The sequence below is a fragment of the Streptomyces sp. NPDC091412 genome, assembly GCF_044756885.1.
Taxonomy (GTDB): domain Bacteria; phylum Actinomycetota; class Actinomycetes; order Streptomycetales; family Streptomycetaceae; genus Streptomyces.
The window spans coordinates 846,293-901,912 of sequence record NZ_JBIVTV010000001.1; the positions used below are offsets into that span (position 1 = coordinate 846,293).

At 72.8% G+C, this 55,620-nt stretch carries 54 protein-coding genes, 1 other RNA gene and 1 pseudogene (2 of these 56 only partly in view); 29 read left to right on the forward strand and 27 right to left on the reverse strand.

All coding sequences use genetic code 11. The features are described from left to right. The 4 genes from ACIQMV_RS03785 to ACIQMV_RS03800 form a co-directional block, all read right to left on the reverse strand. A protein-coding gene (locus ACIQMV_RS03785) for an MFS transporter (protein ID WP_141361466.1) crosses the window boundary here: on the reverse strand, positions 1-431 show its start. The gene continues 883 nt to the left of window position 1, outside the view; 431 of the gene's 1,314 nt are visible here — the first part of the coding sequence; its start codon is at positions 429-431; its stop codon lies off the left edge, out of view. A 110-nt stretch (positions 432-541) separates the two neighbouring features. Next, positions 542-1,597 carry an endonuclease/exonuclease/phosphatase family protein gene (locus ACIQMV_RS03790; RefSeq protein ID WP_402590859.1) on the reverse strand — a complete coding sequence of 352 codons (1,056 nt, stop codon included), beginning with the start codon at positions 1,595-1,597 and terminating at the stop codon, positions 542-544. A 176-nt stretch (positions 1,598-1,773) separates the two neighbouring features. Further along, a complete protein-coding gene (locus tag ACIQMV_RS03795) occupies positions 1,774-2,400 on the reverse strand; it encodes a TetR/AcrR family transcriptional regulator (RefSeq protein WP_402590861.1) in 627 nt (208 codons plus the stop codon). Between the two features lie 121 nt (positions 2,401-2,521). Continuing rightward, positions 2,522-4,120: an MFS transporter gene (locus ACIQMV_RS03800; RefSeq protein ID WP_401771467.1), complete on the reverse strand. Its 1,599-nt coding sequence runs from the start codon at positions 4,118-4,120 to the stop codon at positions 2,522-2,524. 191 nt (positions 4,121-4,311) lie between these two features. Between ACIQMV_RS03800 and panB the strand changes: the two genes are divergently transcribed. The 3 genes from panB to ACIQMV_RS03815 all read left to right on the forward strand — a co-directional run bounded on the left by panB (position 4,312) and on the right by ACIQMV_RS03815 (position 7,221). Beyond that, the gene (gene panB, locus ACIQMV_RS03805; RefSeq protein ID WP_141361460.1) at positions 4,312-5,178 is read left to right on the forward strand and encodes a 3-methyl-2-oxobutanoate hydroxymethyltransferase; all 867 of its coding nucleotides are present in this window, start codon (positions 4,312-4,314) and stop codon (positions 5,176-5,178) included. A 190-nt stretch (positions 5,179-5,368) separates the two neighbouring features. Continuing rightward, positions 5,369-6,394 (forward strand): ATP-binding cassette domain-containing protein, encoded by a 1,026-nt coding sequence (locus tag ACIQMV_RS03810; RefSeq protein WP_402590864.1) that lies wholly within the window; start codon positions 5,369-5,371, stop codon positions 6,392-6,394. Next, entirely contained in the window at positions 6,391-7,221 is an 831-nt protein-coding gene (locus ACIQMV_RS03815; protein ID WP_141361456.1) for an ABC transporter permease, read from the forward strand. Before ACIQMV_RS03810 ends, ACIQMV_RS03815 begins: the two co-directional genes overlap by 4 nt. A gap of 25 nt (positions 7,222-7,246) precedes the next feature. Here the strand turns inward: ACIQMV_RS03815 and ACIQMV_RS03820 are convergent, their stop codons facing one another. Continuing rightward, positions 7,247-10,705: an AfsR/SARP family transcriptional regulator gene (locus ACIQMV_RS03820; protein ID WP_402590866.1), complete on the reverse strand. Its 3,459-nt coding sequence runs from the start codon at positions 10,703-10,705 to the stop codon at positions 7,247-7,249. 153 nt (positions 10,706-10,858) lie between these two features. On the opposite strand from ACIQMV_RS03820, the gene ACIQMV_RS03825 reads away from it, so the two are divergent. Continuing rightward, positions 10,859-11,668 carry a site-2 protease family protein gene (locus ACIQMV_RS03825; RefSeq protein ID WP_402590868.1) on the forward strand — a complete coding sequence of 270 codons (810 nt, stop codon included), beginning with the start codon at positions 10,859-10,861 and terminating at the stop codon, positions 11,666-11,668. Here the strand turns inward: ACIQMV_RS03825 and ACIQMV_RS03830 are convergent. Then, the gene (locus ACIQMV_RS03830; RefSeq protein WP_141361450.1) at positions 11,658-11,870 is read right to left on the reverse strand and encodes a hypothetical protein; all 213 of its coding nucleotides are present in this window, start codon (positions 11,868-11,870) and stop codon (positions 11,658-11,660) included. The two genes, ACIQMV_RS03825 and ACIQMV_RS03830, sit on opposite strands and share 11 nt — an antisense overlap. Before the next feature lie 87 nt (positions 11,871-11,957). Next, complete coding sequence (gene npdG, locus ACIQMV_RS03835) at positions 11,958-12,662, reverse strand: NADPH-dependent F420 reductase (RefSeq protein ID WP_141361448.1); 705 nt, start codon at positions 12,660-12,662, stop codon at positions 11,958-11,960. Between the two features lie 106 nt (positions 12,663-12,768). Between npdG and ACIQMV_RS03840 the strand changes: the two genes are divergently transcribed. Both ACIQMV_RS03840 and ACIQMV_RS03845 read left to right on the forward strand, forming a co-directional pair. Continuing rightward, positions 12,769-13,368 (forward strand): hypothetical protein, encoded by a 600-nt coding sequence (locus ACIQMV_RS03840; protein WP_402590871.1) that lies wholly within the window; start codon positions 12,769-12,771, stop codon positions 13,366-13,368. Positions 13,369-13,424: 56 nt separating this feature from the next. Then, the gene (locus ACIQMV_RS03845) at positions 13,425-14,762 is read left to right on the forward strand and encodes an MFS transporter (protein ID WP_402590873.1); all 1,338 of its coding nucleotides are present in this window, start codon (positions 13,425-13,427) and stop codon (positions 14,760-14,762) included. Positions 14,763-14,809: 47 nt separating this feature from the next. On the opposite strand, the gene ACIQMV_RS03850 is transcribed toward ACIQMV_RS03845, so the two are convergent. After that, a complete protein-coding gene (locus ACIQMV_RS03850; RefSeq protein ID WP_141361442.1) occupies positions 14,810-15,049 on the reverse strand; it encodes a hypothetical protein in 240 nt (79 codons plus the stop codon). 58 nt (positions 15,050-15,107) lie between these two features. On the opposite strand from ACIQMV_RS03850, the gene map reads away from it, so the two are divergent. Both map and ACIQMV_RS03860 read left to right on the forward strand, forming a co-directional pair. Then, entirely contained in the window at positions 15,108-15,965 is an 858-nt protein-coding gene (map, locus tag ACIQMV_RS03855) for a type I methionyl aminopeptidase (protein WP_402590875.1), read from the forward strand. Positions 15,966-16,140: 175 nt separating this feature from the next. Further along, positions 16,141-16,788 carry a heme oxygenase (biliverdin-producing) gene (locus ACIQMV_RS03860; RefSeq protein WP_402590877.1) on the forward strand — a complete coding sequence of 216 codons (648 nt, stop codon included), beginning with the start codon at positions 16,141-16,143 and terminating at the stop codon, positions 16,786-16,788. A 97-nt stretch (positions 16,789-16,885) separates the two neighbouring features. Here ACIQMV_RS03860 and ACIQMV_RS03865 read toward each other — a convergent pair whose 3' ends face one another. The 3 genes from ACIQMV_RS03865 to ACIQMV_RS03875 form a co-directional block, all read right to left on the reverse strand. Then, on the reverse strand, positions 16,886-17,530 hold the full coding sequence (locus ACIQMV_RS03865; protein ID WP_402590879.1) for a PhzF family phenazine biosynthesis protein: 645 nt from the start codon (positions 17,528-17,530) through the stop codon (positions 16,886-16,888). A 64-nt stretch (positions 17,531-17,594) separates the two neighbouring features. Beyond that, entirely contained in the window at positions 17,595-19,187 is a 1,593-nt protein-coding gene (locus tag ACIQMV_RS03870; RefSeq protein ID WP_402590881.1) for an HtaA domain-containing protein, read from the reverse strand. Positions 19,188-19,297: 110 nt separating this feature from the next. After that, positions 19,298-20,851, reverse strand: a complete 1,554-nt coding sequence (locus tag ACIQMV_RS03875; protein ID WP_402590883.1) for an HtaA domain-containing protein — start codon at positions 20,849-20,851, stop codon at positions 19,298-19,300. A gap of 112 nt (positions 20,852-20,963) precedes the next feature. Here ACIQMV_RS03875 and ACIQMV_RS03880 point away from each other — a divergent pair, with 112 nt between their 5' ends. The 7 genes from ACIQMV_RS03880 (at position 20,964) to ACIQMV_RS03910 (ending at position 28,321) form a co-directional block, all read left to right on the forward strand. Beyond that, the gene (locus tag ACIQMV_RS03880; protein WP_402590885.1) at positions 20,964-21,977 is read left to right on the forward strand and encodes a hemin ABC transporter substrate-binding protein; all 1,014 of its coding nucleotides are present in this window, start codon (positions 20,964-20,966) and stop codon (positions 21,975-21,977) included. Next, complete coding sequence (locus ACIQMV_RS03885; RefSeq protein ID WP_402590887.1) at positions 21,974-23,068, forward strand: FecCD family ABC transporter permease; 1,095 nt, start codon at positions 21,974-21,976, stop codon at positions 23,066-23,068. The genes ACIQMV_RS03880 and ACIQMV_RS03885 overlap by 4 nt, the downstream gene beginning before the upstream one ends. Then, positions 23,065-23,901 carry a heme ABC transporter ATP-binding protein gene (locus tag ACIQMV_RS03890; RefSeq protein WP_402590889.1) on the forward strand — a complete coding sequence of 279 codons (837 nt, stop codon included), beginning with the start codon at positions 23,065-23,067 and terminating at the stop codon, positions 23,899-23,901. Before ACIQMV_RS03885 ends, ACIQMV_RS03890 begins: the two co-directional genes overlap by 4 nt. A 176-nt stretch (positions 23,902-24,077) precedes the next feature. Beyond that, positions 24,078-25,214 (forward strand): iron uptake system protein EfeO, encoded by a 1,137-nt coding sequence (gene efeO / locus ACIQMV_RS03895; RefSeq protein WP_402590891.1) that lies wholly within the window; start codon positions 24,078-24,080, stop codon positions 25,212-25,214. A gap of 10 nt (positions 25,215-25,224) precedes the next feature. Next, complete coding sequence (gene efeB, locus ACIQMV_RS03900; RefSeq protein WP_402590893.1) at positions 25,225-26,484, forward strand: iron uptake transporter deferrochelatase/peroxidase subunit; 1,260 nt, start codon at positions 25,225-25,227, stop codon at positions 26,482-26,484. 3 nt (positions 26,485-26,487) lie between these two features. Continuing rightward, positions 26,488-27,360: an iron uptake transporter permease EfeU gene (efeU, locus tag ACIQMV_RS03905; protein WP_402590895.1), complete on the forward strand. Its 873-nt coding sequence runs from the start codon at positions 26,488-26,490 to the stop codon at positions 27,358-27,360. After that, positions 27,320-28,321 carry a hypothetical protein gene (locus ACIQMV_RS03910; protein ID WP_402590897.1) on the forward strand — a complete coding sequence of 334 codons (1,002 nt, stop codon included), beginning with the start codon at positions 27,320-27,322 and terminating at the stop codon, positions 28,319-28,321. Before efeU ends, ACIQMV_RS03910 begins: the two co-directional genes overlap by 41 nt. A 130-nt stretch (positions 28,322-28,451) precedes the next feature. On the opposite strand, the gene ACIQMV_RS03915 is transcribed toward ACIQMV_RS03910, so the two are convergent. The 5 genes from ACIQMV_RS03915 to ACIQMV_RS03935 form a co-directional block, all read right to left on the reverse strand. Next, the gene (locus tag ACIQMV_RS03915) at positions 28,452-29,189 is read right to left on the reverse strand and encodes a bifunctional DNA primase/polymerase (protein ID WP_402590899.1); all 738 of its coding nucleotides are present in this window, start codon (positions 29,187-29,189) and stop codon (positions 28,452-28,454) included. 121 nt (positions 29,190-29,310) lie between these two features. After that, positions 29,311-29,940, reverse strand: a complete 630-nt coding sequence (locus ACIQMV_RS03920) for a TetR/AcrR family transcriptional regulator (RefSeq protein WP_402590901.1) — start codon at positions 29,938-29,940, stop codon at positions 29,311-29,313. Between the two features lie 294 nt (positions 29,941-30,234). After that, positions 30,235-31,230 (reverse strand): small ribosomal subunit Rsm22 family protein, encoded by a 996-nt coding sequence (locus ACIQMV_RS03925; RefSeq protein WP_402590903.1) that lies wholly within the window; start codon positions 31,228-31,230, stop codon positions 30,235-30,237. A gap of 147 nt (positions 31,231-31,377) precedes the next feature. Next, a complete protein-coding gene (locus ACIQMV_RS03930) occupies positions 31,378-32,565 on the reverse strand; it encodes a serine hydrolase domain-containing protein (RefSeq protein WP_402590905.1) in 1,188 nt (395 codons plus the stop codon). Next, positions 32,514-33,821 (reverse strand): multidrug effflux MFS transporter, encoded by a 1,308-nt coding sequence (locus ACIQMV_RS03935; RefSeq protein ID WP_402590906.1) that lies wholly within the window; start codon positions 33,819-33,821, stop codon positions 32,514-32,516. The genes ACIQMV_RS03930 and ACIQMV_RS03935 overlap by 52 nt, the downstream gene beginning before the upstream one ends. A gap of 170 nt (positions 33,822-33,991) precedes the next feature. On the opposite strand from ACIQMV_RS03935, the gene ACIQMV_RS03940 reads away from it, so the two are divergent. Both ACIQMV_RS03940 and ACIQMV_RS03945 read left to right on the forward strand, forming a co-directional pair. Further along, positions 33,992-35,050, forward strand: a complete 1,059-nt coding sequence (locus ACIQMV_RS03940; RefSeq protein WP_402590908.1) for a Gfo/Idh/MocA family protein — start codon at positions 33,992-33,994, stop codon at positions 35,048-35,050. Between the two features lie 79 nt (positions 35,051-35,129). Beyond that, complete coding sequence (locus ACIQMV_RS03945) at positions 35,130-35,888, forward strand: SDR family oxidoreductase (RefSeq protein WP_402590910.1); 759 nt, start codon at positions 35,130-35,132, stop codon at positions 35,886-35,888. A gap of 461 nt (positions 35,889-36,349) precedes the next feature. Here the strand turns inward: ACIQMV_RS03945 and ACIQMV_RS03950 are convergent, their stop codons facing one another. Together ACIQMV_RS03950 and ACIQMV_RS03955 are read right to left on the reverse strand one after the other, a co-directional pair. Continuing rightward, positions 36,350-37,570 (reverse strand): D-alanyl-D-alanine carboxypeptidase family protein, encoded by a 1,221-nt coding sequence (locus tag ACIQMV_RS03950; protein ID WP_402590912.1) that lies wholly within the window; start codon positions 37,568-37,570, stop codon positions 36,350-36,352. 203 nt (positions 37,571-37,773) lie between these two features. Beyond that, positions 37,774-38,100, reverse strand: a complete 327-nt coding sequence (locus ACIQMV_RS03955) for a nuclear transport factor 2 family protein (protein ID WP_141361403.1) — start codon at positions 38,098-38,100, stop codon at positions 37,774-37,776. 143 nt (positions 38,101-38,243) lie between these two features. On the opposite strand from ACIQMV_RS03955, the gene ACIQMV_RS03960 reads away from it, so the two are divergent. Both ACIQMV_RS03960 and ACIQMV_RS03965 read left to right on the forward strand, forming a co-directional pair. Further along, positions 38,244-38,789 (forward strand): DoxX family protein, encoded by a 546-nt coding sequence (locus ACIQMV_RS03960; RefSeq protein WP_402590914.1) that lies wholly within the window; start codon positions 38,244-38,246, stop codon positions 38,787-38,789. Between the two features lie 110 nt (positions 38,790-38,899). Next, positions 38,900-39,268 (forward strand): MazG-like family protein, encoded by a 369-nt coding sequence (locus ACIQMV_RS03965; protein ID WP_402590916.1) that lies wholly within the window; start codon positions 38,900-38,902, stop codon positions 39,266-39,268. 84 nt (positions 39,269-39,352) lie between these two features. On the opposite strand, the gene ACIQMV_RS03970 is transcribed toward ACIQMV_RS03965, so the two are convergent. Continuing rightward, positions 39,353-40,048 (reverse strand): ScbR family autoregulator-binding transcription factor, encoded by a 696-nt coding sequence (locus tag ACIQMV_RS03970; RefSeq protein WP_402590918.1) that lies wholly within the window; start codon positions 40,046-40,048, stop codon positions 39,353-39,355. A 554-nt stretch (positions 40,049-40,602) separates the two neighbouring features. On the opposite strand from ACIQMV_RS03970, the gene ACIQMV_RS03975 reads away from it, so the two are divergent. The 10 genes from ACIQMV_RS03975 to ACIQMV_RS04020 all read left to right on the forward strand — a co-directional run bounded on the left by ACIQMV_RS03975 (position 40,603) and on the right by ACIQMV_RS04020 (position 49,512). Next, positions 40,603-42,348, forward strand: a complete 1,746-nt coding sequence (locus ACIQMV_RS03975; protein WP_402590920.1) for an N-acetylmuramoyl-L-alanine amidase — start codon at positions 40,603-40,605, stop codon at positions 42,346-42,348. 179 nt (positions 42,349-42,527) lie between these two features. Beyond that, positions 42,528-43,019, forward strand: coding sequence for a hypothetical protein (locus tag ACIQMV_RS03980; protein WP_402590921.1), 492 nt, complete (start codon positions 42,528-42,530; stop codon positions 43,017-43,019). Positions 43,020-43,116: 97 nt separating this feature from the next. Next, a complete protein-coding gene (locus tag ACIQMV_RS03985) occupies positions 43,117-43,419 on the forward strand; it encodes an urease subunit gamma (RefSeq protein WP_141361387.1) in 303 nt (100 codons plus the stop codon). Further along, a complete protein-coding gene (locus tag ACIQMV_RS03990) occupies positions 43,416-43,907 on the forward strand; it encodes an urease subunit beta (protein ID WP_308789473.1) in 492 nt (163 codons plus the stop codon). The genes ACIQMV_RS03985 and ACIQMV_RS03990 overlap by 4 nt, the downstream gene beginning before the upstream one ends. After that, positions 43,900-45,609, forward strand: a complete 1,710-nt coding sequence (locus tag ACIQMV_RS03995) for an urease subunit alpha (RefSeq protein WP_402590924.1) — start codon at positions 43,900-43,902, stop codon at positions 45,607-45,609. Before ACIQMV_RS03990 ends, ACIQMV_RS03995 begins: the two co-directional genes overlap by 8 nt. 22 nt (positions 45,610-45,631) lie before the next feature. Further along, the gene (locus ACIQMV_RS04000) at positions 45,632-46,375 is read left to right on the forward strand and encodes an urease accessory protein UreF (RefSeq protein ID WP_402590926.1); all 744 of its coding nucleotides are present in this window, start codon (positions 45,632-45,634) and stop codon (positions 46,373-46,375) included. After that, entirely contained in the window at positions 46,365-47,063 is a 699-nt protein-coding gene (gene ureG / locus ACIQMV_RS04005; protein ID WP_402590928.1) for an urease accessory protein UreG, read from the forward strand. Before ACIQMV_RS04000 ends, ureG begins: the two co-directional genes overlap by 11 nt. Next, positions 47,039-47,962: an urease accessory protein UreD gene (locus ACIQMV_RS04010; RefSeq protein WP_402590930.1), complete on the forward strand. Its 924-nt coding sequence runs from the start codon at positions 47,039-47,041 to the stop codon at positions 47,960-47,962. Before ureG ends, ACIQMV_RS04010 begins: the two co-directional genes overlap by 25 nt. Beyond that, positions 47,959-48,132 (forward strand): hypothetical protein, encoded by a 174-nt coding sequence (locus ACIQMV_RS04015; RefSeq protein ID WP_402590932.1) that lies wholly within the window; start codon positions 47,959-47,961, stop codon positions 48,130-48,132. Before ACIQMV_RS04010 ends, ACIQMV_RS04015 begins: the two co-directional genes overlap by 4 nt. A 153-nt stretch (positions 48,133-48,285) precedes the next feature. Next, complete coding sequence (locus ACIQMV_RS04020) at positions 48,286-49,512, forward strand: cytochrome P450 (RefSeq protein ID WP_401771378.1); 1,227 nt, start codon at positions 48,286-48,288, stop codon at positions 49,510-49,512. 161 nt (positions 49,513-49,673) lie between these two features. Here the strand turns inward: ACIQMV_RS04020 and ACIQMV_RS04025 are convergent, their stop codons facing one another. The 8 genes and pseudogenes from ACIQMV_RS04025 to ACIQMV_RS04060 all read right to left on the reverse strand — a co-directional run. Continuing rightward, positions 49,674-50,933 carry a cytochrome P450 gene (locus tag ACIQMV_RS04025; RefSeq protein ID WP_141361377.1) on the reverse strand — a complete coding sequence of 420 codons (1,260 nt, stop codon included), beginning with the start codon at positions 50,931-50,933 and terminating at the stop codon, positions 49,674-49,676. Then, on the reverse strand, positions 50,930-51,547 hold the full coding sequence (locus ACIQMV_RS04030; RefSeq protein WP_141361375.1) for an ATP/GTP-binding protein: 618 nt from the start codon (positions 51,545-51,547) through the stop codon (positions 50,930-50,932). The genes ACIQMV_RS04025 and ACIQMV_RS04030 overlap by 4 nt, the downstream gene beginning before the upstream one ends. Then, complete coding sequence (locus ACIQMV_RS04035; protein ID WP_141361373.1) at positions 51,528-51,884, reverse strand: DUF742 domain-containing protein; 357 nt, start codon at positions 51,882-51,884, stop codon at positions 51,528-51,530. Before ACIQMV_RS04035 ends, ACIQMV_RS04030 begins: the two co-directional genes overlap by 20 nt. Continuing rightward, the gene (locus ACIQMV_RS04040; protein WP_172632983.1) at positions 51,881-52,300 is read right to left on the reverse strand and encodes a roadblock/LC7 domain-containing protein; all 420 of its coding nucleotides are present in this window, start codon (positions 52,298-52,300) and stop codon (positions 51,881-51,883) included. The genes ACIQMV_RS04035 and ACIQMV_RS04040 overlap by 4 nt, the downstream gene beginning before the upstream one ends. A 118-nt stretch (positions 52,301-52,418) precedes the next feature. Then, entirely contained in the window at positions 52,419-54,209 is a 1,791-nt protein-coding gene (locus ACIQMV_RS04045; RefSeq protein ID WP_402590936.1) for a sensor histidine kinase, read from the reverse strand. 524 nt (positions 54,210-54,733) lie between these two features. Continuing rightward, positions 54,734-55,136, reverse strand: an RNA gene (gene rnpB, locus ACIQMV_RS04050) — RNase P RNA component class A. 54 nt (positions 55,137-55,190) lie between these two features. Next, positions 55,191-55,418, reverse strand: a pseudogene (locus tag ACIQMV_RS04055) (Uma2 family endonuclease); the annotation flags it as partial. Positions 55,419-55,489: 71 nt separating this feature from the next. Further along, positions 55,490-55,620: the 3' end of an RNB domain-containing ribonuclease gene (locus ACIQMV_RS04060; RefSeq protein ID WP_402590937.1), read on the reverse strand. The gene runs 1,351 nt beyond the window's last position; only the last 131 of its 1,482 coding nucleotides appear in the window; its start codon lies beyond the right edge, outside the window — the gene reads right to left on this strand; its stop codon occupies positions 55,490-55,492.

Sequence of the window (55,620 nt, forward strand, 5' to 3'; positions counted from 1 at the left end):
ACACCGACGACGTTCGCCAGGGTCAGGCCGAGCATCATCAGGGACACCGAGCGTGCCCTGCGCTCCGGCGGCACCATGGTCGCCGCGACGACGGCGCCCACCCCGAAGAAGGCGCCGTGCGGCAGTCCGCTGAGGAAGCGGGCGGCCAGCAGCCAGTCGTAGCCGGGGGCGAGGGCGGACAGCGCGTTGCCGACGACGAACAGGGCCATGAGGCCGATCAGGACGTGCCGGCGGGGCAGCCGCGAGGTGACGGCGGCCAGCAGCGGGGCGCCGATGACGACGCCCAGCGCGTACGCCGAGACCAGGTGCCCGGCGGCGGGGATCGAGACGTGCAGGTCGTCGGCGACGTCGGGGAGCAGCCCCATGATGACGAACTCGGTGGTACCGATGCCGAAGGCGCCCACGGCGAGGGCGAGCACAGCCAGGGGCATGGAGGGCCTTTCAGAGCTTCGAAGCGGGCGGGGCAGGAGTTCCCGTACCGCGGAGATCCGCTTATGTTCAGAGACGGAACAAAGCGTCTCAGGCCCAGTATTCCAGCAGGTTAAGACCCGGTTGCCGATGTGGTGACGTTCACACTCGCGGCCACCGGCAGATGGTCGCTGCCCGTACGCGGCAGGGTCCAGGAGCTCACCGGCTCCACTCCCCTGACCATGATCTGGTCGATCCGCGCCATCGGGAACGACGCCGGCCAGCTGAACCCGAAGCCGCTGCCCGCGGCGCCCTGGGTGGAGCGCATCTGGGAGGTGACGGCGTTGAGCGAGCGGTCGTTCATGGTGCCGTTCAGATCGCCGAGCAGGACCACCCGGGGCAGTTGCTCACCGGCGATCGCCTCGCCCAGCGCGTCCGCGCTCTCGTCGCGCTGCGCGGCGGTGAAGCCGGCGTTCAGCTTCACCCGCACCGAGGGCATGTGGGCCACGTACACCGCGACGGGCCCCTCGGGCGTCCCCACGGTGGCGCGCAGGGCGCGTGTCCAGCCCAGCTTGATGTCGACGGAGCGGACGCCGCTGATCGGGTACTTGCTCCACAGCCCGACCGTGCCCTGCACCGTGTGGTACCGGTACGCCGGCGCGAGCGTCCGCTCGTAGACCGGGAGCGCGGACGTCTTCAGCTCCTCCAGGGCGAGCACCTGGGCGCCGGAGGCGGCCAGATCGCGGGCGGTGCCGGACGGGTCGGGGTTGTCGGCGTTGACGTTGTGCGTGGCGACCGTCAGTTCGCCACCGGTGCCCGTCTTGTCGGTGAGCAGGCCGCCGAACTGGTTGAGCCAGACGATCCCGGGCAGCAGCACGGCGATCAGCGCGATCGGCGACCTGCGCACCAGGGCCAGTACCAGCAGCACCGGTACGAACAGGCCCGCCCACGGCAGGAAGGTCTCGGTGAGACTGCCGAGGTTGCCGATCCGGTTGGGGATCTGCGCGTGCGTCAGCATCACCAGGGCGAGGACGACCGCGAGCGCGGCGATGAGGAGGCCCCGGCGCCACAACCGCGCGTCGCCGCGCCGGCCGTCGGAGAAGCCGTGCGCCAGGCGCCGGAGCCGGTCTCCTGGGCGCTCGGGCCCCGAGCCGCCCGCCGTCTCCGTCACGTACGCCTGTCGCGCCATACCGTCGCCTCACTGCCTGCCGTGCACACCGTTCACCCCCGTGTTCTACGACCCTAGGGGATGATCGGCACCGTTCCCGCCGTCCTCGACGGCCGTACGGGCAGGATGACGAAGAAGTCGGCGCGCGGAGTTCCGGTTGCGCCGCCCACAGCCCTGTCTGTGACGAAACGCGCACATCAGCGCGGAGAACTGACAGGCCGTAGCCCTTCGAGCACCGCGTCCACTATCTGCTCCGACAGACCCTCGGGCAGGCCGGCGTCGGGGCGCATCACGGTGCGCACCAGCATGGGGCCCACGAAGAGGTCGCCGAGCAGGTCGACGTCGATGTCCCGGCGCAGTTCGCCGTCGCGCTGCCCGCGGCGCAGGACCTCCACCTGGAGTCTGCGCCGCGGCTCGACCACGGTCGCGTGGTAAGCGCACCAGATCTTCGGGCTGCTCTTCATCTGGGCGTAGACGTTGTGCAGGATGAGCGAGCTGCGGCTCACCAGGCCGCGGCGGCGCAGCTGTTCGAGGATGGCCACGAGGTCGTCGCGCATGGAGGTGCCCGGCAGATCGGGGTCGGGGGGCTCGGCGGCGCGTACGACGTCGACGAACAGCTCCTCCTTGCCGCTCCAGCGCCGGTAGATGGTGGCCTTGCCGACGCCCGCGGTGCGGGCGATGCGTTCTATGGAGAGTTCGGCCAGCGGCACGCCGTCCTCCAGCAGCTTCATCACGCCCTCCACGATGGCGCGTTCCACCGCTTCGCTGCGGGGGCGCCCCCGCACGGGGGCGTCGGCAGCGGCGTGGCTGTCGGCAGGGCTCACGTAGGCCGTCCTTTCGTCGTACAGGGAGATTGTCCTATCGGGCGGTCGCCGGTGGGTTCACCCCACCGACGGCCTCCTCCGGCCGGCAGTCCCCCGTCGCCGCGTGGCCCCCGTGCCGCGGCTACTCCACCGCCGCCACCAGTTCCTCTTCCTCCTCGCCCTTCTGCGGCAGGGCCTCCTTGCCCGGCAGGAACACGGCCACCACGACCGCGCCGACGAGCGCGACCACGGTGCCGCACAGCGCGGTGACGTGCATGGCGTGCAGGAAGGCGTCGTTGGCCGGGCCGATCAGGGCCTTGCCCTGCGGGCCGAGCTTGGCGGCGACGCCGAGGGTGGCCTCGATGGACTCGCCGGCCTTGTCCCGCAGTCCGGCCGGCAGCAGGCCGAGCTTGCCCTCGATGTCGTTGCGGTACGCCGTCGAGAGCACCGAGCCGAGGACGGCGATGCCGAGGGCGCCGCCGACCTGGCGGAAGGTGTTGCTGAGCGCGGAGGCCGAGCCGGCCTTCTCGCGGGGCAGCGCCTGCATGATGACGACGCTGGTCGGCGTCATGATGTGCGCCATGCCGGTGCCCATGAGGAAGAAGACGACCTCCAGCAGCCAGATCGGCGTGTCGGCCTCGAAGCCGGCGAAGGCGGCCAGCATGGCGGCGAGCAGGATCAGTCCGCCCGTGGTGGTGGCCTTGTTGCCGAAGCGGTCGACGACCAGCCGGGCCCGCGGCGCGAAGATCAGCTGCGCGACGGCGAGCGGCAGCATCAGCACACCGGACTCCAGCGGCGAGTAGCCGCGCACGCTCTGGGTGTAGAAGACGCCGAAGAACGTCACGCCCATCAGCGCGAAGAAGACCAGCGCGATGGCGGTCATGGCGGCCGAGAAGACCTTGTTCTTGAAGTACGTGACGTCCAGGGACGGGTGGTCGCTGCGCTTTTCGTAGACCACGAAGGCCGCGAGGACGAGCAGGCCCGCCACGATCGTCGACAGCACGGTCGCGTTGGTGAAGTCGGCGAGCTCGCCGCCCCGGATGATGCCGTAGACGAGCAGGACCAGACCGACGACGGACAGCACCACGCCGATCGGGTCGAGTCGGCCGGGCCGCGGGTCGCGGGAGTCGGGCACCAGCCACAGCATCAGCGCGACCGCGAGGATGACGATGGGAACGTTGACCAGGAAGACCGAGCCCCACCAGAAGTGGTCCAGGAGCAGACCGCCGGTGATCGGGCCGATCGCGATGGCCAGGCCGACGCCGCCCGCCCAGATGCCGATGGCCTTGGGCTGCTCCTCGCGCTCGAACACGTTCATCAGGACGGCCAGGGTGGCCGGCATGACGAAGGCGGCGCCGAGAGCCATCACGGCGCGGAAGGCGATGAGTTGGCCCGGCGAGCCGGACTCGGCGGCCAGCGCGGAACCGGCGCCGAACACGACGAGGCCGCCGATCAGGACCTTCTTGCGTCCGATGCGGTCGCCGACCAGGCCCGAGGTGAACAACAGGCCCGCGAAGACGAGGGTGTAGGCGTTGATCGCCCACTCCAGCTCGCTCTGCGTGGCGCCCAGGCCGGTCGGGGCGGGGGTCGAGATGGTCTTGATCGCGACGTTCAGGATCGAGTTGTCGAGCACCACTATCAGCAGGCTCAGCATCAACACGCCGAGAATCGCCCAACGGCGGCGGTGCACCGCTTCCGGAACCCGGGGGCCGTGGGCGGCACGGTCGGCAGGATTAGTCATGGCGCCGAGCGTAGGGCACTTCCGATACGAGACCGTCTCGTATCGGAATCCTTTACCCAGATCTTACGCCCTCTGTGCCGAGACGTTGCGCACACGGGGCTCCTCTGGCCGCGTCCGGCACGAGGTGCCACCATGAGAGGGATCCGGGGACGCCGTAAGGGTGCCCCGAGATGACTGAAGGAGCCGTTGTCATGACGCAGCTTTCGGCTGCCCACAACAAGCCCTCCGACGGCAGCAAGGCGCTGTACGGGGGTAAGGGCACCCGCCGCATCACTGTTCGCGACATCTCCCTCGCCAAGGAACGCGGCGAGAAGTGGCCCATGCTCACCGCCTACGACGCGATGACCGCGTCCGTCTTCGACGAGGCCGGCATCCCGGTGATGCTGGTCGGCGACTCCGCGGGCAACTGCCATCTCGGCTACGAGACGACCGTGCCCGTCACGCTCGACGAGATGACCATGCTGTCGGCAGCGGTCGTCCGCGGCACCCGCCGCGCCCTGATCGTCGGCGACCTCCCCTTCGGCTCCTACCAGGAGGGCCCGGTGCAGGCGCTGCGCTCGGCGACCCGGCTGGTGAAGGAGGCGGGCGTCGGCGCGGTGAAGCTGGAGGGCGGCGAGCGTTCCCACGAACAGATCCGGCTCCTGGTGGAGTCCGGCATCCCGGTCATGGCCCACATCGGCCTGACCCCGCAGTCCGTCAACGCCATGGGTTACCGCGTCCAGGGCCGCGGCGAGGAGGCGGCGCAGCAACTGCTGCGGGACGCGAAGGCCGTTCAGGACGCGGGCGCGTTCGCGGTGGTCCTGGAGCTGGTGCCGGCCGAACTGGCCGCCGAGGTGACCCGGGTGCTGCACATCCCGACGGTCGGCATCGGCGCCGGCCCCGAGACGGACGCGCAGGTGCTGGTGTGGACCGACATGCTCGGGCTGACCGGCGGGCGCGTGCCGAAGTTCGTCAAGAAGTACGCCGACCTGCGCGAGGTCATGGGCAACGCGGCCAAGGCCTTCGCGGAGGATGTGGTGGGCGGGACGTTCCCCCTGGAGGAGCACTCGGTGCACTGACCTCCGGTTGAGCCATCGCGGTACCAGGGCAGCCCCCGCCGATCTTCCCCCGTCGGCGGGGGCTGCCGGTTTCCCGGACGGTGGCCCGGGGTTGCGGCTGGAGGGACTTACCGTGCCCGACAGGTGCCGGTCAGCCGTCTGTCGGTGGGCTGTCGGTGGTTTGTCGGTGGGGGCTGGCACCGTTCGGGGCATGACGCGAATCGACGACAACCCCGGCGGCGTGCCGAACGCCGTGACCGTGCGGGGGCTGGTCAAGCACTACGGCGAGACCAAGGCGCTGGACGGCGTGGACCTGAACGTGCGCGAGGGCACCGTGATGGGCGTGCTCGGGCCGAACGGAGCCGGCAAGACCACCCTCGTACGCATCCTGTCCACCCTGCTCGCCCCGGACGCCGGGCAGGCCACTGTGGTCGGCTACGACGTCGTCCGCCAGCCCCGGCAGCTGCGCCGGGTCATCGGACTGACCGGACAGTACGCCTCCGTGGACGAGAAGCTCCCCGGCTGGGAGAACCTCTACCTGATCGGCCGGCTCCTCGACCTGCCGCGCAAGGAGGCCCGCGCCCGCGCCGACGAGCTGCTGGAGCGGTTCTCGCTCACCGAGGCCGCGCGGCGGCCGGCCCGCACCTACTCCGGCGGCATGCGGCGGCGGCTCGACCTCGCCGCCTCGATGATCGGGCGGCCCGCCGTCCTGTTCCTGGACGAACCGACCACGGGCCTCGACCCCCGCACCCGCAACGAGGTGTGGACCGAGGTCAAGGCGATGGTCGGCGACGGGGTCACCGTGCTGCTGACCACCCAGTACATGGAGGAGGCCGAACAGCTCGCCTCCGAGCTGACCGTCGTCGACCGCGGCAAGGTCGTCGCGGGCGGCGGCATCGAGGAGCTGAAGGCGAAGGTCGGCGGGCGCACCCTGCGCGTGAAGCCGGCCGACCCGCTCGAAGTGCGCCCGCTGGCCGGGATGCTCGACGAGCTGGGCATCACCGGGCTCGCCGCGACGACCGTCGACACCGCGACCGGCTCCCTGCTCGTGCCGGTCCTCAGCGACGAGCAGCTGACCGCCGTGGTCGGCGCGGTCACCGCGCGCGGTATCACGATCACCTCCATCACCACCGAACTGCCCAGCCTGGACGAGGTGTTCCTGTCCCTCACCGGCCACCGCGCCAGTGCCCCGCAGGACACCGTGCCCGCCGACACCCGCGAAGAGGTCGCCGTATGAGCGCCGTCACCACGACCCCGCTGGGCTCCCCCGGCCTCAAGGCCGACGCCCGGATCCCGCTGCGCAGCCATCTGCGGCACACCGGCGCGCTGGTCCGCCGCAACCTGCTGTGGATCCGGCAGGACCCGGAGTCGATGTTCGACGCGATCCTGTTCCCGGTGATCTTCACTCTGCTGTTCGTGTACGTCTTCGGCGGCTCGATCGGGCAGTCGCTGGGCGGCGGGCAGCAGCAGTACGTGCAGTACATCGTGCCCGGCCTGATGGCCATGATGGGGATGAACCTGGCCCAGAGCGTGGGCACCGGCTTCAACCAGGACTTCAACTCCGGTGTCATGGACCGCTTCCGGTCCCTGCCGATCGGGCGCGGCTCGGTGCTGTTCGCCAAGATCTCGGTGGAGCTGCTGCGGATGATGATCGCGACGGCCGTCCTGCTGGTCGTCGGCGTCCTCGTGGGCTTCGAGATCGAGAACTGGCCCGGCCTGTTCGCCGCCGTAGGGCTGTCGGCGGTGTTCGGCTCGGCGCTGATGTGGGTGTTCCTCACGCTCGGCGTGGTGATGAAGAACGCCCAGTCCGTGCAGGCGATGGGCTTCCTGGTGCTGATGCCGCTGCAGTTCGGCTCGTCCATCTTCGCCCCGCCCGGGACGATGCCGGGCTGGCTGCGGAACTTCACCGAGTACAACCCGCTGTCCGCCCTCGCGGACAGCGCCCGCGGGCTGATGGTGGGCGGCCCGGTGGCGCACAGCCTGTGGTTGACGCTGGCCTGGTCGGCGGGGATCACGGCGGTGATGGCGCCGGTGGCGATCCACAAGTTCCGCACCAAGAGCTGACCGCACGGCCTCGCACCGGTGCGGCTCAGATCAGGGCGGCGGCCTCCTGCGGGGACAGGCCGCCGCCCTCCGCGTACGCGGCCTGGTACGCCTCCTCGCCGAGCAGCGCCCGCGTGCGCGCGACGACCGCGTCGTAGACATGGCGTTCCAGGGACGAGGGGACGTGGCGGGGCGGCAGCAGGGCGTCGGCGGCGCCGACGCAGCGGGCGGCGTCCCGGGCCCTGCGTCCGCCGTCCACACCGGCCAGGGCCGTGGCGCCGATGGTCAGGTACGCCGAGCGCATATGGGGCGCGATGGCCTGGGACAGCGGGTTCTGGGCCTGCTCCAGCGCCCGGCGGGACTTGTCGAGGGCGTTCTCGTAGTCGCCGTCGGCCGCGTCCAGCCAGGCCTCCGCGCCGAGGATGAAGGCGTCGAAGACGACAAAGTGCGCGATGCCGAACTCCTCGCGCAGCAAGAGCAGTTGCTCACGCGCCTCGGGGATTCGGCCGGCCATGCCGAGCCAGCCCGCGAGGTAGAGCCGGGCGGCGGGCATGGCGTCGTTGTGGCCGTTGCGGCTCTGCTCGATGACCTCGCGCAGCAGCCGTTCGCCCTGTTCGGCGTCGCCCGCCTCCATCAGCACGCTGCCCAGGCGGGCGTTGAGGACGGCGACCTGGGCGGGGGCGCCGAGGCGTTCGGCGTGCTCGATGGCCGCCCGGTAGTCGGCGGCGGCCGGCAGGTAGGCGCCGGTGCGCTCGAGGGCCTCCGCGCGCGCGGAGAGCGCCTCGGCGGTTCCCCAGGAGTCCCCGAGGCGGCGGAAGATCTCCAGCGACTCGTCGGCGTCCCGGCCCGCGTCCCCGGCCCAGTCGGTGCGGTTGGCCAGTAGGTTGGCGCGCCACTGGAGGGCGTGGGCCAGCTCCCACTCGAACCCCGGGGTCTCGCGGCAGGTGCGTACGGCGGCGTCGGTGATCTCGCGCAGGCGTTCCACGTCGCCGGTCAGCATCACCGCGAACATCCAGAGCATGCCGGGGCTGCGGCAGATCTGCGGCTGGCCGGGCTGGTAGACCTCGGCGATGAGCCGCAGTTTCCGTTTCGCCTCGGGCGACTCCCAGGCCTCCAACTCGGTGTCCATGCAGGAGAGATGGACGAGGTGCAGGCCCCGGCGCGCCTCGGCGAGGACCTCGCCCGTCATCGGGGGCGGGGCGTCCGTGCACCGCTGCCAGAGGGGTGCGGCGCGCCGGACCGGCTCGGTGAAGGGGTCGGGACCGAGCGTCATGATCTCGCCGCACCAGTTGCGGGCCTCGATGCGCATGTCGCGCATCTGCCAGTAGCCGGCGAGCGAGAGGAGCAGGCACAGGGCCTCCTGCTCGTCGCGTACGGCGACGGCGTGGCGCAGGGCGGAGCGCAGGTTCTCGTACTCCAGCTCGAACCTGGCGATGGCCGCCTGTTGTCCGGAGCCGCGCAGCAACGGGTCGGTGGTGCGGGCCAGTTCGCGGTAGTACGTCAGGTGGGCGCGCCCGGTCTCGGTGCGGCCGCCGGCCTCGTCGAGCCGCTCCCCGGCGTACTCGGCGACGGTCTCCAGCAGCCGGTAGCGCATCCCGCCGTCGGCCGCGGGGGTGGCCACCACGAGGGACTTGTCGACGAGGGAGGCGAGGGCGTCGAAGGCGGCGGGGCCGCACACGGCCTCGGCGGCGGCGAGGTCGCAGCCGCCGGCGAAGACGGACAGCCGGCTCAGGACGTTCCGTTCCTCGGCGTCGAGCAGGTCCCAGGACCAGTCGACGACGGCCCGCAGGGTCTGCTGGCGGGGCAGGACGGTACGGCTGCCGGAGGTGAGCAGGCGGAAGCGGTCGTCGAGCCGGTCGGCGATCTGCCGTGGGCCCAGCATCCGCAGCCGGGCGGCGGCGAGTTCGATGGCGAGCGGCAGCCCGTCCAGGCGCAGGCAGATCTCTGCGCAGGCGTCCGCGGTGTCCTGGTCGGCGTCGGGGCGGAACCCGGGCCGTACGGCGGCCCCGCGGTCGGCGAGCAGCCGCAGCGCGACCGGCTCGGGCAGCGGCTCGACCGGCCGCAGCACCTCACCGGGTATGCCCAGGGGTTCCCGGCTGGTGGCGAGGACGGTGAGGTGGGGGCAGCGGGCGAGCAGTTCCTCGACGAGGCGGGCCGCCGCGTCGACGACGTGCTCGCAGTTGTCGAGCAGGAGCAGCATGCGGCGCCGGGCGCAGTGCTCCACCAGCCGGTCGACGGGGTCGTCGTGCCGCTCGGCGACCACCGCCCGCATCTCCTCGGCCCCGGCGCCGTACAGCACGGTCTCGCGGGCGCCGACGGCCGTGAGCACGGCCTCGGGCACGGCCTCGGCGTCGTCGACGGGGGCGAGTTCGGCCAGCCACACCCCGTCCCGCGGCACCGGCCGCAGGGCCTCGGCGGCCTCCTGCGACAGCCGGGTCTTTCCGGCCCCGCCCGGCCCGAGCAGCGTCACGAGACGCGCGGCCCCGAGGTCGGCCCGGATCGTCTCGATGTCGGCCTCGCGGCCCACGAAGGAGGTGAGCCGGGCGCGGAGGTTGCTCGGGGGCCGGAAGGTGACCGTCACGGGGGCCGCGGTGGGGTACGCCCGCTCGCCCCCGGCGCCGGCCGGCACACCGGCGAGGGCTGCCGTCGCGGGGGCCGCGGTGCTCTCGGCGGCGCGCGGCCCCGGCCTCGTGCCGGAACCGGGCGCGGCGGTCCGGGTCCCGGCGCCCGCGGCCGGGCCGGGCTCCTGGCGCGGCCCGCCGGCGGGGCGCCGCCCGTGCGGCCCCAGCAGTTCCGCGTGCAGCGCGCGCAGTTCCGGGCCCGGGTCGGAGCCGAGGCGGTCGGCCAGCAGACGGCGTACGTCCTCGTAGGCGGCCAGGGCCTCCGCGGTGCGGCCCGCGTCGCGCAGGGCGCGCAGGCGGAGGGTCTGGAGGGGTTCGTCCAGGGGGTGGGTGTCGCACAGGGCGGTCAGCTCGGGCAGGCTCTGCTCGGCGTACCCGAGGGCGAGGGCGGCGGTGAGGCGGGCGCGGCGCACGTCCAGGTGACGGGTGTTCCAGCGGGCCGCCTCGGCGGTGCGGTCGGGCAGGTCGGCGAGGGCGGGGCCGCGCCACAGCGCGAGGGCGTCGTCGAGGACGACGGCCGCCTTCGCGGGGTCGCCGTCGCCCAGCGCGCGCAGGCCCTCCCCGGCCAGCCGCTCGAAGCGGTGCAGGTCGACGTCGTCGGCCGCGGCGGCGAGCCGGTAGCCGCCCTCCGCGGAGGCCACCGCGTCCGCGCCGAGCGTCCGGCGCAGCCGCCCGACCAGGGCCTGGAGCGCGCCCGTGGCGTCGGCGGGTGGTTCGTCGTCCCACACCTCGTCGACGAGGACGCGCACCGGGACCGTACGGCCGGGACGCAGGGCGAGCACGGTCAGCAGGGCACGCAGCCGCGCCCCGCCGACCGGGACGGCGGTGCCGTCGGGGCGGAGCACCTGGGTGGTGCCGAGGATGCGATAGCGCACGGGGTCCATTGTCACCGGTGGTGTCACGGCCGGTCACGGGATTTCCGCGGCGCGGCGCCCGGTAGGTCCCGGAACCCGGGACCCGGGGCGGGACGTTCTCCCCGTGTGCCCGGTACGGTCGGGCTCGCCGGACGAACCGTACGAGCACAGGAGCCGTCCCCCATGACGTCCGTCACCACCCACCGCGGCGACCGCCGGGTCAGCCCCGTCTTCCTCGGCATCCTGGCCGTCACCGCGGTCGCGGGCTGGGGCGCCTGGACCGGATTCCACCCGATTCCGGCCCGCCCGGGCCTGTCCGTGTTCCTGTTCGTGACCGCGGCCTGGATCGTCTCGCTGTGCCTGCACGAGTACGCGCACGCGCGCACCGCGCTGCACAGCGGTGACGTCACGGTCGGCGCCAAGGGCTACCTGACGCTGAATCCGCTGAAGTACACACACGCCGTACTGAGCATCCTGCTTCCGCTCCTGTTCCTGGTCATGGGCGGGATCGGGCTGCCCGGCGGCGCCGTGTTCATCGAGCGCGGCCGGATCCGGGGCCGCTGGCGGCACAGCCTGGTCTCGGCGGCGGGACCGCTGACGAACGCGCTGTTCGCGGTGGTGTGCACGGCCCCGTTCTGGCTCGACGCGCTGAACGGCGTGCCCGGCGAGTTCCGGTTCGCGCTGGCCTTCCTCGCGCTGCTCCAGGTGACGGCGGCGATCCTGAACTCCCTGCCGGTCCCGGGCCTGGACGGCTACGGCGTGATCGAGCCCTGGCTGTCGCCCGGCGTCAAGCGCCAGGTGCAGTCGATCGCGCCGTTCGGCGTGCTGCTGGTCTTCGCGCTGCTGTTCCTGCCGTCGGTCGGGAGCGCCTTCTTCGACATGATCCACGCGATCCTGCGTCACCTGGGCGTCGGGTACCTGGACCAGGCCTGCGGCTGGGACCTGTACCGCTTCTGGGACAGCCCCAGCGCGCTGTGCACGGTCAGCCGGTGACGGAGCGGTCCTGCCCCGTCCGGCCGCGGCGGGCGTAGTACCAGGTCATGTTGGACGACAGCCCGGCCAGCAGGATCCACACCACCCCGAGCCAACTGCCCTGGACGAAGGAGACCACGGCCGCGGCCACCGCGAGCACGCAGACGATCAGGGCGTAGAGGGCGAGTCGCCGGGCCGGGCCGGACGGGGGCGAGGGCTGCATGGCGGTCGGCTCCTGTCGGGGGACACTGCTTCGAGCATGGCGGAGGCCTCCGTGCGGAAGCGTCCGGCAACAGTGTCCCCCATCGGCTCATACGTCCGTGATGCGGAGTCCCGCGTGCGCCTTGTAGCGGCGGTTGACCGAGATCAGGTTCGCGACCAGCGACTCCACCTGGTGGGCGTTGCGCAGCCGCCCGGCGAAGACTCCCCGCATGCCGGGGATGCGGCCGGCCAGCGCCTGGACGGTCTCCACGTCGGCGCGCTCCTCGCCGAGGACCATCACGTCGGTGTCGATCCGCTCGATCCCGGAGTCCTGGAGGAGGACCGCCGACAGGTGGTGGAAGGCCGCCGTCACCCGTGAGTCCGGCAGCAGGGCCGCGGCCTGCTCGGCGGCGCTGCCCTCCTCCGGCTTGAGGGCGTAGGCGCCCTTCTTGTCGAAGCCGAGCGGGTTGACGCAGTCCACGACGAGCTTGCCGGCCAGTTCCTCCCGCAGGGCCTGGAGGGTCTTGCCGTGGCCCTCCCACGGCACGGCGACGATCACGATGTCGCTGCGGCGCGCGGTCTCGGCGTTGTCGGCGCCCTCGACGCCGTACCCGGTCTCCTCGGCCGCCGCCCGGGCCCGCTCGGCGGCCCGCGAGCCGATGATCACCTTCTGCCCGGCGCGGGCGAGCCGGTAGGCCAGGCCCTTGCCCTGCGGACCGGTTCCCCCGAGCACGCCCACGACCAGCCCGGAGACGTCGGGGAGGTCCCAGGGGTCCTTGGCGGGGGCCTTGTGTGCACTGTCGCTAGAGGTCATGCGCCGACTCTACGTCCGCGGCCCCGCTGCCGCCGGGTCCCCCGGAAGGGCGAAGGCGGACCGAAGTCCGCGCCGGCCGCGCCCGTTTGCGGCAGGATGCGCGCGTATGGACGCCGTACGGGTCACGCTGCTGCGCGAGGTGCTCGCCGGAACGGAGTGGCTGGGGGCCACCCGGCGGTTCGCGGGAGTGCTGCGGGGGTCCGTGGTGTCGCACGGGGGCGGGCTGCTGCTCGTGGGCACACCGGAGGACGAGCCCTGGCACCTGGCGGCGCATCTGGTGGACGAGGCCGCCTGGTCGGGCACCCCGGAACTGGCCCCGACGCTCGTCCGGCACGCCCCGCGCCCCGCCGACCGGGAGCACCTGGCCGTGGGGCTGGGGCGGCTGGCGGCGGCCCGGCGCGGCGAGACGCTGCTCGTGGTGGCCCCGGAGGAGCCCGCCCCGCTCCTGGAGCGCGTGCACGAGGCCCGGCGGGCCGGAGCGACGGTGCTGGTCCTGGGCTCCGGCGGGGGCGAACTGGAGGCGATGGCGCACGAGACGCTGGCGGTGCCGCCGGGGGCCGAGCTGGACCTGGACACCGTGCAGCACCTGGTGAGCGCGGCAGCCGGGGAGAACGCGCTGCCGGCCCCGCGCGGCCGCGGCCGCTTCCGGGACCGCCTGTCGCGGCTGACGGACCTCCTGACGGCGCCTCCACCACCGCGCTGGTAGCGGCGCCCGGGAAAACCGGTTGCCGCCGGCCCTCCCCCTGCCGACGATGGCCCCTCGTGACCGACGACTCCCCCGCCCCTGCCCCCGAAATCCCCGGCGCTTCCGGTGGCTCCGGCCTGCGGGCCGTGCTCCCCGACCTCGCCCCCTGGAGGGCCTCGCGCGACTTCCGGCGGCTGTGGGTGTCGGGCCTGATCACGAACTTCGGCAGTTTCCTGACCTTCGTCGCGCTGCCGGTGCAGCTGAAGGAGCTGACCGGTTCGGCCGCGGCGGTGGGCGCGCTCGGAGCCGTGGAGCTGGTCCCGCTGATCGTGTTCGGGCTGTACGGCGGGGCGCTCGCGGACGCGCTGGACAAGCGCCGGCTGATCCTGTGGACCGAGGTCGGGCAGGGACTGCTCAGCGCGGCGCTGCTGGCCGGAGCGCTGCTGCCGCACCCGGCCGTCTGGCCGCTCTACGTGATCGCCGCCCTCTGTGCCGCCCTGACCTCCGTGCAGCGGCCCGCGCTGGACTCGCTGTGGCCGCGGATCGTGGCCCACGAGCACCTCACGGCGGCGACCGCGCTCAACTCGCTGCGCTGGACGGTCGGCGGGGTGGCGGGCCCGGCCGCGGCGGGCGTGGTGGTCGCGTACGCGGGCCTGTCCTGGGCGTACGCCGCGGACGTGCTGACGTTCGCGGTCTCGGTCGTCCTGGTGGTGCGCATCGCCGCCCAGCCGGCCACCCACGAGGCCGCGAAGCCGTCCCTGCGGGCCATCGCCGAGGGCGCCCGGTACGCCTGGGGCCGCAAGGAGCTCCTGGGAACGTACGTGGTCGATCTGGCCGCGATGTTCCTGGCGATGCCGCTGGCCGTGCTGCCCTTCCTCGCGGACGAGCTGGACGCGCGGTGGGCGCTGGGGTTGATGTATGCCGCCGTGCCGCTCGGCTCGCTGCTGGTGAGCCTGACCAGCGGCTGGACCTCTCGGGTGCACCGGCACGGGCGGATGGTGGTGCTGGCGGCGCTGCTGTGGGGTCTGGCGGTGGCCGCCGCCGGCGCCGTGGGCAATGTGTGGCTGGTGCTGCTGTTCCTGACCGTGGCCGGTGGCTGCGACATGGTCAGCGGGGTGTTCCGGGGCGCCATGTGGAACCAGACGATCCCGGACGCGCTGCGCGGCCGGCTCGCCGGGATCGAGCTGCTGTCCTACTCGGCGGGCCCGCAGCTCGGGCAGGTCCGCTCGGGCTCCTTCGCCGCGTGGTGGGGCGTACGGGCGTCGGTGTGGTCGGGCGGGCTGCTGTGCGCGGGCGCGGTGGGGCTGCTGGCGCTGTGCCTGCCGGGGCTGATGCGGTACGACGCCCGGACGAACGAGCACGCGGTGCGGCTGCGCGAGGACCGCGCGGCCGCCGCCGTGCGCGCGGCCGCGTGATCGCTGTGAGCGGTGTGATCGATGTGATCAGGCGTTCTCGGGCCTGATCAGCCCCCGCTGCCCTCCTCGGTGCCGCCCGCCGGCGCGTCGTGCCAGCGGGGGTCGTTCTCCCACTGGAGGTTGCGTTCGCGGGCGGTGTCCATCGCGTGCTGGGCCTCCTCGCGGGAGGCGTACGGGCCGAACCGGTCCTTGGCGGGGCACTCGGGCCCCTCCTCGACCTTCTTGTGCTCCAGGCAGTAGTACCACTCGCCCGGCTTTCCGGCGGTCCGCTTCTTGAACAGGGCCATGACCAGCTCCTCTCGCCACGGACATGTTCCCCCATCGCCCCCGGATAGACTCGCCGACATGTCTGGCCAGTCGTTGCTCGTCCCCGGGGAGCTGTCCCCGCCCCGTTCCGTGCCCGGAAACATCCGCCGCCCCGAGTACGTCGGCAGGCCGGCGCCGAAGCCGTACGCCGGGCCGGAGGTGCAGACGCCGGAGACCGTCGAGGCGATGCGGATCGCCGGGCGGATCGCCGCGCAGGCGATGGAAGAGGCGGCCCGGCACATCGCGCCCGGCGTCACCACGGACGAACTGGACCGGGTGGCACACGAGTTCATGTGCGACCACGGCGCCTATCCCTCCACGCTCGGCTACCGCGGCTTCCCCAAGTCGCTGTGCGCCTCGGTCAACGAGGTCATCTGCCACGGCATCCCGGACTCGACCGTGCTGCGGGACGGCGACATCGTCAACCTGGACGTGACGGCGTACATCGGCGGGGTGCACGGGGACAACAACGCGACGTACCTCGTGGGTGACGTGGACGAGGAGAGCCGCCTGCTGGTGGAGCGCACCCGCGAGGCCCTCAACCGCGCGATCAAGGCGGTCCGCCCCGGACGGCAGATCAACATCATCGGCCGGGTCATCGAGTCGTACGCCAAGCGGTTCGGCTACGGCGTGGTCCGGGACTTCACCGGTCACGGCATCAACACGTCGTTCCACTCCGGGCTGATCGTCCCGCACTACGACAGCCCGCACGCCACGACGCTCATCCAGCCCGGGATGACCTTCACGATCGAGCCGATGCTGACGCTGGGCACGTACGAGTACGACGTCTGGGACGACGGCTGGACGGTCGTCACCAAGGACCACAGGCGCACCGCCCAGTTCGAGCACACGCTGGTGGTGACGGAGACGGGGGCGGAGATCCTGACGCTGCCGTAGTACGGCCGCACCGCGCCCACGTGGCCCGCTCCCTTCGGGGGCGGGCCTTTCCTTATCTCCCCCCATGCCCGTATCTCCCCCATGTCCGTTTGGCCGGAATTCGGGGTAAGGTTTTCCCGACAGGGTGTCGGTAAACCCATTGACTTAGGCAAGCCTTACCTTAGAGGATGGCCTCATGGATTCCTTCTCGACACTCATCCGCACCGCCTCCCATGAGCAGCACACGGAGGCGGAGACCTCGACCTTCATGAGTGATCTGCTCGGCGGCCGGCTCGGCGTGGACGCGTACGCGCGGTACACCGAGCAGCTCTGGTTCGTGTACAAGGCACTGGAGGACGGGGCAGGACGGCTGGCGTCGAATCCGGTGGCGGGCCCGTTCGTCCGGCCCGAGCTGTTCCGGCTGGCCGCGCTGGAGCGGGACCTGACGCATCTGCGCGGTGCCTCCTGGCGCTCGGGGCTGAACGCGCTGCCCGCCACCGAGGCGTACGCGGCACGGGTGCGCGAGTGCGCCGAGCGGTGGCCGGCCGGCTACATCGCCCACCACTACACCCGTTACCTCGGCGACCTCTCCGGCGGCCAGATCATCCGGGACAAGGCGGAGAAGACGTGGGGCTTCACGAAGAAGGGTGACGGCGTCCGCTTCTACGTCTTCGAGGAGATCCCCAACCCGGCCGCCTTCAAGCGGGGTTACCGCGAACTCCTGGACACCGTCGACGCCGACGACCTGGAGAAGCAGCGCATCGTGACCGAGTGCAAGCGGGCGTTCACCCTGAACACGGCGGTCTTCCATGCGCTGGGCGAGGAGTTCCCGCTCTCGGCGTGACCAACCCGTCACAGATCACCCGGAACACTCCCCCGCCCATACGGACAACGGCCCGGCCGCGTGCACGGTGGCCCGATACGCCCGGGCTGACGGCGTTTCAGCGTTCCAGGACCACGCGGCCCCCGACCTCCACCCAGCCGCCCGGTTGGGGGGCCGTGAGGAGTTGGGAGCCCGCGCCCTGGGTGATGTTGAGGGCCCGGCCCAGGTGGGCCGTGAGCAGCAGGGCCGCCGCGCCTGTCGCCTCGTCCTCCTCGATGCCGTCGTCGCGGCCCGGGAAGGCGCGGGCTCGGATGCGGCCCGCGGCCTCGTCCTCCCAGGACCAGGCGTAGATCCACTCGCCCGGTGGCGGTACGGGCAGGTCGTCGACCTCGGCGGCGGTGGCGTACTGGCGCAGGGTGCGCGGCGGGGCCCACTCGGGGCGTGCCTCGATCCAGGTGAACTCGCCGTCCAGGCGGGTGCCCACGGTCCCGGCGGGGGTGACCAGTTCCGGCACGTCCAGGAGCCAGGCCACCCCCACGCAGGGGTGGCCCGCGAACGGCAGGCGCAGGGTGGGGGTGAAGATGTCGATGACGCCGCGCTCGGGGTCGTCGACGAACACCGTCTCGCTGAAGCCGAGTTTGGCGGCCAGTTCCTGGCGGTCGTCCGGGTCGGGAACGCGCGAGCCGTCGCGGACGACACCGAGTTCGTTGCCGTAGCCGCCGCGCGGCCCGCAGAAGACGCGGAGCACGTCGTAATCAGTCACCCGGGCATTGAAGCACCGCGGCGGCGGTGCCGTCCGAACGGGACGGTACCGCCGCCGACGCGGATCAGGCCTGCGTGTCACGCCGCCTGCGCAGGGCGTAGAGCACGCCCGCACCCGCCGCCACGGTCGCCGCGGCGGCCGCGCCCAGGGCGCCGACCGGGACGTTCGAGCCGGTGGCGGCCATGCTGCCGCCGATGCCGCCGGTGGTGGAGCCGATGCCGCCGGTCGTCGAGCCGGTACCGCCGATGCCGCCCGTACCGCCGGAGGTGCCGGCGCCTCCCGTGCCGGAGCCGCCGCCCGACGTGCCGTTGCCGGAGGGGAGTTGGGCGCCCTCGGTGAGGGCGACGGACAGATTCACCGGGTCGAGCGCGGCGCCCTTGTCGTAGAAGCCGCCGAACGCCTTGGCACCGGCCTCGGTCAGCGTCGCCGTCACGTCGTTCACGGTGATGACGTCGTTCTTGGCGGTGAGCTTGGTGGAGGCGCCCTTCAGGTCGGCCAGGACCACGTTCGGCGACTTCTCGCCGAGGCTGGTGACATCGGCGGTCAGCTTGCCGGACCCGCCGTCGAGAGCGGCCCGGACATTGTCGAGGGTGAGGTCGAGCCCGTAGCCGCCACCCTCGCCCCCGCCCTGGTGGCCCTTGAAGTTCACCGAGCCCTTGAACGCGGCGGAGAGGGTGCCGGCCTCGGTGTCGTAGGTGCCGGTGGCGTCTGCGAAGGTGAAGGCGCCGTTGCCGGACGCCTGCGAGGCGCCGTCCGACGCCGTGATCAGGCCCTTGGCCACCGGGCCGACGACGTAGCCGCGGAAGGACTCCTTCACACCCCAGGTCAGCCTGCCGTCCGCAATGTCGCCCTTGGAGGGGGCGGGAGCGGTGGAGGCGGACGGGGAGGCGGACGCCGTGGGCTTGGCGCTCTGCGAGGCCGAGTCGCCGGGCCTCGGCGTCGACGGGTTGCCGGTCTCCGACTCGCTCGGCGAAGCCGACGAGGTGGGCGAGGACGTCGGCTCGGGCGAGGACGTCGGCTCGGGCGAGGTGGTCTCCGACTCGCTGGGCGACGGGCTCGGGGACGTCGTGCCCTGCTTCTTCACCACCGACAGCGGGTCGCCTGCCGCGCCCGCGTAGGAGGGGCTGCCGAGGAAGGTGCCGGCCTCGGTGGTGAGGGTGGTGGCCAGGCCGCTCATGTCCGAGCCGGTCGGGGCCGCGACCTTGGCGAACGGCACGTCCTGCTGGGTCGGTCCGTCGTCGGCGGTCAGGTCTGCGGTGAGGACACCTGTGGCGCTGTCGTACTGGAAGTCGCTGAGCACCCGCTTGAACCCGTGCACCGGCGACTCGGCGACGAGGGTGCCCTTGAAGGCCAGGTGCAGCGTGTGGTGGGTGCTGTCGTAGGTGCCCTGGCCGCCGGTGAAGGTGAAGACGCCGTTGCCGTCCGCCTGGGAGGCGCCGTCGGTGACGGTGAACGTGCCCTTGGTGTAGGGGCCGGTGACGTAGTTGCGGTACGACTCCTTGATGCCCCAGCTCAGTTCGTAGCCGGTCAGGGGCACGGAGGCCGCGGCGGCACCGGGGGCCGTGGCCAGGGCGGCGGCGCCCAGCGCGGTGGCCGTGGCCACGGCGGCGGCGAACATCACCGGCCGTCTGCGGGCGCGGGTGGCGGTGGCGGACATGACGGTTCTCCTCGTGACGGGGTCCGCCTGTGGGGTGGCGGAGGGAATCAGGACGTGGGGGTTGAGGGGAGGGGGCTTGGGGCCCGGCCGGCCGAGACGGCCGGGCAGGGTCACGACCCGGCGGACCGCTCCTCGCCGGCACCGGAGCCGGCACCGGAGGCGGAGTCGGAACCGGAGTCGACCTCGGAACCGGAACCGGCGGCCGCGGCACCGGAGTTCGCCGCCGTACCGGAACCCTCGGCGGGCGCGGCGGACGCCATACGGTTCCTGCGGCGGTAGAGCGCCGCCCCGCCGAGTGCCACCACCAGCGCGCCTCCCGCGCCGAGCGCGACCGGCAGGACCGGGGTGCCGTCGTCGCCGGTGGCCGCGACCGGCTCGGCCGAGGGGGCGGGGGCGGCCGTCGTGGGCGCGGGCGAGGCGGTCTCGGTGACCGCGCTGCCCAGGTCGGGCAGGGCGGGCAGCTTGGCGGTGCCGGTGAGGGCGACGGCCAGGGACACCGGGTCCATCGCGGTGCCCGCCGGGTACATCCCGCCGAACGCCTTGGCGCCACGGGCGGTCAGCTCGGCCGGTGCCTCGGTCACCTTCGCCAGGCCGTCGCGAGCGGTCAGGCCCTTGGCCGCGAAGGTGACCAGGGGGACCTTCTTGCCGGTCAGGCGGTCGTTCGTCACGTCGGCGTAGAGCGTGCCCGTGCCCTGGGCGACGGTGACGCGGACGGCGCTCAGTTCCAGGTCCAGGCCGTGCGCGCCGGTGAAGCGCACGGCGCCCTTGAAGGTGGCGTCGAGTGCGCCCTTGTCGTACGTGCCCCGGCCGGAGGGGAAGCGGAAGAGGGCGCCGCCGTCCTGGGCCCCACTGGTCAGGGTCCACTTGCCGCGGGCGATGTCGCCGGTGACGTACTCGCGGAAGGTGCGGCGCACACCCCAGTCGACGGCGCCGTTCACGAGCGTCTGGTGCGAAGTCTGCTTCTCCTTCGCGGACTTGGACGCGGACGGGGTGGGCGTGGGCGACGGAGCCGCCGCCTTCACGGCCGGGCGTACGTCCGCCGCGAGGCTCACCGGGTCCAGCGGGGTTCCAGCTGTGTAGTAGCCGGCGAAGGACCGGGCGCCCTGGGTGGTGAGGGTGGCGGGCAGGTTGTTGAGGACGACGGCGTCACCGCCGCCCCTCATGTCGATGCCGCCGAGGGAGAGGGTGGCGAAGGGCACCTGCGCGGAGGTCGTGACCCTCCCGGTGTCCTTCGCCTTGCTGACGACGTCCAGGTAGAGGGTGCCGACGGAGCCGTTGATGCTCACGGTGGGACGGCTGAGCGTGAGGTCCAACTGGTACCCGCCGTTCGCCGCCTGATGTCCGACGAAGCGGACCCCGCCGGAGAAGGCCGCGCGGAACGCGCCCGTGGTGCCGTCGTAGGAGCCGCTCGCCGAGTGGAAGCGGAAGGTGCTGCCGCCGACGGTCGCGGCACCGCCGGTCAGGAAGAAACTCCCCTTGGCCACGGGCCCGGTGACATAGCTCTGGAAGGAGGACTTGATGCCCCAGTCCAGTCGGCCGCCCTGGACGGTACGGCTCTCGGCGTGCGCGGCGGTGGCCGGCAGCAGGACCGCCGACAGCGCCGCGGCGAGCACGGCGAGAGCCGTGAACGACGCGGTGACCAGAGCGCGAAGACGCGCGGGCATGGGGAACCTCCCGATCCACAACCGGTGGCGAACGAAGGTAAGGCTAACCTAAGATGTGCCGGTCAGATGCTGGCAGTACCCCCCGAAAGGAACAGACGGAACCGTGCGACGCTTGCGCACAACACTGGCGGGAGCACTGGTGTCCGTGCTCGCCCTCACGCTGACCGCTACCGGTTGTTCCGGCTCCAGACCCTCCAGCACGGACCAGGGAGCCGCCCCGAGGACGGCGGCCGCCGCCGTCGACAACCGTGCCGAACCCCTGGCCGGAACTCCCTCGCCCCGGCTGCCCGTCACGGTCCGCTCCGCCGACGGCAAGGAGGTGACCGTCAAGAAGGCGCGCAGGATCGTCCCGTTGTCCGGAAGCCTCAGCGAGATCGTGTTCACGCTGGGGCTCGGTGGCCGGGTCGTCGCCCGTGACATCACCGCCACCTTCCAGCAGGCGGCGGAACTGCCGGTGGTGACGCGCAATCACGACGTGTCCGCCGAGAGCGTCCTGTCCCTCGCCCCGGACCTGGTGCTGGCCGAGACCACCAGCGGGCCGGTGGAGGCCATGGACCAGATCCGCGCCGCGGGCGTCCCCGTGCTCGTGGTGAAGCCGGCCGCGGGCCTCGCCGACGTGGGAGCGCGCCTCCGGGCGGTCGCCGACGCGCTCGGCGTCCCGGCCGCGGGCCAGGAGCTGACCAAGCGCTCCCAGGACCGGATCGACGCCGTCCGCGAGGCGATCCCGGCGCACGCCGACCACCCCCGCGTCGCCTTCCTGTACCTGCGCGGCTCGGCCTCGGTCTATCTCATCGGCGGCGCCAAGTCCGGTGCGACCTCGCTCATCGAGGCGGCCGGCGGGATCGACGCGGGCGCCGGCTCGGGGCTGACGAAGGACTTCACCGCCATCACCACCGAGGCGCTGGCGAAGGCCGCGCCGGACGCGATCCTCGTGATGAGCAAGGGCCTCGAATCCGTCGGCGGCCTCGACGGGCTGGTGAAGATCCCGGGTATCGCCCAGACACCGGCCGGCATGGAGCGCCGGGTCGTGTCGGTCGAGGACGGCGTACTGCTCAACTACGGCCCGCGCACGGACCAGGTGCTGCGCTCGATCGTCGACCAGCTGTACGCGGGCGGTGCCCGGTGACGGCGCTGGACGACAAGCCCGTACGCCCCCTCCGGGCGGCGCCCGCGCCCGCCGGCCGGAAGCGGCGCGGCACGTCCTGGTTCCTGACGGGTGCTCTGGTGCTCGGTCTGCTCGTGCTGGTGCCGGTCGCCGCCGGGACCGGCGCGTACCCGGTGCCGACCGGTGAGGTGCTCTCCTCCGTGCTGCACCGGATCGGGCTCGGCGGCAGCGGTCTCGACCGGGTCGCGGAGTCGGTGCTGTGGAACGTGCGTTTCCCGCGCATCGTGCTGGCCCTGCTCGTGGGCGCCTCGCTGGGCTGCGCGGGCGCGCTGATGCAGGGCGTGTTCGGCAATCCGCTGGCCGAGCCGGGCGTCATCGGGGTCTCCTCGGGCGCGGCGGTCGGCGCGGTCGCCGCGATCGCCCTCGGTCTTGACTTCCTCGGCACCTGGACGGTCCCGGTGGCCGCCTTCGTCGCGGGACTGGGCACGGTTCTGCTGGTGTACGCCATGGCGCGCTCGGGTGGTCGTACGGAGGTGGTGACGCTGATCCTCACCGGGATCGCGGTGAACGCCTTCGCGGGCGCCCTGATCGGGCTGTTCCTGTTCTTCGCGGACTCCGCCGCGGTCAACCAGATCGCCTTCTGGCAGCTCGGCTCGCTCTCCCAGGCCACCTGGCCGAAGGTCATGGCCGTCCTGCCGTGCGCGGTGCTCGGACTGGGCGTCGCGCCGCTGTACGCGCGCCGTCTGGACCTGCTCTCGCTCGGCGAGGGTCCGGCCCGGCACCTGGGCGTGGACGTGGAGCGGCTGCGCGTCGTGCTGGTGCTGGTCATCGCCCTGCTGACCGCGGCGGCCGTCAGTGTCTCCGGCATCATCGGCTTCGTCGGCCTGGTCGTACCGCATCTGCTGCGGATGGCGGCCGGGCCCGGGCACCGCTTCCTGGTGCCGGGCAGCGCCCTGCTCGGCGCGCTCGTCCTGCTCGCCGCGGACCTGGCCGCCCGCACCGTCGCCGCACCCGCCGAGCTTCCGCTCGGCGTGCTCACCGCACTGGTCGGCAGCCCGTTCTTCTTCTGGCTGCTGCGCCGCACCCGCCGCAGGCAAGGAGGCTGGGCATGAGACTGCCGAGGATCCGACCGGTTCCCCCCGCCCCGGCCCGGGCCGGTGACGTGCTCGCCGAGACGGAGGCGCTGCATGTGCGCCGGGGCGCCCGCGAGGTGCTCGACGGCGTCGACGTCGCGGTCCGCGCCGGTGAGGTGCTGGCCCTGGTGGGCCCCAACGGTGCAGGGAAGTCGACCCTGTTGGGCGTGCTCGCCGCCGATCTCCCGCCCACCCGGGGCGTGGTGCGCGTCCACGGCCGCCCGGCCCACGAGTGGTCCGCGCCCGAACTCGCGCTGCGCCGCGCCGTGCTGCCGCAGTCGGCGGCGCTCTCCTTTCCCTTCGCCGTCGAGGAGGTCGTACGGATGGGCCGTGCCCCGCACGCGTCCTCGGCCTCCCCGGACGAGGACGAGCGGATCGTGGCCGAGGCGATGGCCGCCACCGAGGTGACCGCGTTCGCCGCGCGCCCGTTCCCGGCGCTCAGCGGCGGCGAGCGGGCCCGGGTCGCGCTCGCCCGGGTGCTGGCCCAGCGGGCACCGCTGCTGCTGCTCGACGAGCCGACCGCCGCGCTCGACCTGAAGCACCAGGAGATGGTGCTGCGGCTGTGCCGGGAAAGGGCGCACGCCGGGGACGCGGTCGTCGTGGTGCTGCACGATCTGGGACTGGCCGCCGCGTACGCGCACCGGGTCGCGATCCTGTGCGCCGGTCGTGTCGTGGCCGACGGACCGCCCGCCGAGGTCTTCTCGGAGGCACTGCTCTCCCGGGTCTACGACCAGGGCGTGGAAGTGCTGCCGCACCCGCGTACGGGCGCGGTCCTGGTGACCCCCAGACGAAGCCCTTTGACCTCACCTTGACCACCCCTTTGCCCGTTCTTGGCATATTCGCGATCAGTTCGTTCCCGTACGCCGATCATGAGACAGGAATCACGGTCCGCGCGGGCAGGAACCAGGTAAGCCTCGGTTAAGTTAGGCAAGCCTCACCAAGGGTCGTGGGGTGTCAGGTCACCTTCCAGCCACTTCCGGGAGCCCTCGTGCGAGCCGTCCGCTTCTCCGTCATCACCGCCGCGGCGGCGGTCGCGCTGACCGCCGTGACGGCCTGTACGCAGAAAAGCGGCACGCAGGACGCCGGCCGTGTGGTCGACGTGACCGCGAAGGACGACTCCTGCGAGGTCTCGAAGAAGGCGTTCCCGGCCGGGCACGTCGAGCTCGCCATCGAGAACAAGGGCTCGAAGGTCACCGAGGTCTACCTCCTCTTCCCGGACGACCGGATCGTCGCCGAGCGCGAGAACATCGGCCCCGGCATCAAGCAGAAGGTCACCGCCGAGGTGAAGGCCGGCGAGTACGTCATCGCCTGCAAGCCGGGCATGAAGGGCAAGGGCATCCGCCAGGAGGTCAAGGCGACCGGCGGCACGGTCGCCAAGCGCGACCCGAAGCTGGACGCGGCCGTCGCCGACTACCGCCGGTACGTCCAGGAGCAGGCCGACGAGACCCTGCCCCGTGTCGAGGCCTTCGTGAAGGCGATCAAGGCGGGCGACGTGCCGGCCGCCAAGAAGGCGTACGCGATCTCCCGCCTCGGCTGGGAGCGCACCGAGCCGGTCGCGGAGTCCTTCGGCGACATCGACCCCAAGGTCGACGTCCGCGAGGACGGCCTGGAGGACGGCCAGAAGTGGACCGGCTGGCACCGCCTGGAGAAGTCGCTGTGGAAGGACGGCACGATCGGCGCCGACGAGAAGACGCTCGCCGACCAGCTCCTCACCGACCTCCAGGACTGGCAGAAGCGGGTCGGCACCGCCGAGATCACCCCGACCTCCATGGCCAACGGCGCCAAGGAACTCCTCGACGAGGTCGCCCAGGGCAAGGTCACCGGCGAGGAGGACCGCTACGCCCACACCGACCTGGTCGACTTCAAGGGCAACGTCGAGGGCGCGCAGAAGGCGTACGAACTCCTCAAGCCGGTCGCCTCGAAGAACGACCCGGCGCTGGCCAAGGAGCTCGACAAGCAGTTCGCCGCCCTCGAAACGCTTCTCGACAAGTACCGCACGGACAGGACGTCGTACGAGTTCGTCTCCTACGACAAGGTCGGCAAGGACGAGCGCAAGGAGCTCTCGGACGCGGTGAACGCGCTCGCCGAGCCGCTGTCCAAGCTCGCCGCGGCCGTTGTGAAGTAGAGGGCGGGACATGACCGAGACCCAGGGCGGCACTCCGTCCCGCCGTGCCGTGATCGGCTGGGGCGGGGCCGGGATCGCGCTCGGTGCCGTCGCGGCCGGCGGCGCGGTGGCGATGACCAAGGCCGGCTCCGACCTCGACCCGGTCGGCGCGGAGGCGGGCGGCGCGGTGGAGTTCCACGGCGCCCACCAGGCCGGCATCGCCACGCCCGTGCAGGACCGCCTGCACTTCGCCGCGTTTGACGTGAAGACCGACGACCGCGCCGAGTTCGTGCGGATGTTGAAGGACTGGACGGCCGCCGCGCGCCGGATGACCGCCGGCAAGGAGGTCGGTGAGGGCGCGTACGGTGGACTCGCCGAGGCGCCGCCCGACGACACCGGCGAGGCGCTCGGCCTCAAGCCCTCGCGGCTGACGCTGACCATCGGCTTCGGGCCGTCGCTGTTCGAGAAGTTCGGGCTGCGGGACAAGCGGCCGGCCGCCCTGGTGGACCTGCCCAAGTTCCCCGGCGACAACCTGGACCGCTCCCGCACCGGCGGCGACCTGTGCATCCAGGCCTGCGCGGACGACCCGCAGGTCGCCGTGCACGCGATCCGCAACCTGGCCCGCATCGGCTTCGGCAAGGTCGCCGTCCGCTGGTCCCAGCTCGGCTTCGGCAAGACCTCCTCCACCACCCCGGACGCCCACACCCCGCGCAACCTCTTCGGGTTCAAGGACGGCACCCGCAACATCGCGGGCACCGAGACCGGCCGGCTGGACAAGTTCGTATGGGTCGGCGACAAGGACGGCGGCGCGAACGACGCCTGGATGCACGGGGGTTCGTACGTCGTCGCCCGGCGCATCCGGATGAACATCGAGACCTGGGACCGGGCTCCGCTCCAGGAGCAGGAGGACATCTTCGGCCGGGACAAGGGCGAGGGCGCTCCGGTCGGCAGGGCCAAGGAGCACGACGAGCCGTTCCTGAAGGCGATGAAGCCCGACGCACACGTACGGCTCTCGCACCCCGACGCCAACGGCGGGATCACGATCCTGCGCCGCGGCTACTCCTTCACCGACGGAACCGACGGCCTCGGCCGCCTGGACGCCGGACTGTTCTTCCTGGCCTACCAGCGCGACCCACGCAACGGGTTCATCCCGCTCCAGCGCAAGCTGGCGGCGTCGGACGCGCTCAACCAGTACATCCAGCACGTGGGTTCGGCGGTCTTCGCGGTTCCGCCCGGCGTGCGTGACGCGCGCGACTGGTGGGGACGCACCCTGCTGTCCGAGGAGGCGTGACCCGTGTTCTCCAACTATCTGATCGGCCTGCGCGAGGGGCTGGAAGCCAGCCTCGTCGTGTGCATCCTCATCGCCTATCTGGTCAAGACCGGCCGCAGGGACGCCCTGCGGCCGATCTGGACCGGCATCGGCATCGCGGTCGCCATCGCCATGGGCTTCGGCTGCGTCCTCGAATTCGGCTCCCAGGAGCTGACGTTCGAGGCGCAGGAGGCGCTCGGCGGGACCCTGTCGATCGTCGCCGTGGGCCTGGTGACCTGGATGGTCTTCTGGATGCGGCGCACCGCCCGGCATCTGAAGTCCGAGCTGCACGGCAAGCTGGACCAGGCGCTGGCGATGGGCACGGGCGCGCTGGTCGCCACCGCGTTCCTGGCCGTGGGCCGTGAGGGCCTGGAGACGGCGCTGTTCGTGTGGGCGTCGGTCCACGCGGCCTCCGACGGCACCCCGCGCCCGCTGATCGGGGTCGCCCTCGGCCTGGCCACGGCGGTCCTCCTGGGCTGGCTGTTCTACCGGGGCGCGCTGCGGATCAACCTCGCCAAGTTCTTCACCTGGACCGGCGCCATGCTGGTCGTGGTCGCGGCGGGTGTGCTGGCGTACGGCGTCCACGACCTCCAGGAGGCCGCCTGGGTGCCGGGGCTGGGCAACCTCGCCTTCGACATCAGCGGCGCCATCCCGCCGGACAGCTGGTACGGCACGCTGCTGAAGGGCGTGTTCAACTTCCAGCCGGACCCGACGGTCATCCAGGTCACGGTGTGGCTGCTGTACCTGGTCCCGACGCTCACGGTCTTCTTCGCCCCGGTAGGGTTCGCCTCCGGGAAGAGGAAGGTGACGGTGGCTGATGAGCAGGGTCCGCGGCCCTCAAAGGCTTCGCAGGCTTGAGCGTTGGGCGACGGCGGCGGTCACGGCGGCCGCGCTGACGCTGACGGCGAGCGGGTGCGTGGTGGTGCACGGGGAGCGTGAGGTGCTCCCGGCCACCACCCCCGCGGAGGCCGCGAAGGCGCTGACACGGTTCACCGACGCCTACAACAAGGCCGACAAGGCCTACGACCGCACCCTGGACGCGGACTTCGTCACCGGCGCGCTCGGCGCCATCGACGGGGCGCGGCTGAAGGCGGGGCGCACCAACAACCCGGGCGGCAACTCCGCGCACACGCCGCTGACGCTGACGGACGCACAGTTCACGATCCCCAAGAAGGCGGGCTGGCCGCGCTGGTTCCTCGCCGACGCCAAGGGGAACAAGGGCGGCGACCAGCGGTGGCTGCTGGTGTTCCTGCGCTACGGCGTCACCGAGGAGTGGCGGGTGGCGTTTCTGACGCTGGCATCCCCCGGCGACGTACCGGAGTTCCGGAAGGACGCGGACGGCCTGGCCGAGGCACTGCCCGAGAGCAGCACCGAACTGGCGGTCGCGCCCGGCGACTTGAGCAAGGACTACGCGGCGTACCTGGGCAGCGGCGGGGACGCCTTCGCCGACGGCACCCACACCACCGGCTGGCGCAAGCTGCGTACCAGGGCCGCGAGCCGGCCGGGGCTGGCGCGGCAGTACATCGACCAGCCCCTGACGGACGGTGCCTACGCCCCTCTGGCGCTGCGCACCGCGGACGGCGGCGCGCTGGTGTTCTTCACCACCCGCCACTACGAGAAGCAGACCGCCGCGCAGGGGGCTTCCGTCCCCACCCCCAACAAGGACGTCCAGGCCCTCACCACGGGCGAGGTCAAGCAGTCCCTGACGATGGAGTTCGTCTCCAACGAGGTGGCCCTCGATCCGCCGAGGGGCGCGGCCGGACAGCGGGTGTCCATACTGGCCCGCGTCCAGGGCCTCACCTCGGCCCAGGGCGAGTAGGGTCCGGGACCCGCACGGACCGCGCACACCGCGTCCGGAACGGGGTCCCCAAGCCACGGGGTTCCGCCGCCGGGGGTTCGGTGGCGCCCGGGGCTTCGGTGGTGCCCGGGAGTTCAGCGGTGCCGGGGACTCAGTGGTGCAGGGGCCAGGTCGTGGAGTGGGGGTCCGGTGCCTGGGCGGCGTGGCGGGCGCAGGCGTCGGTGAGGGGTTCCAGGAGGCTCAGCGGGTCCGGGAGGGCGTGTTCGGGGCCGCGCAGCCAGCGCACCTGCTGGTCGTCGTCGCCGGGCAGGCGGGCCGGCGGTACCAGGACGTAGGAGCCGCGGCAGTGCCAGCGCAGGCCCGGGTGCTCGTCCATGGTCTCCGGATGGCAGTCCAGCTCGCAGGGCCACCACTCGTCCTCGTCCTCGGGCGTGCCGCGGGTGAGGGTGAAGAACAGCATGCGGCCGTCGTCGCTCTCGGTGACCGGACCCACCTCGACGCCCTCGGCGAGCAGCCGCTCCAGGGCCTCGCGGCCGGCCTCCAGGGGCACGTCGAGGACGTCGTGCACCATTCCGGTCGCGGTGATGAAGTTGGCCTGCGGCTGGTGCCGGGCCCAGCGCTCGATCTGGGCGCGGTCGGTGGTCGACTGCGTCTGCCAGGCGAAGGACACCGGGTGGCGGGCGGGCGTGGGACAGCCGACGCGGTCGCAGGAGCAGCCGTACGCGGTGGCCGGGTGCGCGGCGGGCGCGAGGGGAAGTCCCGCGGTGGCGGCGGCGAGCAGCAGGTCCTCACGACCGGCGTCGCCGGCCGTCTCCTTGGGGCGGCGTCCCCGCAACCACCTGGTGAGTTTGCCCTGCCGGCCGGTGCGGTCGCCGAACTCCGCGCTCATCTATCCCCTGACCTCGCTGGTGTGGACAGCATGCCCCATGGTCCCACCATCCTCCGCCTCGGGGGGCCGGAGCCCGCAACCGGGGTGGCCGCGCCCGCCTCCGGGGTGGCCGAGGGGGCGCTCAGCGCGGCGCGAGCCCGTACAGGGCGTAGTCGACGAGGGTGTCGGTGTACTCGTAGGAGATCGGCGCGGTGCGCTGGAGCCAGCGCTGGGCGAGCGGGGAGACGAAGAGCTCCAGGGCGATGCGCGGGTCGACGCCGGGGCGTACGGCACCGGCGTCCTGGGCCGAGCGCAGCCTGCGGACGTAAAGCTCCAGTTGCGGCTGGAGCAACTTGGCCACGAACTCGCGGCCGAGCTGCTCGTTCACCACGCCCTCGGCGGCCAGGGCCCGGGCGGGCGCCTCGAACGCCGGGTCGAACAGCTCGTCGACGGTGGCGCGCAGGACGGCCTTGAGGTCGGCGGCGAGGTCGCCGGTGTCGGGGATCCCGTCCGGCTGCCCGCCCTCTCGCGCGTCCCCCTGCCGGGCCGCCGCCTGCTCGCCGAGGTCGAGGAACGCCTCCATGAGCACGTCCGCCTTCGAGGGCCACCAGCGGTAGATCGTCTGCTTGCCCACTCCGGCCCGCGCGGCGATCGACTCGATCGTGGTCTTCGGGTACCCGGTCTCCGCGACGAGCGCGAGGGCGGCGGCGTAGATCGCGCGGCGGGACTTCTCACTGCGGCGGCTGGCGTCGGGGGCGGGCTTGTCGGGCATGCGCCGACGGTAGCAGGGGCGTGAGACGGTGCGTCTCGCCACTCCTCCCGGACGGTGCGGGGGCGGTTGCTGGTGCTGTGGCCGGGAAGGTGTGCCGGGAAGCTCGCGGCGTCCGGTGCTGGGGGCACCTCCCACGCCCTTCAGGCGGTGGGGGAGCATCGCAAGGCGGAGCGTTGCCCACGTACGGGATGTACTCGGGTGATGCGACAACGCGGCGTGGGGGTACCCCCGGCCGAAGGCTGGGGGAGTGCCGTGCCGGGCGTCGCGAGCCGGTGAACCTTTCCGGTCACCGCACTAGCGCGTCGTGTCGGGAGGCGGCCAGGGGTCGCCCCAGTTGGTGTCGCGGGCCGCCTTGTACAGGTCGCCGTGGCGTTTGGTGACCGTCTCGCGTCGCAGGCCCTCGTCGGGCGTGCAGAGGTTCAGCAGGACCTGGCCCTTGCGGATCTGGGGGCGGCGGACGACGCGCGCGGGGGCCGGGGCGACCGGGAAGCGGGTGGCGGCGACGTAGCTGAACTTCTCGTCCTCGTACGCGAGGGAGCCGCCCTTGACCTGCCGGTGCAGGGAGGACCGGCTGACCCGGGCCGAGAAGTGGCACCAGTCCGTGCCGGGCACGATCGGGCAGGCGGCGCTGTGCGGGCAGGGCGCGGCGACCTGGAAACCGGCCTCGATCAGCCGGTCCCGGGCCTCGATGACGCGGGCGTAGCCGTCGGGTGTGCCGGGTTCGACGACCACGACGGCGCGGGCGGCGGCCGCGGCGGCGGCCACGACGGCCGCGCGGTCGGCCTCGGTCAGCTCGCCCAGGACGTAGGAGACGGTGACGAGGTCGGTGTCGTCGAGGGTGAGCGCCGCGCCGATCCGGGCGCGCTGCCAGCGGGCGTCCCGCAGGGCCGGGTCGGCCTCGGCGATCTCCCGGCCGAGGGCGAGCGCGGGCTCGGCCCAGTCGAGCACGGTCACCAGCCGGATGCCGTCCCAGGTGGCGCCGACGGCCCAGGCGGCGGCGCCGGTCCCGCCGCCGACGTCGGTGTGACTGGCGGGCGTCCACTCGGGCGCGGCCTCCGCGAACGCTTCCAGCGCCGAGCGGACCGCCTCGAAGGTGGCCGGCATCCGGTAGGCGGCGTAGGCGACCACGTCCGCGCGGTCGCGCAGGATCGGCGCGTCGGTGGGGGTGCTTCCCCGGTAGTTGGCGATCAGCCGCTCCACGGCACCCGCGGCCTGCCGGGGCGGCAGCCCGTCGAGCAGCCCGGAGAGCGCGGCACGGAGGGTCTCCGACGGGGGTACGACGTCATTCACCGTCCGATTCTCTCAGCTCCCCCGAGCCCCCCGGACCGCCCGAGCCCCCCAGCTCCCATGGTCCGCCCGCACCTCTCAGCCCCGGCGGGCCGCCTGGACCACCCACGCCTCCCCGGCCTGGCAGACCACCCGGACCGCCCACGCCCCTCAGGCCCGGCGGGCTGCTCGTACCGCTCGTGCCAGGCGGGTTGCGGCTGCCGTGCGCGGGGCGCTTGTCGGTGGGCGGCGGCGGGGGTGGACCGTGTTGGCCAGGAGGACCAGGAAGGTGTCCGTGGCCGGGTCGAGGACCAGGGACGTGCCGGTGAAGCCCGTGTGGCCCGCCGCGCCGCCGCCCGCCAGCTCGCCCATGAACCACGGCTGGTCCACGGCGAATCCCAGGCCCGGCGGGGCGAGCAGCAGCTCGACGAAGTCGGGGCCGAGGATCCGGGCGGGGCCGTAGGAGCCGCCCGAGAGGAGCGCGCGGCAGAAGACCGCGAGGTCGGGGGCCGTCGAGAACAGGCCCGCGTGCCCGGCCACACCGCCCAGTGCCCAAGCGTTCTCGTCGTGGACCTCCCCGCGCAGCATCCCCCGGTCCGCCTTGGCCCACGGCCGCCGCTGGTCCTCGGTCGCCGCCGCGCCGGGGCACGGGCCGAAGCGGGTCGACGCCATGCCCAGCGGGCGGGTGATCCCGTCGCGGACCAGAACGTCCAGGGGGCGGCCGGTGATCCGCTCCAGGACGCGCTGGAGCAGCAGCGGGTTGAGGTCCGAGTAGGTGTAGGTGCCGGGTTCGCCCACCGGGGCCTCCGCGCGCAGCATCGCCGACCGGGAGGCGTCGTCGGGGCAGTCGTACAGCGGGAGTTCGGGGCGCAGCCCGGAGGTGTGGGTGAGCAGCTGCCGTACGGTGACGCCGTGCGCGGCGGCCGCCCGGAACTCCGGCAGGTACGCCCCCACCCGCGCGTCGATGCCCAGCGTGCCCCGCTCGATCTGCTGCACGGCGGCGACTGCGGTGAACAGCTTGGTGAGCGAGGCCAGGTCGAACGGCGTGTCCAGGGTCATCGGCACCCGCTGGGCGGGCGGCAGTTCGACCCCCCGGTCGGTGGCGGGGTCGTAGGACGCGTACCGCACCGCCCAGCCCGCCGCCTCGGCGACGGCGACCACCGGACCACGCCCGGCGATGACGACGGCGCCCGCCGCCCAGGGGTGCTCCCCGGTGGTGAGGCCGTGGACCTCACGGACGAGGTGACGCAGCTCGGCGGGGTCCAGTCCGGCCTTCTCCGGTGTGTCCCCGCGCAGTCTCGGTGCGCTCAGCTCTCCTCCCCCGGGCTCCCGGCCGCACGTGGCCTCCAGGGACGGCACATTCCCATGAAGCAGACCAGCGCCACCAGTGCGGCCGCCAGTTGGACCAGCGCCATGGGCACGGCGGTGTGCTCCCCGGCGATCCCGACCAGCGGGGAGGCGACCGCGCCGATGAGGAAGGACGACGTGCCGAGCAGGGCGGACGCGGAGCCGGCGTGCTGCCGGGTGCGCATCAGGGCGAGCGCCTGGGTGTTGGGCAGGGTGACGCCCATCGCGGACATGAGCACGAACAGCGCGGCGGCCACGGGCACCAGGCCCACGTCCCCGAAGACTCCCGCGGCCATCAGCAGCAGGCCGGTCGCGGCCAGGATGACCACGGCGAGGCCGACGGCCAGCACCCGGTCCAGGCGGACCCGGCCGACCAGCACCCGGCCGTTGATCTGGCCCACGATGACCAGCCCGACCGAGTTGAGCCCGAACAGCAGGCTGTACGTCTGCGGGGAGGCGCCGTAGATCTCCTGGATCACGAACGGCGAGGCCGCTATGTACGCGAACAGCGCGGCGAAGGCGAAGCCGCCCGCCAGCAGGTACCCGGTGAAGGCGCGGTCGGCGAGCAGCCGGCGCATCGAGCCCAGCGTCTCGCCCACCCCGCCGCCCTGCCGCCGGGCGGGCGGCAGGGTTTCCGGCAGCCGGGTCCAGACGACCACGGCCAGCAGCGCCCCGACCACCGTGAGGACGACGAACACGCCCCGCCAGTCCGTCACCCGCAGGATCTGCCCGCCGATCAGCGGCGCCACGATCGGGGCGACCCCGGAGATCAGCATCAGGGTGGAGAAGAAGCGGGCCATGGCCACGCCGTCGTACAGGTCCCGGACGACCGCGCGGGCGATCACGATGCCGGCCGCGCCCGACAGGCCCTGGGCCAGCCGGAAGGCGACCAGCGTCTCGACGTTCGGGGCGAGCGCGCACAGCGCGGTGGCGAGGACGTAGACGGCCAGCCCGGCCAGCAGCGGGCGGCGGCGCCCCCACCGGTCGCTCATCGGGCCGACCACGATCTGCCCGAGCGCCATGCCGGCCAGGCAGGCGGTCAGCGTGAGCTGGACGGTCGCGGCCGGGGCGTGCAGGGACCGGGTGACCTCCGGCAGCGACGGGAGGTACATGTCCATCGCGAGCGGAGGCGTCGCGGTCAGCCCGCCGAGGATCAGGGTCACCAGCAGCCCGGCACGGCGGGCCGCGCGCGCCGGTGGTCCGGCGAGTCCTCGCTCCGGTACGGCCGTCCGCGGCGCGTGCGGCGCCGGCGCCCCACCCTCCGACATGTGTGCCCCTCCCACTCCGGCCCTCACCGGCCGTCTTCGACCTTCTCCGGCCGTCTTCGACCTTCTCCGGCCGTCTTCGGCCTTCTCCGGCCCTCTCCGTCTGATCCGCCGCCTATGCTCTCAGCTCGTACACCGAGCCGAGGAACGCGCGAGCGAGGGTGGGGTCCGGGATGTCGGAAGTGTCCGGGGTGGCGGGACAGACGGTGCGCTGGGGGATTCTGGCGACCGGCCAGATGGCGGCCGCGTTCACCGCGGACCTGGTGGACCTGCCGGACGCCGAGGTCGTGGCGGTGGCCTCGCGCGCCGAGGAGCCGGCGAGGGCGTTCGCGGAACGGTTCGGGATCCCGCGGGCCTACGGCGACTGGGAGGCGCTCGCCCACGACCCGGACGTCGACGTCGTCTACGTCGCCTCCCCGCACGCGGCCCACCGGGCGGCCGCCGGCCTGTGCCTGGAGGCCGGGCGGAACGTGCTGTGCGAGAAGCCGTTCACGCTGAACCTGCGGCAGGCCCTGGAACTCGTCGCGCTCGCCCGGGAGCACGACCGGTTCCTGATGGAGGCCATGTGGATGTACTGCAATCCACTGGTACGGCGCCTGAAGGCACTGGTCGAGGACGGCGCGATCGGCGAAGTACGCACCGTTCAAGCCGACTTCGGGCTCGCCGGCCCCTTCCCGCCCTCGCACCGGCTGCGCGACCCGCACCTCGGCGGCGGTGCGCTGCTCGACCTCGGCGTGTACCCGGTGTCGTTCGCGCAACTGCTGCTCGGCGAGCCGTCGGACGTGACGGCCAGGGCGGTGCTGTCCGCGGAGGGCGTCGACCTCCAGACCGGCGCGCTGCTCTCCTGGGACGGCGGCGCGCTGGCCCAGTTGCACTGCTCCATCACGGGCTCCACGGCGACCTGCGCCTCGGTCACCGGCTCCAAGGGCCGGATCGACGTGCCCTCAGGCTTCTTCCACCCGGAGCGTTTCGTGCTGCGCCGGCACGGGCGTGAGCCGGAGGAGTTCACCGCGGACCCGGCCGACGGTCCGCGCACCAGCCTGCGGCACGAGGCGCTGGAGGTGATGCGGGCCCTGCGCGCCGGCGAGACGGAGTCGCCGCTCGTACCACTGGAGGGCACCCTGGCGGTGATGCGGACGCTGGACACGGTGCGGGAGCGGATCGGCGTGCGGTATCCGGGGGAGGCGGGCGGACCGGAGGCCGGTCAGGACCGGGAGCCCGCGCTCGCCTGAGCCACTCGGCACGGGGCGGGCATCCGTATGGCGGACAGTGGATTCCGCGTGACGGACCGTCCTCGTACGCTCCGGTGCCATGACCGACAGGCAATCGAAGATCGCCGTGGTGACCGGCGCCGGCTCGGGCATCGGGCGGGCCGTCGCCGTGGAACTGCTGCGCGCGGGCTGGTCCGTGGCCCTGGCGGGGCGGCGCCCCGAGACGCTGGAGGAGACGGCGTCGCTCGCCCCGGAGGCCGCCTCCCTCGCCGCACGCACCGACGTGGCCCGGCCCAAGGACGTGGCCGCGCTGTTCGCCGCCGCCGTCGAGCGGTTCGGGCGCGTCGACCTGCTGTTCAACAACGCGGGCACGTTCGGGCCGGGCGGCGTGCCGGTGGAGGACCTGTCCTACGAGGCGTGGCGGCACGTGGTGGACACCAACCTCAACGGGGCCTTCCTGTGCGCGCAGGCGGCATACCGGCAGATGAAGGAGCAGGACCCGCAGGGCGGCCGGATCATCAACAACGGCTCGATCTCGGCGCACACGCCCCGGCCCCACTCGGCGCCCTACACCGCCACCAAGCACGCCCTGACCGGCCTGACCAAGGCGCTCTCCCTGGACGGGCGGCCGTACCGGATCGCGGTCGGGCAGATCGACATCGGCAACGCGGCCACCGACATGACGGCCCGGATGGAGTCGGGCGCCCTCCAGGCCAACGGGGAGGTGGTCCCGGAACCGGTGATGGACGTCGCCGACGTGGCGCGCACCGTGCGGCACATGGCCGAGCTGCCGTTGGAGGCGAACGTGCAGTTCGCGACGGTGCTGGCGACGACGATGCCGTACGTGGGGCGGGGCTGAGCGGCCCGGAACGGAGCCGAACGGGCCGGGACGGACGGCGGAACGGGCCACCGACGGGCAATCTGCACAAACGGAATCCCAACTCCGCACCATCGGGCCGGTAGTCCACCTATGCTCGACATCTCCTCCATCAGAGCTTCACAGTTGGAGCGGCTCGCTTCCGCCGGCCGGGCCCAGAGCCACATCTCAGGGGGGAGGCGGCAGCCGTTCCACGGCACCGGTCGGGGGTGGACCCCGCGGGGGGACCGCGGGGTGCGCACCGGTGCGTGGAACGGCTGCCGCACGGACGGCTGTGGCTCGGACGACCGCGGCACGGGCGACGGCGGCTCACACGGCTGCCGCACGGACGACTGCAGCACGGGCGACTGCGGCTCACACGACCGCGGCACGGGCGACGGCGGCTCACACGGCTGCGCACGGACGACTGCAACTCAGACGGCTGCCGCACGGACGACTGCGGCTCAGCGCCGGTGGCGGCCTCCGGAGCCGGCGGCCGCGGCCCGGCGCCGGCGCAGCGCCCACATACCGCCGGCCAGCAGCGCGACCGTCCCGCCCGCGCCTTCCAGCAGCCGCCAGGCCGAGGGGCGGTCGGCCGCCGCGCCCGGCGGCCCGGCGGCGGCCGGTGCGGCCTGCTTCCCAGGCGGGGCACCCGCGTCCGCCTTCGCCCCGCCCTCGCTCAACGGCTCGACCAGCGTGCCGACGGGCTGCGCGGAACGCCCCTGTCCGAAGCCCCAGTCGAGCAGGGCGGCAGTCTCCTCGTAGACGGCGTTGCTGCCGTTCGCGGGGTTCAGCACCGTGGCCAGCAGGGTCCGGCCGCCGCGTACGGCCGCGCCGGTGAAGGTGTTTCCGGCGTCGCTGGTGTAGCCGTTCTTCACCCCGATCAGGCCCTTGTACGCCCTCAGTCCCCACGCGCCGGTCAGCAGGCGGTCGGTGTTCTGAATCTGGAAGCTCTTGTTCCGGCCGGCCGGGAAGTCGGCGTCGTGCGTGCCGCAGTAGCCGCGGAAGTCGGCGTTGCGCAGCCCGTGCCGGGCGATCAGCGTCAGGTCGTACGCCGAGGACAGCTGACCGGGGTGGTCGAAGCCGTCGGGGCTGACCACGTGGGTGTCCAGGGCCTGGAGGTCCTCCGCCCTGGCCTGCATCTCGGCGACCGTCTTCGCCACCCCGCCGTTCATGTGGGCGAGCACGTGCACGGCGTCGTTGCCCGAGCGCAGGAACACGCCCTGCCACAGCTGCTCCACCGTGTAGGTGGTCCCGGCCTGAATCCCGACGAGGCTGGAGCCCGTGGGGATGTCGGCCAGCTCGGCGTCGGTGACGGTGTGCCGCTCGGCGCGGTGGAACTTCCTCAGCACCGTGTCCGCGAACAGCATCTTCAGCGTGGAGGCGGGCGCGAGGGGCTGGTGCGCGCGGTGGGCGGCGAGCACGTGGCCCGTCTCCCAGTCGGCGAGGAGCCAGGCACGGGCGGTGAGGCGGCCGGGCAGGCCGGTGGCGCCGCTCACCTGCACCCCCGGACGGGCCAGCCGTTCGCCGCCGATCACGGTGGCGGCGCGGGCGGGGGTCGCGGAGCGGGCCGGGGTGGCGGCCGTGGCCGGGCCGGTGGCGGTCATGGCGGTCAGCGGGGCGGCCGTGGCCAGGGTGAGCAGGGAACGCCGGGACAGGTGGGGGGACCGAGAGGAATCACGCACCCGGGGACCGTACAAAGCCAGCCCGACCCCGTGCGCGACATGTCCTCAAAGCCTGATCAAAAGATGATCAAAGGACAGGTCACCGAATGCCCTGTCGGATTGCGCTCACCGCCGGCTGGACGTCGGCTCCCCGCCCCCCGCCGCCGCGTCGCCGCGTCCTTTTGACTGCTCCCCTCCCTGTAGGGGAGGGGATTCCTGGCGCTCTACGCCTGGCCGGTCTCGAACCGCGAGATCCGGCCGTCGCCGGCGATGGTGAACGACCACCGGGTGCGCATCTCGCCCCAGGTGTCGTTGCAGTAGCGGGCCAGGAGGGCGCGGCCGCCGGCGGACTCCTTGTCGACCTCCATGTGGCCGTGCGTGGAGAAGATCTCCTCCTCGATCCACTCGGCGAGATCGCGGTCGGTTCCGTCGTCCGCCATGGTCGCGCCGGGCGCGAGGAGTTGCATGAAACCCTCGCGGTCGTGGGCGTTGACGGCGGTGACGAAGGCACGGACGGCCGGGTCGCTCAGTCTGGCGGTCTGAATCGTCATGTCGGCCAGCGTCACACCGGTCCCCGGACCCCGCCACCCGAACGGAGCGCAGGACGGGCCCGGCGGGCCTGGTCGGTGCGACGGTGGACACCCGGAAAGAGTCCGATGCCGCTGTTCTTCCGCCGTCTGCCTGGGGAGTCACCGTGACCTGTTACGACCGACGCGATCTGGGCCTGCTGCTGCTCCGGCTGGGTACCGGCGGTGTGCTGGCCGCGCACGGCGCGCAGAAGCTGCTGGGTTGGTTCGGCGGGGGCGGGATCGAGGGGACGGGGCGGTTCATGGAATCCGTGGGATACCGGCCGGGGAAGGCGAGCGCGATGGCGGCCGGGCTGTCGGAGGCCGGCGGCGGTCTGCTGCTGGCCATGGGCCTGGCGACCCCGGCCGCGGGCGCGGCTGCGGCCGGCGCGATGGCGGGTGCGGCGGCGGTGCACGCGCCCAGCGGCTTCTTCGCCCAGAGCGGCGGCTACGAGTACGCCGCCTCGCTGGGTCTGACCTCCGCGGGCCTGGCGATCACAGGCCCCGGCCGGCTCTCCGTGGACCACGCCCTCGGACACACCGTCAACCGCGGCTGGATGGTCCCGGCGGCGTTCGCGACGGTGGCCGCGGCGACGTCCGTGGTCCTGGGCGCGCGGGTGCGGCGGCTCCGCAGGGAGAAGGAGGGGGAGCAGGAGGCGCTTTTCGAGGAGTAGGACACGGCGGTCGTGGCGGGCCGCGGCGCGGGCGGGAACAGGTCCGACGGCCATGGCGGACCGCCGCAGGGCCCGGAACAGGAGCCGGCGGTCGTGGCAGGCTGCGCTGCATGAGCGATCAGCACCCCGGCACCGCGCCGGCACCGCCCGAGGACATCTGGTCCACCGTCGACGACCTGTGGGCCTGGCTGGACGGGCACCGTCCCCTCGACGAGGGCCGGGAGGCGGCGGTACTGCCCCGGGTCCTGAAGCTGTCGGAGGAGGTCGGCGAGGTCGCCCAGGCGGTGATCGGCGCGACCGGCCGGAACCCGCGCAGGGGCACCACCCACACCTGGGACGACGTCGAGGCGGAACTGTGCGACGTGGTGATCACCGCTCTGGTGGCCCTGCGCACCCTGACCCCTCGGACCCGGGAGGTCTTCACCCGGCATCTGGAGCGGGTCAAGCAGCGGTCACTGGGGCCGGGCGGGGAGGCCTGACCGGAACGGTTCCGACCGGCCGGTTCCAGCTGACCGGTTCCAACTGACCGGTTCCGACCGGCCGAGCGGCGGACGCCCCGCCGTTCAGCCGCCGCCGGCGGCCACGGCGGTCACCGGCACGGCCTCCGACACCGACATCGACACCGCCTCCGACACCGCCTCGGCGATGACACGGCTTCCCCGATCGGGAGCCGTGTCGAGCCGGGCCAGTACCGCCGGAGTGGCGATGGCCGGCAGCACGTGCTCGAAGAGATCGGCCATCCGCCGCTCCAGATCGGCCCATCCGGCGACCGCCTGGGAGACGAACTGGACGCCGATCCAGGCCCCGAGGAAGAGGTGCGCGGTCGTCTCCGGCACGACGTGCGGCAGCACTTCGCCGCGGCGCTTGGCCTCCTCGAGGAAGTCCGCGGTGCGTTGCGTCCAGGCGGGCCAGACGCCGCCGAAGACGTCACGGCCCTGGAGATCGACGGCGAGCCGCACACCGGCGAGGAGCAGGGGTTCCCCGGGGAGGCGGGCGGCGAGCGTCATCCCCGCGTCCACCCATTCCTGGAGCTTGAGTTCGCGGGGCACATGGTGCTCGATGCCTGCCTGCGCCGCGAGCACGCCCCGGGCGAGGGAGGCCTTCGAGTCGAAGTGGAAGTACAGGGCACCCTTGGTCACCTTGGCCCGGCTGAGGATCTCGGCGACCGTGGCCGCGGCGTAACCCCGTTCGGCGAAGACCGCGGCGGCCGCGTCGAGCACCGCACGGCGGGTCCGGATGGCACGCTCCTGCTGAGCCACGGGAGTCTCCCAGGGGTGAAACAGCCCGAATTTGACGTACTTTAGCGCAGGTTGGCCCTTGTCGAGCCTGGTGAAGTCCTCCGGATCCCGCTCGCCACGGAGTGACGCGGATCGGCCGTTCGTCGCCGGATTCTCCGGAACCATGAATTCCGCGTTCCGGGAATTGGATCCCCCTTTTCCAGATCACCTCGCGCCCTGCGACGCATTTCCGCTCCGTGATTCCGGCGGTCAACGCCACGGGCGGCCGCGCCCGGATTTCTAGTCATCCCACGGATGCCTCGTCAAGTGACCGGACATTACCGGCACTTGACTGGCTTCACTGACACTCCGAACGAAGCAGGAGTGCCGAATGTCCGTTACTTCCGTTCGCTGGACAGCCGTTCCCGTGCCGGGTATAAACGCCGGCTTACGCAACAGCGAAAGGGCATGTGCGAGAGGACGGAAATGACGACGGCACGTCGTCGAGCCGCGTCGCATTCGAATCCGCCGACCGGCATTCCCCGCGCGCTGCCTGATCGCGAAGAGCACGCACTCGACACCACCGAGGGAAGACCATGAGCTCCTCAAGTTCCCGTTCCCGCCGCGCACGTGCCGGCAGACGCCGGGTCTGGCTGGCCGTCGGTGCCACCGTGATCGGCGGCGCGGGTCTGGCCACGGCCGCCGTGGTCCTGACCCCCGATCACTCCTCGGGCACGGGCGCCACGGAAGCCCGGCCGGCCAGGGCGGACACCATCGCGCTCATCGGCTCCGACAGCTCGAAGCGCGCCCTTCCCCGCACCGACACCAAGGCGTTCTCCCTGATCGGTGTCTCCTGGAAGGACCGCGCCAGGACCTTCGACGGCACCGCCCAGATACGTACCCGCGCCGCCGCCGGCGGCGGGTGGACCGACTGGCGCGACCTCGACTTCGACACGGTCGGACCCGAGACCGACGAAGGCCGCGCCCCGGGCACCCGCGGCGCCTCCGAACCGCTGTGGGTGGGCCCGTCCGACGCGGTCGAGGCACGCGTCACGGCCGACGGAAAGCAGACCACCGTCCCCGACGGACTGCGTCTCGACCTGATCGACCCCGGCACCGCCCCGCAGGGCAAGGGCCAGGCGAACGGCCAGAACAAGGGGAACGGCCAGGGTCAGGGGAACGGCCAGAACAAGGGCAACGGCCAAGGCCAGGGCAACACCGGCAACGGCAACGGCAACGGCAACGGCAACGGCAACGGCAACGGCAACGGCAACGGCAAGGGTGGCACAAAGCCAGGGGACTCCGCGGGCGAGACCGCGGCCCCCACGCAACAGCCGTCCTCCCCCGACCCCACCTCCGCGCCCGGCGACACCCCACCGGACACCGCCTCGTCCGCCACGCCCACCAGCGGAGCCGGCGACGGTTCCTCGGACACGGCCCCCTCCCCCACCGCCGAGGTCCCCACCGACGAGGGCGGGAAGACACCGGAGCCGACCGGCCCCGCCGACCCCACCACCGGGGCGCCCGCACCCACCTCGGACACCGGCTCGGACACACCGCCGACCGCCGGCTCGGAGCCCACCGGCCCCGCGGACTCCGGCGACTCCCCGGCCCCCGGCGACAGCACCCGGCCGGAGCCGGCCGAATCGGCCGCGCCGCCCACGGGCGAAGCCTCCCAGCCGCCCGCTTCCCCGGCGCCCGAGACGACGGCGCCGACCGCACCCACCGGACCCGCCGCCCCCGCGATCGTCGACCGGGCCACCTGGGGCGCCGACGAGTCCCTGGTCGAGGACCCGCCCGAGTACCTGGACAAGGTGAAGGCCGTCTTCGTCCACCACACCGCGGGCACCAACGACTACAGCTGCGCCGACTCACCCGCCATCATGCGCGCGATCCTCGTCTACCACGTGCGCACCGAAGGCTGGAACGACCTCGGCTACAACTTCTTCGTCGACAAGTGCGGCACCGTCTTCGAGGGTCGCGCCGGCGGCGTCGGCCAACGGGTGCGCGGCGCCCACACCTACGGCTTCAACGGCGACTCCGCGGGCATCTCCCTGCTGGGCGACTACGAGAACGGCGGCACCCCGACCGCCGCCGCCAAGCAGGCCATCGCCGACCTCGCCGCCTGGAAGCTCGGTCTGGACGGCGTCGACCCGCAGGCCAAGGTGACCCTCACCGCGGCCGGCGACACCGGCGTGTACAAGACGGGCCAGAAGGCCGTCCTGAACACCGTCTCCGGCCACCGGGACGGCTACGCCACCCTCTGTCCCGGCAAGACCCTCTACTCCGCACTGCCGGGCATCCGCACCGCCGCCGGACAGTCCCGCTACGCCACGCGCTGACCCGCCCGCCCCGCCCGGCCGCGCCGCCGCCCCGCCTCCCATCGGCCGGCCCGTCCCCGTCGGCCGGGGCGGCGGCACCGGTCGTCGTACCGGCGTCGCGTGACGTTCCGGCGATGGAATCCGCTTGCTAACCGGGGAGCCCGTCAAGGCCCCCACAGCAAGCGAAGGGGTGGGATTCCATGGCCGAGGCCGACGAGAGCAACCCGGAAGCGGAGGGGATGCACCTGCATGCGGCAACCCTGGTCGCCCGTCTCACGGGGCGCAGCCGGCTGCCTCTGGACTACTCCGTGGCGAGTCTGCGGATCGTCGACTTCCTGATCGACGGCATGCGCAAGGGCGGTGCTTCGCGCGAGCGCGTACGCGGGCCGCTGCTCGGCCTCGGAGCGTACGTGGGTGAGGTGTTGGTCCGCCACGCCGGCGCGACCTGGGTGGACTTCGACGCCGACCTGCGGGCCTACTTCGGCCAGCCGGTCGGCGTCCGCATGCAGGACGGGCGTCTGTGGAACCCGCTGGGCAAGGTCCTCAACCGCTTCGAGACGGGCGGAGCACGGGATTCCCTCCAGATCTTCTATCTGACCCTGCACGGCCGGCCGCGTCGGGCGACCGTGGCGGACGCCCAGGCCGGCGGTGTGCGCGCGGAGGACGTCCGACGCGTCGGAGGGGCCCGCTGATCGTCACCCTGGGCGAGTTCTCGCTCTGCGACGGGAGCACGTTTGGGATTAACTGCAAGAGCGCGTGGTTCTTCCCCTCACCCCGTGGAGACGGCCGATGCTTCTGACGTTGCACGAGCGTGAGCGCCTGATGATCTACACGGCGGCGAAGCTGGCCCAGGAGCGCAGGGAGCGGGGCCTGAAGCTGAATTTGCCGGAGGCCACCGCGGTGATCACGTCGTTCCTGCTGGAGGGTGCGCGCGACGGCCGTACGGTCACCGAACTCATGGAGTCCGGACGGACGGTGCTCGGACACGACGACGTGATGGAGGGGGTGCCGGAGATGCTGGGGCAGGTGCAGGTCGAGGCGACCTTCCCCGACGGCACGAAGCTGATCACGGTGACGGGGCCGATCTCATGATCATGAAGAGCGGCGAGCATCCCAGCGACGACCCCGGCAGGCAGGACCAGCACGGCTCGGTGCTCCACCCCTCCAGCGGCGTCGGCAGCCCCAGCCCGCCACGGCGGAGCGGGACCGGGGCGCGGCAGGCGGCCCGGCGGCACTACACGGGGGGACGGCCGGAGGCCGACGAGCCCCTGATCCCGGGCGAAGTGCTCTACGGCGACGACCCGGTCGTGATCAACGCCGGCAAGGAGGTCACCCGGCTGCGGGTGGAGAACACCGGCGACCGGCCCGTCCAGGTCGGTTCGCACTTCCACTTCGCGGAGGTCAACGCCGCGCTGGAGTTCGACCGCGAGGCCGCGTGGGGGCGCCGGCTCAATGTGCTCTCGGGCGGCTCGGTGCGTTTCGAGCCCGGGGCCGTGGAGGAGGTGGAGCTGGTCCCGATCGGGGGGCGGCGGATCGTGGCCGGACTGCGGGGTCTGTGCGGAGGTGAACTCGATGGCTGAGATCAGCCGGCGGGAGTACGGCGCCTCGTTCGGACCGACCACCGGGGACCGTGTCCGCCTGGCCGACACCAACTTGTTCATCGAGGTCGAGCGGGACCTCTGCGGCGGCGGTGACGAGGCCGTCTTCGGCGGCGGCAAATCCGTACGGGAGTCCATGGGCCAGTCGCGGGCCACCCGCGGCGAGGGAACACCGGACCTGGTCATCACCGGCGCGGTGGTCCTGGACCACTGGGGAGTGGTCAAGGCCGACGTCGGCGTCCGGGACGGCCGGATCGTGGCGCTGGGCAAGGCGGGCAACCCCGACACCATGGACGGGGTCCACCCCGGCCTCGTCATCGGCCCCTCCACGGAGATCGCGGCCGGCAACGGGCTGATCCTGACGGCGGGCACGGTCGACACCCATGTGCACTTCGTCGGCCCGGACATGTTCGAGGAAGCCCTCGCGGCGGGCACCACCACGTTCGTCGGCGGCGGCACGGGGCCGACCGAGGGGTCGAAGGCGACCCTGGCCACGCCGGGCGCCTGGTGGCTGCGGCGGATGCTGGAGGCCTGCGAGCCCTGGCCGCTGAACGTGCTGTTCCTGGCCCGTGGCAACACCGTGTCCCCCGAGGCTCTGTGGGAGCAACTGCGCGGCGGCGCGGGCGGGTTCAAGGTGCACGAGGACTGGGGCGCCACCCCGGCCGCGGTCGACGCCGCGCTGACCGTGGCCGACCAGGCCGGGGTGCAGGTCGCGATTCACAGCGACACCCTCAACGAGGCGGGTTTCGTGGAGGATCTGCTCGCCGCCGTGGGCGGCCGGACGTTCCACGCGTACCACACCGAGGGCGCGGGCGGCGGCCACGCGCCGGACATCATCCGGATCGCCGGCGAGCCGAACGTACTGCCCGCCTCGACCAACCCCACCCGCCCGTTCACCGTCAACACGGTGGCCGAGGCGCTGGACATGGTGATGGTGGCCCACCACCTCAACCCGCAGGTGCCCAACGACCTCGCGTTCGCCGAGAGCCGGGTGCGTCCCACGACCATCGCCGCGGAGGACGTGCTGCACGACCTCGGAGCGCTCTCGATCATGTCGTCGGACGCGCAGGCGATGGGCCGGGTTGCGGAGGTCGTGACGCGGACGTGGCAGACCGCCCACCGGATGAAGGAGCTGCGCGGCTCACTGCCCGGCGACAGCCGGGCCGACAACCAGCGGGCCCGCCGCTACGTCGCCAAGTACACGATCTGCCCGGCGGTGGCCCACGGCCTCGAACGCGAGATCGGTTCCGTGGAGCCCGGCAAGCTGGCCGACCTGGTGCTGTGGCAGCCCGCCCTGTTCGGGGTCCGGCCCACGGTCGTGTTCAAGGCCGGCATGGCCGCCAGCGCCGCCCTCGGCGACCCGAACGCGTCGATCCCCACGCCCCAACCGGTGCTGAACCGGCTGGGCTTCAACGTGGGCAACCCGGCCGCCGCCGCGAGCGGCGTCGCCTTCGTCGCGCCGGCGGCCGTCGAGGACGGGCTCGCCGACCGCCTGGGGCTGCGACGGCGGCTCGTGGCCGTGGAGAACGTACGCGGCCGCGGCAAACGGGACCTTCCGGAGAACACCGCCACTCCACGCATCGAGGTCGACGCCGACACGTACAGCGTGCGGGTCGACGGCGAGCTGATCGAGCACGAGCCCGCGGCCGAAGTGCCGATGGCACAGCGCTACTTCCTCTTCTGACCCCCCGCCACCAGCCCCTCCGATGAACGCCCAGGAATCCCAGGAATCACAGGACCGGCAGCCGCAGGCGACGCTGCCGGCGCTGCTGCTGCTCGCCGACGGACGCTTCCCCTCCGGCGGGCACGCCCATTCCGGCGGTCTGGAGGCGGCGGCGGCCCTGGACGGCGTGGACGACCTGGCCGCGCTGGAGGAGTTCCTGCGGGGACGCCTGGCGACGACCGGCGTGGTGACCGCCGCGTTCACGGCTGCTGCGTGTGCCGTCTTCGGCGGTACGGGCCGCCGGGCCACCGAGGTGGTGGAGGCGCTGGAGACGCTGGACCGCGAGTTCGCCGCGAGGACCCCGTCACCGGCGCTGCGGACCGCCTCCCGCCGCCTGGGACGCCAACTGCTGCGGGCGGGCCGTACGATCTGGCCCCACCCCCGCCTGGACGAACTGAGCGCCGCGCCGCGGCACGGCCCCCATCAGCCGGTGGCCCTGGGCGCGGTGGCCGCGGCGGCGGGCCTGGGTCCGGACGCCGCCGCGCTGGCCGCCGCCCACGACGCGGTACTCACCCCGGCGACGGCCGCCGTGCGGCTGCTCGGGCTCGACCCGTTCGCGGTCCACGCCACGGTCGCCCGGCTGGGACCACGGATCGCCGCCGTCGCCGCCGAGGCGGCGCGCCACGCGCACACGGCACCCGAGGCGCTGCCGTCCCGCGCGGGACCTCTCCTCGACATCCGTGCCGAACACCACGCCGCCTGGGAGGTGCGTCTCTTTGCGTCCTGACCCCACACCACGACCCGCCCGCTCCCACGATCACCCGCACGCCGGCGGGCGGGGGACGGGAGCCCTGCCCCGCCGACCCGGCCGGGCACTGCGCATCGGCATCGGCGGCCCAGTCGGCTCCGGCAAGACCGCACTGGTCGCGGCGCTGTGCCGCACACTGGCCCCGGAACTCTCCCTGGCCGTGGTCACCAACGACATCTACACCACCGAGGACGCCGACTTCCTGCTGCGCAACGGCGTACTGGCCGCCGAACGGGTCCGGGCCGTCGAGACCGGGGCGTGCCCGCACACGGCGATCCGGGACGACATCTCCGCCAACCTCGAAGCCGTGGAGGAGCTGGAGGCGACCCTGCCGCCGCTCGACCTCGTCCTCCTGGAGAGCGGCGGGGACAACCTCACCGCCACGTTCAGCCGCGGACTGGTCCACCACCAGATCTTCGTCATCGACGTCGCCGGCGGGGACAAGGTGCCCCGCAAGGGCGGCCCGGGTGTCACCTCGGCCGACCTGCTGGTCATCAACAAGACGGATCTGGCGCCGCAGGTCGGCGCCGACCTCGCCGTCATGGACCGCGACGCCCGTGCCAAGCGCGGTGGCCTGCCCGTGCTGTTCACCTCCCTGGTCCGGGACCCCACCGCGGCCGACGTCGCCGCGTGGGTGCGGCAGTGCCTCGGCGTTCCCGCCCGGTGATGCGCGCCCACGCCCGCCTCGAGGTGACGGCGGACCGGGACCGGTCCGGCCGGGTCAGGACCCGGATCAGCCGGCTCCGCTCCGACGCGCCACTGGTCCTGCGCCCCACCGCCGCCGTCGAGCCGTCGGGCCGGTGGAACCCGCACGGCGCCGCCCACGTGGCGCTGGCCGCCGCGGCCGCGGGCCCGATCGGCGGGGACCACCTACGGCTGGACGTCGAGGTCGCGGCGGGCGCGGCGCTCGTCGTACGCAGCGTGGCGGCGACCCTGGTGCTGCCGGGGCCGCACGGCCGTCCCTCACGCACCGAGACCCACCTGCGGGTCGCGCCGGCCGGCACCCTGGTCTGGCTGCCCGAACCGGTCATCGCCGCCGGCCGCTGCGACCACCACGCCACGACGCGCATCGCCCTGGAGCCGGGGGCCCGCCTGCTCGCCCGCGAGGAACTGCTCCTGGGCCGCCACGGCGAGACCCCGGGCACGGTCCACCAGCGCCTCCGGGTGACCCTCGCCGGCCGTCCCCTCCACGACCAGGAATTCGCCGTCGGCCCCGACGTCCCGGGCTGGCACGGCCCAGCCGTGACCGGCGGCCACCGAGCCCTGGGCACCCTGCTCGTCATCGCCCCCGACAGCCCGCCCGACACCCGCCCGAACCCCACCCCCACCCCCACCCTCACCCCCACCCCCACCGACGCCGACGCCGACGCCGACACGGCCGTCATGCGCCTCACCCCCACCGCCACCCTGCTCACCGTCCTGGCGGACGACGCCCTCACCCTGCGCCGGCACCTCGACCGGGGGATGACCGGCCCGCCGGCCGACTGCGCCATACAGCGCGGCAGCGGGCCTTTCGAACCGACCGAAACCCTCACGTCCAAAGGCCGTGTGACGTCCGGCAATTGAGAAGCCGCGTCCCGGCCAGGACGAGCCGGGCCGTCCTCGGTGCCGCGCTGTCCGCGGCCGGGCTGGTCAACCACCCGACCGCATGGTGGCACTGGTCGTACGGAGACCGGTACTGGGTGTTGCGGACCCGGCGGTCCGTCGCCCCGTACGGCCCCGTCGAGCTGCCGTAACGCCACGACCTGGCCACTTCGGCCACGTTCACGGCATGGTTTTCGGCCAACGGGTGTTCATGGGGCGGCCGGTGAGACGGTGGGGGCTGTCTTGGTTGATGGTTGATCAATTACCTTGTGGCGTAAGCCAGTCACTGACTTTGAGGGAGCCCCATGTCCACCGCGCAGCAGGTGCCCGACATCCTCTCGCCCGAGTTCGCCGCTGACCCCTACCCGGCGTACCGTCTGATGCGCGACACCGCGCCCCTCATCTGGCACGAGGCCACGCAGAGTTACATCATCTCGCGCTACGAGGACGTCGAGCGCGTCTTCAAGGACAAGAGCGGCGAGTTCACCACCGACAACTACGACTGGCAGATCGAGCCCGTGCACGGCAAGACGATCCTCCAGCTCAGCGGTCGTGAGCACGCCGTGCGCCGCGCCCTCGTGGCTCCAGCCTTCCGCGGCGCCGACCTCCAGGAGAAGTTCCTGCCCGTCATCGAGCGCAACTCGCGCGAACTGATCGACGCCTTCCGGAACTCCGGCTCCGCCGACCTGGTCAACGACTACGCCACCCGCTTCCCGGTCAACGTGATCGCCGACATGCTGGGCCTCGACAAGGCCGACCACGCGCGCTTCCACCGCTGGTACACGTCCGTCATCGCCTTCCTCGGCAACCTCTCGGGCGACCCCGAGGTGGCCGCCGCGGGCGAGCGGACCCGTGTCGAGTTCGCCGAGTACATGCTGCCGATCATCCGCGAACGCCGTGAGAACCTGGGCGACGACCTGCTGTCCACGCTGTGCGCCGCCGAGGTCGACGGCGTGCGGATGAGCGACGAGGACATCAAGGCGTTCTGCAGCCTGCTGCTCGCCGCGGGCGGCGAGACCACCGACAAGGCGATCGCCAGCATCTTCGCGAACCTGCTGCTCCACCCCGACCAGCTCGCCGCGGTCCGCGCGGACCGCGACCTGATCCCGCGGGCCTTCGCCGAGACCCTGCGCTACACCCCGCCCGTCCACATGATCATGCGGCAGTCCGCGACCGAGGTGAAGCTCAGCGGTGGGACCATACCCGCGGGCGTCACCGTCACCTGCCTGATAGGCGCCGCCAACCGCGACGAGAGCCGCTACCGCGACCCCGACCGTTTCGACATCTTCCGCGACGACCTCACCACCACGACCGCCTTCTCCGCCGCCGCCGACCACCTCGCCTTCGCGCTCGGCCGGCACTTCTGCGTAGGCGCGCTGCTCGCCAAGGCGGAGGTCGAGATCGGCGTCGGCCAACTGCTGGACGCCATGCCCGACATGCGCCTGGCCGACGGCTTCGACCCGGTGGAGGAGGGCGTCTTCACCCGCGGCCCGCAGCGCCTGCCGGTGCGGTTCACGCCCGTGACCGCCTGACCGCCCGACCGGCACCACCGCCGAGGTGATGGGCCCCACCCAGGGGCCCATGTGCCCGCCCGCGCCGCCGCGTCACCAGGCGCCGTCCACCACGCTGTCGGGCGCCCGCCCCACGGCACCACCAGGCGCCCGCCCTGTAGCACCACCGCCAGGCGGCCGCCCTAGTGCACCACCGGTGTGAACTGCACCGGCAGCGCCGTCAGCCCCCGCATCCAGATCGACGGGCGCCAGGACAGCTCCTCGGGCTCCACCGACAGCACCAGGTCGGGCAGCCGCTCCAGCAGCGTCTCGACCGCCGTCCGCGCCATCACGTCCGCCAGCAGCGGTGCCGGATAGGGGCAGCGGTGCTCGCCGTTGCTGAACGACAGGTGCGCGGCGTTCTCCGCGCCCACGTGCGAATCGGGCCAGATCTGCGGATCGGTGTTGGCCGCGGCCAGCCCCAGCACCAGGCAGTCGCCCGCCCGGATCTGCCGCCCGCCCAGCTGGGTGTCCCGAACGGCCCAGCGCCCGATGAAGTTCTGCGTCGGCGTGTCCAGCCACAGCGCCTCGTTGAGCGCCTCGCCCACGCTGAGCCGGCCGCCCGACACGTTCACGGCGAACCGCTCGTCCGTCAGCAGCAGCCTGAGCGTGTTGCAGATCCAGTTCGCCGTCGGCTGCTGCGCCGCGGCGATCACCGAGATCAGGTCCTGGACGATCTCCTCGTCCGTCAGCCCCGCCGGATGCAGCAGCATGCGCGAGGTGACGTCCGGACCGGGGCTGACCCGCTTGTCCTTCACCAGCTGCCGCAGCCGCTCGCCCACGCGCCCGTACGCCGCCACCGGGTCGTCGCCCTCCGCGGCGTCCAGCGAGATCCGCAGGTCCTCGACGAGCTGCCGGGTGTCCTCACCCGAGGTCGGCATCCCGCACATCTGCACCACGGCCCGCATCGGCAGGGCGTGCGCGTAACCGGTCATCAGCTCCGCCTGGCCGCTGCCCGCGAAGTCGGCGATGAGCCGGTCGGCGATCAACTGGCAGTTGCGGGCCAGCTCGAACTGGTCGACGCCCTCCAGCGCCTCCGTGATCACCCCGGCCCGCCGCCGGTGCTCGTCGCCCTCGGTGAACAGCACCGACGGCTGGTATCCGACGTACGGCATCAGCGGCCAGTCCGCCGGGATGTTCTCCCACTGGTTCCAGCGCCGGGAGTCCCGTGCGAACAGCTCGTCGTGGCTGGTCACGTAGGTGACCTCGGAGTAGCCGAGCACCAGCCAGGCCGGGATGTCCCCGTCGAGCAGCACCGGCGCGACCGCGCCGTGCTCGCGGCGCAGCGCGCGGTACAGCTGCGACGGGGTCTGCTGGTACTCGAGGCCTCCCAGGCGCACCGCGTCGGCGTGGTGGGCGGGGCAGCCCGGCGGAGCCGGTTGCGCGGAAGAGGGGTCGGTCACGGTGTCGCCTCCTGGGCCATGGCCAGTTCGTACAGGTGGTCCACGAGGGTGACCAGCACATCCTTGCCGGACTGCCGGACCCGCGCGTCGCAGTCGAGCATCGGCACGTGCTCGGGCAGCGCGAGCGCCTGGCGGATCTCTTCCAGGGAGTACCGGTTGGTGTCGTCGTCGAACCGGTTGACGGCCACCACGAACGGCGTCCTGTGGTGCTCCAGCCGGTCGATCGCGTACCAGGAGTCGTTCATCCGGCGCGTGTCCACGAGCACCACGGCGCCCAGCGTCCCGGAGAACAGCCTGTCCCAGAGGAACCAGAAGCGCTCCTGGCCCGGCGCGCCGAACAGGTACAGCACCATGCGCTCGTTGAGGCTGATCCGCCCGAAGTCGAACGCCACCGTCGTGGTCGTCTTCGTCGCGACCGCGCTGGTCTCGTCGACGCCCACGCCGGCCTGCGTCATCACCTCCTCGGTGTTCAGCGGCCGGATCTCGCTCACCGAGCGGACCAGGGTCGTCTTGCCGACACCGAAACCGCCCACGATGACGATCTTCAGGCCGGTCTCCGCCGCGTCGTCCAGTGGCGTGCGGTGGGAGGGCAGCTCAGAGGTTGCGGAGCCCATGGAGCACCTCCTTGAGAAGGGCGGAATCGGGGAGGGAGGCGACGGACCGCGCCGCACGCGGGTGGCGGGCGGTGATGCGGCCCGTGTCGAGCAGGTCGCCGAGCAGGATCCGCACCACCGTGATCGGCAGCTTCAGCTCCGCGGCGATCTCGACGACGGCCGTGGGGTGTTGGCACAGCTCCAGGATCCGGGCGTGCTCCGACTGCATTCCCGCGGTGGGCCGGCACTCGCTGACGATGAGGGTGACCAGGTCGAAGGACTCGTCGGCGCGGCTCCGGCCGGCCGTGACCGTGTAGAGCCGGTCGGGGTCACCGGTGTCCACGGGCTTGCGCATCACGACGCGGCACTTCCCGGAACGGGCTCTCGGGGCTCGGCGCGCAGGTGCTCGCCGATCTGCTCCACCAGCTCCGACATCTGGTGGCCCACCACGCCGGGGTCGGCGTCCTCCTCGGCGAGGACGGCCAGATGCGCTCCCTCTCCGGCCTCCACTATGAACAGCAGGCCGCCGTGGAACTCGGTCATGGACTGCCGGACGCCGCCGGTGCCGTCGCCGAACTCCATGGACGCGCCTTGGGCGAGGGCCTGGATGCCGGAGCAGATGGCGGCGAGTTGGTCGGCCTGGTCGAGTGTCAGGTGTTCGGTCCAGCAGAGCTTCAGGCCGTCGCGGGACAGGGCGAGAGCGTGCCGGGTGCCACGGGTGCGCTCCAGGAGGCTCTTGAGGAGCCAGGTGAGGCTGTTGTCGGTGGTCTGCATGATGGGTGATGGGACGGTGGTGCCCGGTTGACCGGTCACCGGCCCGTTCCTCCAATCTCAGGAATGCGAGCGGGAAGTGGGCGCCGACGCCCCGGGCGCCGTACGGGAAAGGGGGCGGCTACGGGGCGGCCGGCGGCTCGGACCCGGGCCGGGCATCCGGTCCGGCGGTGCCGCCCGCGGACCGGCGCCCGCGGTGGAAGGCGCCGAACCGTGAACCGGCGTCGCGTGCCGGACGCTGCTCCGGGCCCGCTCCGTCCGCTGCCTCGGACGCCGCCCCGGATGCCGCGTCGGACGCCGACCGGCGCTGCTCGCGCTCCCGTTCCGCCTCGGCCATGGTGCGGCCGGGGGCGCGGACGGGCAGGCCGTTCAGCGTGGAGTCGGTGGCGCTTCGGGGCTCCCCCTGTTCGGGCGGCTCCGGCCGGGCGGCGGACCGCTCCGGGGCGTCGGGACGCGCGGTGGCCTCGGGCGCCGGAGCCGGGGCGGGCGCCACGGCCGGGGCGGGGCCCGGCGTGGGCGCGGTGCCCGCGGCGGGGCGGCCGGTCGCCTCACGCGACACCGACTCGCGCTGCTGGGCGAGCAGTTGCGGCGGCAGCAGGACGACGACGCCGGTGCCGCCGCGCGAGGAGGGGCGGTAGTTGACGCTGATGCCGTACTTCCCCGCGAGCCGTCCGACCACGGCGAGGCCGAGCCGGGTGCCCTGGAGCGAGGCGAGGTCGGTCATGTGACCGGACACCGCCTCCTCGGCGCGGCGCATCGCCGCGTCGGCCATCTTCAGGCCGCTGTCCTCGATGGTGACAACCATGCCGGCGCTGCGGTCCTCGACGTAGACGTGCACTTCGTCGATGGGCGGGGAGAAGTTCGCGGCGTTGTCCATCAGCTCGGCGAGCAGATGCATGACGCCCTCGGCGGCGAAGCCGGAGATCGCGGCGGTGGTGGAGCAGTGCAGGCGCACCCGCTGATAGGCGGCAATACGGCCGACCGCGCCGCGCAGGATGCTCTCCATCACGATCGGCTTGTTCCAGGCGCGGCTGGACCGGCCGCCCATGAGCAGCGCCAGCCGGTCGGTCATCAGGCCGAGCTGGGAGGTGCTGTGGTCCAGCTTCAGCAGGTCGCCGAAGACCTCCTCGCCGTGTCGTTCCTGCATCTCCCGCAGGTCGGCGAGCATGCTGACGGACTTGGCCTGGACGCGGCTGAGCGCCTTGGCGGAGGCGGCCTGTGCCGCGGCGGCGCGCCGCTCGCTGTGGGCGAGTTCGCGGATGAACGACTCGGTCGGGGTGCGGACCATGAGCAGCCGCGGCAGGTCGAGTTCGGCGAGCACTGTGTCGGCGGACTGGCCCTCGCGCAGCCGGGCGACCGCGGCGGGCAGCGTCTCCTGCGCCAGCCGCTCCAGCGCGGCTGCCGCCTCGTTCAGCTCGTGCCGGGCCTGCCGCCGCTCGCCGTCCAGGGCGGCCGCGTGCTGTACGCCCTCCTCGACGGCGTCGGCGAAGGTGTGCACGATCCGGCCCAGCTGCGGGTCGGACGGCGGCGTCGCGCCGCCCACCGCGTCGACCGCGCTCGTGCCGTCCCGCAGCCGCTCGGCCACGGCGGGCAGCGTCACGTTGACCAGGTGCGCGGTCTCCGCGGACAGCTGCGCCGACTGCGCCTTGAGACGGCCGGTCTCGGAGGCCTGCGCGGCGGCCGTGCGCCGGGCCCGGCGGACGAGCCGGTGGCTGACGACGACGACCGCGGCGACACACACCCAGGCGACCGCCGCCACGGTCAGCGCCCAGGTGCGGGCGCCGGACGGTGCCAGGGCGACGGCCGCACCGGCGGCCGCGGCGCTCACCACCAGCACGACCAGGGGCGCGGTCGACGAGGTGTGCGGCGCCTTCGCCGACCGGTGCTGACTGGGCGGTGCAGGCACTGACATTCCGCGGTCCCTCGGTCCATGAGATCAGAAGAAACGGGGCAGCCGACACTCGGCGGCCGCAGGCCGGAAAGGGGGTCGTCAAGAGGACGACGATCTTCCGACCGGGTACTGGCTCATGCTAGCCATCCTTCTGCGCGAGAAGATCTGACTAGCTGCGCAGTCCGCCAACGACGCAAGTTCGTCGCGAACCGACCGGCTGAACGGCCAGTTGTGATAAGGGAGTTGACACCACCTCAACCGGGCTGACGCACAAGCACAGGCTGCCAAATGTGTTGACGAAGTGTCAAAATTGCAAAAATGAACGTCCCCGAAACGTCAACTCCGCACACCAGCAGCCGCTTTCCAGCCAACCACGCGGAAGCCGAAGCCGAACACACCCACCATCCAAGACTGTTGGGACATCCGGCGAGTACGACGACGACGGCAAGGTCGCCGGCGACAAGGCCGGCGACGCCCGAGAAAACGGCGACCGAGAGGAACCCCGGCCGGCGGCAGAACGGCACGCCCCGGGGGAAGCGGAGCGGCAGACGAGTCGGGCTGTACGCCGGGTTCTGTTCCCCGGGTTCCTCGCGGAGCCCGGGGCGACGGCCATCCATCTAGGGCCGGCGTTGCCGCCGGCCTCGTGCGGTCCACCCGCGGACTCGGGCGGGCAGCCCTCGAACGTCCGCGCAGAGCGCGCCTTTTACAGCGGCCCCTTTTGACCTTGCTCCGAGTGGGGTTTACCTAGCTGCCCAGGTCACCCTGGGCACTGGTGGTCTCTTACACCACCGTTTCACCCTTACCGAGGACCGAGATCCCCGGCGGTCTGCTTTCTGTGGCACTGTCCCGCGGGTCACCCCGGGTGGCCGTTAGCCACCACCCTGCCCTGTGGAGCCCGGACGTTCCTCGGGAAGCCCAGGGGCTCCACGCGGCCGTCCGCCCGGCTCGTCTGCCGTAGGCACCATGGTACCGGTCGCACGGACCGCGCCGTTTCCGGCCTGGTCAGAGGAAGTCTGCGGTGTCCAGGTCGAAGGCGAAGGGCTCGGGGAGAGACAGAGGATCGCCGAATGAGCGCTTGAGCAGCCGTAGACAGTCGTCCTTCTCCGGCTCGCTGAACAGCGTGACCATGGAGGCTTCGCGATCGACGAGCAGGTAGAGGGGGATGCCCTCTCGCGCGTAGCGGCGGCGCTTGGCCTCGCGGTCGGCCTCCGGCTTGGTGGACGTCACCTCCCTCGGCAGGCGCAGGTGGGTGCGGCTCGTGCGGTTCCACGCCGAGGACGCCGGGGTGCTCGTGCGGGCGCTCACGCGGGGGTGAAGCGCACCCTCGCCGGTGGTGGGGCGGACGGGTCGGCCCGGGTGAGCCGGAGCCTGAGCCGTTCGCCCAGCGGCAGTGGTGCGGTGCCGTCCTCGACGCGGGCGACGACGGCCGGGG

Bases quoted from the DNA above. Each gene is read 5' to 3' on its own strand.
- ACIQMV_RS03790 (WP_402590859.1), bottom strand. From the start codon at position 1,597: ATGGCGCGACAGGCGTACGTGACGGAGACGGCGGGCGGCTCGGGGCCC.
- ACIQMV_RS03800 (WP_401771467.1), bottom strand. From the start codon at position 4,120: ATGACTAATCCTGCCGACCGTGCCGCCCACGGCCCCCGGGTTCCGGAA.
- panB (WP_141361460.1), top strand. From the start codon at position 4,312: ATGACGCAGCTTTCGGCTGCCCACAACAAGCCCTCCGACGGCAGCAAG.
- ACIQMV_RS03810 (WP_402590864.1), top strand. From the start codon at position 5,369: ATGACGCGAATCGACGACAACCCCGGCGGCGTGCCGAACGCCGTGACC.
- ACIQMV_RS03815 (WP_141361456.1), top strand. From the start codon at position 6,391: ATGAGCGCCGTCACCACGACCCCGCTGGGCTCCCCCGGCCTCAAGGCC.
- ACIQMV_RS03820 (WP_402590866.1), bottom strand. From the start codon at position 10,705: ATGGACCCCGTGCGCTATCGCATCCTCGGCACCACCCAGGTGCTCCGC.
- ACIQMV_RS03825 (WP_402590868.1), top strand. From the start codon at position 10,859: ATGACGTCCGTCACCACCCACCGCGGCGACCGCCGGGTCAGCCCCGTC.
- ACIQMV_RS03830 (WP_141361450.1), bottom strand. From the start codon at position 11,870: ATGCAGCCCTCGCCCCCGTCCGGCCCGGCCCGGCGACTCGCCCTCTAC.
- npdG (WP_141361448.1), bottom strand. From the start codon at position 12,662: ATGACCTCTAGCGACAGTGCACACAAGGCCCCCGCCAAGGACCCCTGG.
- ACIQMV_RS03840 (WP_402590871.1), top strand. From the start codon at position 12,769: ATGGACGCCGTACGGGTCACGCTGCTGCGCGAGGTGCTCGCCGGAACG.
- ACIQMV_RS03850 (WP_141361442.1), bottom strand. From the start codon at position 15,049: ATGGCCCTGTTCAAGAAGCGGACCGCCGGAAAGCCGGGCGAGTGGTAC.
- map (WP_402590875.1), top strand. From the start codon at position 15,108: ATGTCTGGCCAGTCGTTGCTCGTCCCCGGGGAGCTGTCCCCGCCCCGT.
- ACIQMV_RS03860 (WP_402590877.1), top strand. From the start codon at position 16,141: ATGGATTCCTTCTCGACACTCATCCGCACCGCCTCCCATGAGCAGCAC.
- ACIQMV_RS03870 (WP_402590881.1), bottom strand. From the start codon at position 19,187: ATGTCCGCCACCGCCACCCGCGCCCGCAGACGGCCGGTGATGTTCGCC.
- ACIQMV_RS03875 (WP_402590883.1), bottom strand. From the start codon at position 20,851: ATGCCCGCGCGTCTTCGCGCTCTGGTCACCGCGTCGTTCACGGCTCTC.
- ACIQMV_RS03890 (WP_402590889.1), top strand. From the start codon at position 23,065: ATGAGACTGCCGAGGATCCGACCGGTTCCCCCCGCCCCGGCCCGGGCC.
- efeB (WP_402590893.1), top strand. From the start codon at position 25,225: ATGACCGAGACCCAGGGCGGCACTCCGTCCCGCCGTGCCGTGATCGGC.
- ACIQMV_RS03910 (WP_402590897.1), top strand. From the start codon at position 27,320: ATGAGCAGGGTCCGCGGCCCTCAAAGGCTTCGCAGGCTTGAGCGTTGG.
- ACIQMV_RS03915 (WP_402590899.1), bottom strand. From the start codon at position 29,189: ATGAGCGCGGAGTTCGGCGACCGCACCGGCCGGCAGGGCAAACTCACC.
- ACIQMV_RS03920 (WP_402590901.1), bottom strand. From the start codon at position 29,940: ATGCCCGACAAGCCCGCCCCCGACGCCAGCCGCCGCAGTGAGAAGTCC.
- ACIQMV_RS03935 (WP_402590906.1), bottom strand. From the start codon at position 33,821: ATGTCGGAGGGTGGGGCGCCGGCGCCGCACGCGCCGCGGACGGCCGTA.
- ACIQMV_RS03940 (WP_402590908.1), top strand. From the start codon at position 33,992: ATGTCGGAAGTGTCCGGGGTGGCGGGACAGACGGTGCGCTGGGGGATT.
- ACIQMV_RS03945 (WP_402590910.1), top strand. From the start codon at position 35,130: ATGACCGACAGGCAATCGAAGATCGCCGTGGTGACCGGCGCCGGCTCG.
- ACIQMV_RS03955 (WP_141361403.1), bottom strand. From the start codon at position 38,100: ATGACGATTCAGACCGCCAGACTGAGCGACCCGGCCGTCCGTGCCTTC.
- ACIQMV_RS03965 (WP_402590916.1), top strand. From the start codon at position 38,900: ATGAGCGATCAGCACCCCGGCACCGCGCCGGCACCGCCCGAGGACATC.
- ACIQMV_RS03975 (WP_402590920.1), top strand. From the start codon at position 40,603: ATGAGCTCCTCAAGTTCCCGTTCCCGCCGCGCACGTGCCGGCAGACGC.
- ACIQMV_RS03980 (WP_402590921.1), top strand. From the start codon at position 42,528: ATGGCCGAGGCCGACGAGAGCAACCCGGAAGCGGAGGGGATGCACCTG.
- ACIQMV_RS03985 (WP_141361387.1), top strand. From the start codon at position 43,117: ATGCTTCTGACGTTGCACGAGCGTGAGCGCCTGATGATCTACACGGCG.
- ACIQMV_RS03990 (WP_308789473.1), top strand. From the start codon at position 43,416: ATGATCATGAAGAGCGGCGAGCATCCCAGCGACGACCCCGGCAGGCAG.
- ACIQMV_RS03995 (WP_402590924.1), top strand. From the start codon at position 43,900: ATGGCTGAGATCAGCCGGCGGGAGTACGGCGCCTCGTTCGGACCGACC.
- ACIQMV_RS04000 (WP_402590926.1), top strand. From the start codon at position 45,632: ATGAACGCCCAGGAATCCCAGGAATCACAGGACCGGCAGCCGCAGGCG.
- ACIQMV_RS04020 (WP_401771378.1), top strand. From the start codon at position 48,286: ATGTCCACCGCGCAGCAGGTGCCCGACATCCTCTCGCCCGAGTTCGCC.
- ACIQMV_RS04030 (WP_141361375.1), bottom strand. From the start codon at position 51,547: ATGGGCTCCGCAACCTCTGAGCTGCCCTCCCACCGCACGCCACTGGAC.
- ACIQMV_RS04040 (WP_172632983.1), bottom strand. From the start codon at position 52,300: ATGCAGACCACCGACAACAGCCTCACCTGGCTCCTCAAGAGCCTCCTG.
- ACIQMV_RS04045 (WP_402590936.1), bottom strand. From the start codon at position 54,209: ATGTCAGTGCCTGCACCGCCCAGTCAGCACCGGTCGGCGAAGGCGCCG.